The sequence below is a fragment of the Aerococcaceae bacterium DSM 111021 genome (assembly GCA_020112395.1).
GTDB lineage: Bacteria > Bacillota > Bacilli > Lactobacillales > Aerococcaceae > Ruoffia.
Genome location: JACCEK010000001.1, coordinates 749,729 through 807,399 on the forward strand (window position 1 = coordinate 749,729; position 57,671 = coordinate 807,399).

48 protein-coding genes (1 of these 48 cut by a window edge) are annotated in these 57,671 nt (G+C 35.2%); 13 read left to right on the top strand and 35 right to left on the bottom strand.

What is annotated here, in order from left to right:
* Window positions 1-123: 123 nt before the first annotated feature.
* From HYQ40_03460 to HYQ40_03470, 3 genes are all read left to right on the top strand, one after another.
* The gene (locus tag HYQ40_03460; GenBank protein MBZ6526820.1) at window positions 124-1,764 is read left to right on the top strand and encodes a phosphoenolpyruvate carboxykinase (ATP); all 1,641 of its coding nucleotides are present in this window, start codon (window positions 124-126) and stop codon (window positions 1,762-1,764) included.
* A 409-nt stretch (window positions 1,765-2,173) separates the two neighbouring features.
* Entirely contained in the window at window positions 2,174-3,964 is a 1,791-nt protein-coding gene (locus HYQ40_03465; protein ID MBZ6526821.1) for a LysM peptidoglycan-binding domain-containing protein, read from the top strand.
* Between the two features lie 274 nt (window positions 3,965-4,238).
* On the top strand, window positions 4,239-4,838 hold the full coding sequence (locus HYQ40_03470) for a nitroreductase family protein (protein MBZ6526822.1): 600 nt from the start codon (window positions 4,239-4,241) through the stop codon (window positions 4,836-4,838).
* A 49-nt stretch (window positions 4,839-4,887) separates the two neighbouring features.
* Here HYQ40_03470 and HYQ40_03475 read toward each other — a convergent pair whose 3' ends face one another.
* The 11 genes from HYQ40_03475 to recX all read right to left on the bottom strand — a co-directional run bounded on the left by HYQ40_03475 (window position 4,888) and on the right by recX (window position 19,096).
* A complete protein-coding gene (locus HYQ40_03475; protein MBZ6526823.1) occupies window positions 4,888-5,775 on the bottom strand; it encodes a VOC family protein in 888 nt (295 codons plus the stop codon).
* 174 nt (window positions 5,776-5,949) lie between these two features.
* A complete protein-coding gene (locus HYQ40_03480; protein ID MBZ6526824.1) occupies window positions 5,950-6,543 on the bottom strand; it encodes an acetate uptake transporter in 594 nt (197 codons plus the stop codon).
* A gap of 99 nt (window positions 6,544-6,642) precedes the next feature.
* Window positions 6,643-8,451 (bottom strand): glutamine--fructose-6-phosphate transaminase (isomerizing), encoded by a 1,809-nt coding sequence (gene glmS, locus HYQ40_03485; GenBank protein ID MBZ6526825.1) that lies wholly within the window; start codon window positions 8,449-8,451, stop codon window positions 6,643-6,645.
* Between the two features lie 390 nt (window positions 8,452-8,841).
* Window positions 8,842-9,303, bottom strand: a complete 462-nt coding sequence (locus tag HYQ40_03490) for a flavin reductase family protein (protein ID MBZ6526826.1) — start codon at window positions 9,301-9,303, stop codon at window positions 8,842-8,844.
* A 150-nt stretch (window positions 9,304-9,453) separates the two neighbouring features.
* Window positions 9,454-10,083: a phosphoribosyl transferase gene (locus HYQ40_03495; GenBank protein MBZ6526827.1), complete on the bottom strand. Its 630-nt coding sequence runs from the start codon at window positions 10,081-10,083 to the stop codon at window positions 9,454-9,456.
* 385 nt (window positions 10,084-10,468) lie between these two features.
* Window positions 10,469-12,418, bottom strand: coding sequence for a type I pullulanase (gene pulA, locus HYQ40_03500; protein MBZ6526828.1), 1,950 nt, complete (start codon window positions 12,416-12,418; stop codon window positions 10,469-10,471).
* Window positions 12,419-12,724: 306 nt separating this feature from the next.
* A complete protein-coding gene (locus HYQ40_03505; GenBank protein ID MBZ6526829.1) occupies window positions 12,725-13,276 on the bottom strand; it encodes a DUF402 domain-containing protein in 552 nt (183 codons plus the stop codon).
* Window positions 13,277-13,564: 288 nt separating this feature from the next.
* Window positions 13,565-15,319, bottom strand: a complete 1,755-nt coding sequence (locus HYQ40_03510) for an ABC transporter ATP-binding protein (GenBank protein MBZ6526830.1) — start codon at window positions 15,317-15,319, stop codon at window positions 13,565-13,567.
* The gene (locus HYQ40_03515) at window positions 15,303-17,048 is read right to left on the bottom strand and encodes an ABC transporter ATP-binding protein (protein MBZ6526831.1); all 1,746 of its coding nucleotides are present in this window, start codon (window positions 17,046-17,048) and stop codon (window positions 15,303-15,305) included. Before HYQ40_03515 ends, HYQ40_03510 begins: the two co-directional genes overlap by 17 nt.
* A 20-nt stretch (window positions 17,049-17,068) precedes the next feature.
* Window positions 17,069-18,253, bottom strand: a complete 1,185-nt coding sequence (gene mutY / locus HYQ40_03520) for an A/G-specific adenine glycosylase (protein ID MBZ6526832.1) — start codon at window positions 18,251-18,253, stop codon at window positions 17,069-17,071.
* Between the two features lie 12 nt (window positions 18,254-18,265).
* Window positions 18,266-19,096 (bottom strand): recombination regulator RecX, encoded by an 831-nt coding sequence (recX, locus tag HYQ40_03525; GenBank protein MBZ6526833.1) that lies wholly within the window; start codon window positions 19,094-19,096, stop codon window positions 18,266-18,268.
* A gap of 404 nt (window positions 19,097-19,500) precedes the next feature.
* On the opposite strand from recX, the gene HYQ40_03530 reads away from it, so the two are divergent.
* Window positions 19,501-20,283, top strand: a complete 783-nt coding sequence (locus HYQ40_03530) for a threonine/serine exporter family protein (GenBank protein ID MBZ6526834.1) — start codon at window positions 19,501-19,503, stop codon at window positions 20,281-20,283.
* On the top strand, window positions 20,271-20,723 hold the full coding sequence (locus HYQ40_03535; GenBank protein ID MBZ6526835.1) for a threonine/serine exporter family protein: 453 nt from the start codon (window positions 20,271-20,273) through the stop codon (window positions 20,721-20,723). The genes HYQ40_03530 and HYQ40_03535 overlap by 13 nt, the downstream gene beginning before the upstream one ends.
* 62 nt (window positions 20,724-20,785) lie before the next feature.
* Here the strand turns inward: HYQ40_03535 and HYQ40_03540 are convergent, their stop codons facing one another.
* Both HYQ40_03540 and HYQ40_03545 read right to left on the bottom strand, forming a co-directional pair.
* On the bottom strand, window positions 20,786-22,894 hold the full coding sequence (locus tag HYQ40_03540; GenBank protein ID MBZ6526836.1) for a pullulanase: 2,109 nt from the start codon (window positions 22,892-22,894) through the stop codon (window positions 20,786-20,788).
* A 111-nt stretch (window positions 22,895-23,005) separates the two neighbouring features.
* Entirely contained in the window at window positions 23,006-23,965 is a 960-nt protein-coding gene (locus HYQ40_03545) for a hydroxyacid dehydrogenase (GenBank protein ID MBZ6526837.1), read from the bottom strand.
* A 174-nt stretch (window positions 23,966-24,139) separates the two neighbouring features.
* Here HYQ40_03545 and HYQ40_03550 point away from each other — a divergent pair, with 174 nt between their 5' ends.
* Window positions 24,140-24,772, top strand: a complete 633-nt coding sequence (locus tag HYQ40_03550) for a GyrI-like domain-containing protein (protein ID MBZ6526838.1) — start codon at window positions 24,140-24,142, stop codon at window positions 24,770-24,772.
* A 257-nt stretch (window positions 24,773-25,029) separates the two neighbouring features.
* Here the strand turns inward: HYQ40_03550 and HYQ40_03555 are convergent, their stop codons facing one another.
* From HYQ40_03555 to galE, 8 genes are all read right to left on the bottom strand, one after another.
* Window positions 25,030-25,794, bottom strand: a complete 765-nt coding sequence (locus HYQ40_03555) for a glycosyltransferase family 2 protein (protein MBZ6526839.1) — start codon at window positions 25,792-25,794, stop codon at window positions 25,030-25,032.
* Window positions 25,795-25,812: 18 nt separating this feature from the next.
* On the bottom strand, window positions 25,813-26,874 hold the full coding sequence (locus HYQ40_03560; protein ID MBZ6526840.1) for a hypothetical protein: 1,062 nt from the start codon (window positions 26,872-26,874) through the stop codon (window positions 25,813-25,815).
* Window positions 26,871-28,166 (bottom strand): O-antigen ligase family protein, encoded by a 1,296-nt coding sequence (locus HYQ40_03565; GenBank protein MBZ6526841.1) that lies wholly within the window; start codon window positions 28,164-28,166, stop codon window positions 26,871-26,873. The genes HYQ40_03560 and HYQ40_03565 overlap by 4 nt, the downstream gene beginning before the upstream one ends.
* Window positions 28,167-28,185: 19 nt before the next feature.
* Window positions 28,186-29,604, bottom strand: a complete 1,419-nt coding sequence (locus HYQ40_03570) for a lipopolysaccharide biosynthesis protein (protein ID MBZ6526842.1) — start codon at window positions 29,602-29,604, stop codon at window positions 28,186-28,188.
* A gap of 14 nt (window positions 29,605-29,618) precedes the next feature.
* Window positions 29,619-30,770 carry a glycosyltransferase gene (locus HYQ40_03575; GenBank protein ID MBZ6526843.1) on the bottom strand — a complete coding sequence of 384 codons (1,152 nt, stop codon included), beginning with the start codon at window positions 30,768-30,770 and terminating at the stop codon, window positions 29,619-29,621.
* 169 nt (window positions 30,771-30,939) lie between these two features.
* Window positions 30,940-32,346, bottom strand: a complete 1,407-nt coding sequence (locus HYQ40_03580; protein ID MBZ6526844.1) for an LCP family protein — start codon at window positions 32,344-32,346, stop codon at window positions 30,940-30,942.
* A 7-nt stretch (window positions 32,347-32,353) separates the two neighbouring features.
* Window positions 32,354-33,325 (bottom strand): hypothetical protein, encoded by a 972-nt coding sequence (locus tag HYQ40_03585; GenBank protein ID MBZ6526845.1) that lies wholly within the window; start codon window positions 33,323-33,325, stop codon window positions 32,354-32,356.
* Between the two features lie 15 nt (window positions 33,326-33,340).
* Window positions 33,341-34,357, bottom strand: a complete 1,017-nt coding sequence (galE, locus tag HYQ40_03590) for a UDP-glucose 4-epimerase GalE (GenBank protein ID MBZ6526846.1) — start codon at window positions 34,355-34,357, stop codon at window positions 33,341-33,343.
* 302 nt (window positions 34,358-34,659) lie between these two features.
* On the opposite strand from galE, the gene HYQ40_03595 reads away from it, so the two are divergent.
* From HYQ40_03595 to galU, 5 genes are read left to right on the top strand one after another with little or no spacing between them, the layout of a single operon-like run.
* Window positions 34,660-35,109 carry a flavodoxin gene (locus HYQ40_03595; protein MBZ6526847.1) on the top strand — a complete coding sequence of 150 codons (450 nt, stop codon included), beginning with the start codon at window positions 34,660-34,662 and terminating at the stop codon, window positions 35,107-35,109.
* Window positions 35,110-35,127: 18 nt separating this feature from the next.
* Window positions 35,128-36,369 (top strand): aminopeptidase, encoded by a 1,242-nt coding sequence (locus HYQ40_03600; protein MBZ6526848.1) that lies wholly within the window; start codon window positions 35,128-35,130, stop codon window positions 36,367-36,369.
* Window positions 36,370-36,395: 26 nt separating this feature from the next.
* A complete protein-coding gene (locus HYQ40_03605; GenBank protein ID MBZ6526849.1) occupies window positions 36,396-36,668 on the top strand; it encodes a hypothetical protein in 273 nt (90 codons plus the stop codon).
* Window positions 36,669-36,686: 18 nt separating this feature from the next.
* Window positions 36,687-37,814 (top strand): glycosyltransferase family 4 protein, encoded by a 1,128-nt coding sequence (locus tag HYQ40_03610; protein ID MBZ6526850.1) that lies wholly within the window; start codon window positions 36,687-36,689, stop codon window positions 37,812-37,814.
* Window positions 37,807-38,685, top strand: coding sequence for a UTP--glucose-1-phosphate uridylyltransferase GalU (gene galU, locus HYQ40_03615; protein MBZ6526851.1), 879 nt, complete (start codon window positions 37,807-37,809; stop codon window positions 38,683-38,685). The genes HYQ40_03610 and galU overlap by 8 nt, the downstream gene beginning before the upstream one ends.
* Before the next feature lie 36 nt (window positions 38,686-38,721).
* Here the strand turns inward: galU and map are convergent, their stop codons facing one another.
* From map to HYQ40_03630, 3 genes are all read right to left on the bottom strand, one after another.
* Entirely contained in the window at window positions 38,722-39,477 is a 756-nt protein-coding gene (gene map / locus HYQ40_03620; protein ID MBZ6526852.1) for a type I methionyl aminopeptidase, read from the bottom strand.
* A 13-nt stretch (window positions 39,478-39,490) separates the two neighbouring features.
* Window positions 39,491-40,255, bottom strand: a complete 765-nt coding sequence (locus HYQ40_03625; GenBank protein ID MBZ6526853.1) for a hypothetical protein — start codon at window positions 40,253-40,255, stop codon at window positions 39,491-39,493.
* Window positions 40,256-40,385: 130 nt separating this feature from the next.
* The gene (locus HYQ40_03630; protein MBZ6526854.1) at window positions 40,386-40,631 is read right to left on the bottom strand and encodes a GlsB/YeaQ/YmgE family stress response membrane protein; all 246 of its coding nucleotides are present in this window, start codon (window positions 40,629-40,631) and stop codon (window positions 40,386-40,388) included.
* 310 nt (window positions 40,632-40,941) lie between these two features.
* Between HYQ40_03630 and HYQ40_03635 the strand changes: the two genes are divergently transcribed.
* The gene (locus HYQ40_03635; GenBank protein MBZ6526855.1) at window positions 40,942-41,913 is read left to right on the top strand and encodes an LD-carboxypeptidase; all 972 of its coding nucleotides are present in this window, start codon (window positions 40,942-40,944) and stop codon (window positions 41,911-41,913) included.
* A gap of 334 nt (window positions 41,914-42,247) precedes the next feature.
* Here the strand turns inward: HYQ40_03635 and gorA are convergent, their stop codons facing one another.
* From gorA to HYQ40_03665, 6 genes are all read right to left on the bottom strand, one after another.
* Complete coding sequence (gene gorA, locus HYQ40_03640) at window positions 42,248-43,594, bottom strand: glutathione-disulfide reductase (GenBank protein MBZ6526856.1); 1,347 nt, start codon at window positions 43,592-43,594, stop codon at window positions 42,248-42,250.
* Between the two features lie 8 nt (window positions 43,595-43,602).
* Window positions 43,603-44,154, bottom strand: a complete 552-nt coding sequence (locus HYQ40_03645; protein MBZ6526857.1) for a dihydrolipoamide dehydrogenase — start codon at window positions 44,152-44,154, stop codon at window positions 43,603-43,605.
* 510 nt (window positions 44,155-44,664) lie between these two features.
* Window positions 44,665-45,810: a glycosyltransferase family 1 protein gene (locus HYQ40_03650; protein ID MBZ6526858.1), complete on the bottom strand. Its 1,146-nt coding sequence runs from the start codon at window positions 45,808-45,810 to the stop codon at window positions 44,665-44,667.
* 107 nt (window positions 45,811-45,917) lie between these two features.
* The gene (locus tag HYQ40_03655) at window positions 45,918-47,102 is read right to left on the bottom strand and encodes a DEAD/DEAH box helicase (protein ID MBZ6526859.1); all 1,185 of its coding nucleotides are present in this window, start codon (window positions 47,100-47,102) and stop codon (window positions 45,918-45,920) included.
* A 15-nt stretch (window positions 47,103-47,117) separates the two neighbouring features.
* On the bottom strand, window positions 47,118-48,155 hold the full coding sequence (locus HYQ40_03660) for a Gfo/Idh/MocA family oxidoreductase (GenBank protein MBZ6526860.1): 1,038 nt from the start codon (window positions 48,153-48,155) through the stop codon (window positions 47,118-47,120).
* Between the two features lie 13 nt (window positions 48,156-48,168).
* The gene (locus tag HYQ40_03665) at window positions 48,169-49,869 is read right to left on the bottom strand and encodes a M3 family oligoendopeptidase (protein MBZ6526861.1); all 1,701 of its coding nucleotides are present in this window, start codon (window positions 49,867-49,869) and stop codon (window positions 48,169-48,171) included.
* 337 nt (window positions 49,870-50,206) lie between these two features.
* Here HYQ40_03665 and uvrC point away from each other — a divergent pair, with 337 nt between their 5' ends.
* Window positions 50,207-52,000 carry an excinuclease ABC subunit UvrC gene (uvrC, locus tag HYQ40_03670; GenBank protein ID MBZ6526862.1) on the top strand — a complete coding sequence of 598 codons (1,794 nt, stop codon included), beginning with the start codon at window positions 50,207-50,209 and terminating at the stop codon, window positions 51,998-52,000.
* A gap of 43 nt (window positions 52,001-52,043) precedes the next feature.
* On the opposite strand, the gene HYQ40_03675 is transcribed toward uvrC, so the two are convergent.
* The 5 genes from HYQ40_03675 to HYQ40_03695 form a co-directional block, all read right to left on the bottom strand.
* Window positions 52,044-53,426: a peptidoglycan binding domain-containing protein gene (locus tag HYQ40_03675; GenBank protein MBZ6526863.1), complete on the bottom strand. Its 1,383-nt coding sequence runs from the start codon at window positions 53,424-53,426 to the stop codon at window positions 52,044-52,046.
* Window positions 53,427-53,741: 315 nt separating this feature from the next.
* Complete coding sequence (gene gatB / locus HYQ40_03680; GenBank protein MBZ6526864.1) at window positions 53,742-55,172, bottom strand: Asp-tRNA(Asn)/Glu-tRNA(Gln) amidotransferase subunit GatB; 1,431 nt, start codon at window positions 55,170-55,172, stop codon at window positions 53,742-53,744.
* A 12-nt stretch (window positions 55,173-55,184) separates the two neighbouring features.
* Complete coding sequence (gene gatA / locus HYQ40_03685; GenBank protein MBZ6526865.1) at window positions 55,185-56,642, bottom strand: Asp-tRNA(Asn)/Glu-tRNA(Gln) amidotransferase subunit GatA; 1,458 nt, start codon at window positions 56,640-56,642, stop codon at window positions 55,185-55,187.
* A gap of 1 nt (window position 56,643) precedes the next feature.
* Window positions 56,644-56,940, bottom strand: coding sequence for an Asp-tRNA(Asn)/Glu-tRNA(Gln) amidotransferase subunit GatC (gene gatC / locus HYQ40_03690; protein MBZ6526866.1), 297 nt, complete (start codon window positions 56,938-56,940; stop codon window positions 56,644-56,646).
* 24 nt (window positions 56,941-56,964) lie between these two features.
* Window positions 56,965-57,671: the 3' portion of a CamS family sex pheromone protein gene (locus HYQ40_03695; GenBank protein MBZ6526867.1), read on the bottom strand. 541 nt of this gene lie beyond the right edge of the window; only the last 707 of its 1,248 coding nucleotides appear in the window; its start codon lies beyond the right edge, outside the window; its stop codon occupies window positions 56,965-56,967.

Here is a 57,671-nt window from a genome sequence, read left to right on the forward strand (position 1 = left end):
AGTGAAAACGCTTAACAAAAGACTTGAACAGGGATATAATATATTTATATAGGAATGTTCTAATGTTTTACGTTTCTTTATGTCAGCAATATTATTTAAATAAAATTTGAAAGGTTGGTAATTATGGGAACTATTAGGAATCACTCGACTGAAACTATTCGCAAAAGTAACCCGCACTTCTCTTCTTTAAAGACAACTGTTGAAACTGCCTTTTATTCAAATAATACACGAGAAATTACTTCTGTCAAAGAAGCGTATGAATTGGCTAAAAATGCACCGCAAACAATTGTATTAGATGCTACCGTTAAACATGCTGAGGAATTAGAATTACCGCAAGACGCTCAAGTTCTACTTGTAAATGATGGAGCTACGGTAGGTAGAACAGCCCAAGCCCGTCGAGTCGTAGGCTTAGATGCAAAGGAAGATAAAGAACTCTTCCCCATTGTTCGCGAGGCGATCTATGACGCTAGTTTGAGACCCTTTATCAAAACAACGGGTATTGTTGGTTTAGATGAAGTCTTTATGGTTAGAGCGCATATTACGATGCCAGAAAAAGAATGTAACAATATGTATTCTTGGTTAATGAACTTCCAAATTTATAATGATACATATGCAAGTCGTTACCAAGATTCAAAAGAATATGATGAAAACGATATCTATATCTTCTATGATCCGGATTGGACTCACCCTGATTACCCACTTGGATTATCTTATATTGACGCAAATCAGAATGTTGCCTGTATCTTAGGTATGAACTACTTTGGTGAAATAAAAAAAGGAACTCTAACGCTTGCCTGGGCAACAGCGCATCGAAATAATTATGTTGCTTGTCATGGTGGTTTAAAGAAATTTAAGTCAAAAGAAATCGAAAATCACGTCGCTTCATTCTTCGGTCTTTCTGGTTCGGGTAAATCTACTTTAACTCATGCTAAACATGGCGACAAATACGAAATTGAAGTACTTCACGACGATGCATTTATTATTAATACTGAGGACGGTTCATCAGTAGCTTTAGAGCCATCATACTTTGATAAAACGAATGACTACCCTGCTGGACATGTGGAACAAGATTATTTTGTCACTGTTCAAAACGTAGGGGTTACATTAAATAAAAATAATGAACGCGTTCTTGTAACAGAAGATATACGAAATGGTAATGGACGTACAGTGAAGTCTAGATATTCGACACCTAACCGTGTTGATAAGATTGAAGATCCAATTAACGCTATTTATTGGATTATGAAAGATGACTCATTACCACCTTTAGTTAAAATAACGGATCCACTACTTGCATCAACATTTGGTTGTACTTTAGCTACAAAACGAACAAGTGCTGAGAATACAACAGATAGTTTAGACCAATTAGTTATTGAACCTTACGCAAATCCATTCCGGGCATATCCATTAGTAGAAGATTTTGACAAATTTAAGTCATTATTCGAAGACGGCGTAGATGCTTATATCATCAATACTGGTGAATTTCTTGGTGAAAAAGTAACACCCGAAGACTCGCTCGGAGTTATTGAAGCAATTGTTGAAGGTAAAGCAGAGTTTGAAAACTTTGGACCAATCAAAAGTTTCGAGTTCCTTCCATTAGATAAGTTCCCTGTTCCATTCGATGATTCTGAATATACAAAATTATTAAAAGACAGAATGCAAGTTCGATTAGACTACATTCAAAATTACAACAAAGAAAATCCCGAAGATAGCTTACCTGAAGAAATTACTCAAGCACTAAAAGAGTTAGTTGATTCATTAGGCTAGGATTTGAATCCCCCATTGTCATTAAATGGCAATGGGGATTTTTTTGTTAACGGGACTTGTCATCTAGTGACAAGGGAAATTGGATGGTTAACGGGACGGGTCATTTGGTGACAAGGGAAATTAAACGGTTAACGGGACAGGTCATGAGGCGACAAGGGAAATTAAACGGTTAACGGGACAGGTCATTTGGTGACAAGGGAAATTAGATTGCTCATCGCTCTTTTTCACTCATCAAGCACACCTTAGTTTTTATATTTTGTTAATATTTATGAATTATTTAAGAAGTATAAGAAAATTGTAAGAGTTTTCATCTTTATCCATTGACATTATCCTGTATTATAGTTAACATAAATGTAACGGTTATGTAATATTTACGTAACAATACAACTTGAGAAAAGGAGCAATAGAAATGGAATTACAAAGAAAAATTTTAACAACGTCAATGAGTGCATTGGCGGTAGTAGCAGTACTAGGCGTTGCCCCATTGAATGTTCAGGCTCAACAAACAACTCATACCGTTGAAGCTGGGGAGTATTTATATAATATTGCTCCTCAATACGATGTGACAGTAGATGAATTGATTGAATGGAATAATTTATCATCAAATGATTTACAAATTGGAGATCAATTAATTGTTCAATCTCCTAATGAGGAAGCGATTGAAGAAGAAACTTCTTCAGAAATCACTGACGAAACGACAAATAAAGAAACTGATAATATAGTAGATGAAACACAAACGGTGCAACCTACTTCGGAAAATGGTCATTATTATGTTGTTAAACCAGGAGATTACCTATATAAAATAGCCAATCGCTTTGGAATGACGACTGAAGATTTAATAGAAGCAAACAATCTTGTAAGTAATAATTTACAGATTGGAGATGTCCTATTCATCCCTTCTGATTCTGCTGAAGATGACGATGAGGATAATGGTAACGAAGAAACGCCGTCTGAAACTTACTACACTGTTCAAGCAGGAGACTATTTATACAAAATCGCACAACAATTTGGAACAACCGTTGAAGCCATTAAAGATGTCAATGGTTTAACTAATAACAATCTACAAATTGGCGATGTCTTACTTATCCCTGGCGGTTCTGAAGAAGACGATGACGACGAAGAAACTCCATCTGAAACGTACTACACTGTTCAAGCGGGAGACTACTTATACAAAATCGCACAACAATTCGGAACAACTGTTGAAGCTATTAAAGATGCAAATGATTTAACTAACAACAATCTACAAATTGGCGATGTCTTACTTATCCCTGACGGTTCTGAAGAAGACGATGATGGCGACGAAGAAACGCCGTCTGAAACTTACTATACTGTTCAAGCGGGAGACTACTTATACAAAATCGCACAACAATTCAGAACGACTGTAGAAGCTATTAAAGAAGCCAATGGTTTAACTAATAACAATCTACAAATTGGCGATGTCTTACTTATCCCTGTCGGTTCTGAAGAAGACGATAGTGACGACGAAGAAACGCCGTCTGAAACTTACTACACTGTTCAAGCAGGAGATTACTTATACAAAATCGCACAACAATTTGGAACAACCGTTGAAGCCATTAAAGAAGCAAACGATTTAACTAACAACAACTTACAAATTGGCGATGTCTTACTTATCCCTGACGGAACTGACGACGAAGAAACGCCGTCTGAAACTTACTATACTGTTCAAGCAGGAGACTACTTATACAAAATCGCACAGCAATTCGAAACAACTGTAGAAGCCATTAAAGATGCCAATGATTTAACTAACAACAACTTACAAATTGGCGATGTCTTACTTATCCCTGACGGATCTGAAGAGGACGATGACGACGAAGAAACACCCTCTGAAACTTACTATACTGTTCAAGCGGGCGATTACTTATATAAAATTGCACAACAATTTGGAACAACCGTTGAAGCCATTAAAGATGCCAATGATTTAACTAATAATAACTTACAAATTGGCGATGTCTTACTTATCCCTGACGGATCTGAGGAAGTCCCGGAAACACCTGAATTTGTTGCACCCGAACCTGGTGACTTAGCTTACATGTCTGGGATGACTTTAGTAGAAAAATATTTCCCAACAGTTAACAGTGCGGTAACTTATGCTGAAGAGAATTTTGATTATAATGAACACGTAAATTATTATGTGAACTACTTTAAAGGAAGTTTTGTTCTATACTTCCAACCTAAATAATTTATAGCAATGAAATACTCCCTCACGGGAGTATTTTTTATTTAATTATAATATTATACATTCATTATAATACTAAAAAATGAATTCAAAAAATTATACGTAAGTTCTGAAATTTAGATACGCATGAACTAAAGTTAACAAAACAGCTATAATAAGCCACTTTTGGGATTTATATCGAATTCGAGTTAAATATTTTGACTTGTCATCCAAATATTGATACGTTTGATTCAAGTGGTAAAAAAATAAATATTTTATATCATAGGAGTTTTAATATATGTCTCAATTTACAGATTTAGTTAAACAACGTCGTACAGTATACGGTCTTGGAAACAACATAGATTTAACAAAAGAGGAAATTGTTAGTCGCATTCGTGAAGTAGCAAGAGAAATTCCGTCTGCAAGTAACAGCCAAACAACTCGTCTAGTTGTATTATTTGGTGAAGATAACGTTAAATTCTGGGACCATATCTTAGATGTTCAAAAAGATGTTATGCAAGGTGCTATGTGGGATATGTTCTCAGGAGTTATGGAAGGTGCTAAAGGCGCAGTGGGTACAATCTTATTCTTCGAAGACCATGATGCAGTTAAAGAAGGATTAGGTGAAGGGGTTCGTGCTGAAACATATAAGCATCATAATGATGCGAATATGCAATTCTCAATGTGGTTAGCCTTAGCTGAATTAAACTTAGGAGCTAGCTTACAGCATATGAATATTGGCTTTGAACAAGGCTTTGATAAATCAGTTAAAGAACTGTTTGACTTACCTGCTTCATACGAAATGGTTGCTCAAATGCCATTTGGTTCGATTGAAGGTACACCAGGCGAAAAAGAATATATTGATGACGAAGTACGCGTGACTGTAATCGGTGAATAATTAACCAAATTAAAAGGCGATTTCCCATTTTGGGAGATCGCCTTTTTGCTTAACTCAATTCATACATTGCATTTTCTAGTGCTTCAATATCAAGTTTTTTCATATTTAACATTGCTTGTGTGACACGCTTCTGCTCTTCTTCAGAACCATTTTTCATCAGTTCATATAGCCTCACGGGCATTATTTGCCAATGGACACCAAATTTGTCTTTCAACCAGCCACACTGTTCGAAAGCTGAATCATGCGATAGTTTATCCCAGTAATAATCGACTTCCGCTTGTGAACCGCATAAAATCATTAATGAATAAGCTTCATTGAAATTAAAGTTGCCTCCCATTCCATGATCCATCAGAACTAGCTTTTGCTTATTAATATTCAATTCACTAAAATTCACTTTTGCGCGGTTATCCTCAGCTTCATCTTCATTATAATAAGATACCGCTTCGATTTCTGATTGGTTAAAAACTTCATGATAATAATTTAAAGCATCTTCTGCCTTACCACAGCTCTCACCACTAAATAATAAATTTAACTTGAGCTTATGATCAGTAGCATTTCTTTCATCTACTATAATTTGCCATGTCACTCCGAACTTATCTTGAACCCAGGCATAACGTTCACTAAATGGATAACTATCTAATGGCATTAGATCAACGCCATCGACGGATAACTTTGCATATAAATCATCTACTTCTTTAGCTGTTGCCATTGAAACCATGATTGATATTGATGAGTTAAAGTCAGCTCGCTTACCTCCATTAAATGCTTCAAATGATAAATTTTCCAATTCAAACGCAATAACCTCAGAATCACCGATAGGTGTATCTTTAAATGTTTCTTTTCGAGTGATTTTTGAATTTTCAAATATCGATGTATAAAAATTGACTGCCTCTTCTGCTTCCTTATCAAACCATAGAGCTGAAATTAATTGTCTCATAGCAATACGCTCCTTTAAAATTGACAAAGTAACTTTCTGTTTAAAGTGTATAATGAATGAATGGTGATGTCGAGTGATAGCCCTTATATCAAATTGTTCAAAATAATACAAAAAAAGGCTCCTTTGAATCAGAATATTACTGATTCAAAGGAGCCTTTTTATAAACTTAATAACTTATTGTACTTCGCCAATTGGTAATACGACTTTTCCATATGTTTCATTAATTACCTGTGCCATCGCTGCATAAATTGCAGTAAATCCACAAATAATTCCTTCATATCCTGCAATTGTTAATATTAAAGTCGATCCAGTAAAGTTACCAATTGCCAATAAGAAGAATAAAAGTGTCAATGTTCCAAAAACTACTTGTAAGGCTTTTGAAATGCGTAAAGTAGCGATGAACATAAACAATGTGAAGAAGCCCCACATAAATAAAAATGCCGCCATTGAAAGTGAATTAGCCGCTTCTCCATATCCCATTTCTGGAAGGATATTCAGCGCTGCTAATGCCATCCAAAAGAATCCGTATGAAGTGAATGCTGTCGTTCCGAACGTATTATTTTTCTTGAATTCCATAATACCCGCAACAACTTGTGCCATACCACCGTAAAAAATTCCCATAGCTAAGATCGTTGAATCTAGTGGAAAGAATCCTGCATTATGAATATTCAACAGTATTGTTGTCATACCAAAGCCCATTAACCCTAAAGGTGCTGGGTTTGCAGTAATCTCACTAAATAAAACATTTTTTTCTTTTTCCAATTCCATATCTCCAGTACAATATAATATTTTACACACTGCCTCTTATTGTACCTATTATACTGGGGTTTAGCAATGTTTATTAAGTTTTATTTAAATAAATGAGTCTTATTCAACGGTTACACTTTTAGCAAGGTTACGTGGTTTATCCACATCTAGACCGCGTCCTAAGGCTGTATAATAAGCAATCATTTGTGTTACAACCACCATAGCTAGTGGTGCCAACAACTCGTTCAAGTTAGAGACAATGAATTGATCATTTTCTCTAGATAAAGCATGTGTTGAAATAACCATCGTATTCGCTCCACGAGCTTTTACTTCTTCGATATTACCACGCGTATGAGCTGAAGTTAATTCGCCACTAATCAAAGCGATGACTGGTGTTCCTTCTTCGATTAAAGCAATCGTTCCATGTTTTAATTCTCCTGAGGCAAAAGCTTCCGTTTGGATATAAGAAATTTCCTTTAACTTTAATGCCGCTTCCATTGCTACATAATAATCTGCAGTACGACCAATATAGAAGGCATTACGTGTGTCCATTAAGTTTGAATCAACCCAAGCTTTGATATCATCGCGCTCTGATAGGATTGATTCCATAGCTGAAGCTGCTAGTCCAATTTCTTTTGCCATATCAAACGTTGCTTCTTCAGCTTTTAATGACCGCAGCGCATCCGCTAAAATTGCCATAACTGCAATTTGAGCTGTATAAGCTTTTGTTGAAGCGACCGCAATTTCAGGACCAGCATGAAGTAATAAAGTATGACTGGCTTCACGTGATAGTGTTGATCCTTTAACATTTGTAATCGTTAATGATGAATGACCTAATTCATTCACTTTAACCAAAGCTTGGCGACTATCTGCAGTCTCACCACTTTGAGTTAAGAAGATAAAGAACGGTTTTTCACTTAATAAGGGAATATCATAAGCAAATTCACTGGCTAAATGCACTTCTGTTGGTACTTTAGCTATTTTTTCCATAATGGCTTTACTTGCCCAACCTGCATTATAACTTGTCCCTGCAGCGATGACATACACACGGTCACTATTTAATAGGTCGTCTGTTAAATCTGTATCAATTTCGAACTGATGTTGATCATTTTGATATTCTTGAACCAAACGACGCAATACCGCAGGCTGTTCATCGATTTCTTTAATCATATAGAAAGGATAGGCTCCTTTTTCTAAATCATTGGCATCTAATTCTGCAATATATGACTCACGATCAACAACATTTCCATCAACGTCTTCGATAACTACTTTATCTTGAGTAATTGTGATCATTTCATTATCTTTGATTTCGATATACTCATTTGTATGTTCAATGGCTGCCATCGCATCAGAGACGATGACATTGAAGCCATCACCTTTACCAATCAATAAAGGACTTTTATTTTTAGCAGCATAAAGAACGTTTGGATCTAATTGATCTACTAAACCAAAAGCATACGATCCTTTGATCACTGATAGAGCTTTTTTAAAGGCTTCTTTCGTTGATAATTTTTCCGCTTCTACAAAATATTCAATTAAAGCAACTGCCACTTCAGTATCTGTATCAGAAGATAATTCAACACCTTGTAAATATTCTTCCTTAATCTCTTTATAATTCTCAATAACACCGTTATGAACAAGAACAAATCGTTGGTTGGCTGAGCGATGTGGATGAGCGTTATAAGTTGCTGCCGGTCCATGAGTAGCCCAACGTGTATGTCCAATTCCAACTACAGATTGTAAATCAAAGTTGACTTCGCTTTTTAATTTCGCAATGCGACCTTCTTCTTTAAATAGATACCCATTAGCTTCTTTATCAACAACAAAAATTCCTGCTGAATCATATCCACGGTATTCTAATTTTTCTAAACCACCAATTAAAACTTCTTGTACGTTACCTTCTCCAATAAATCCTACAATTCCACACATTGATTTATTTCCTCTTTTCACCTAGTTATTTTGCTTTTAGGTGTATAAGTTAATCTCTGTACCAATATTTACACAATGGTTTTAATTAACTTTAAAGATTACACTGCCTTGAACCATCCGCCGAAATCTCGATAAGTTCAATCCTCGTCACCTTATATTTAAGGCCTGGCGCTATCCTATATATTTATACTCCTTTTATTTATTTTCTAAAAGCTATATTACTTTATCTTATAGAAGACTATTTGTCAAAATGTTTTTTTATTTATTTAAACTCGTAACCTTAACAATATAGTATTACCAACGTTTTTAATCTATTTAATTTCAGTCAATTAAATCTGATGTCTTCCCAAAAAACACCTCGAGAGACTATTGAAGTAACAAGGTTTCTCTTTATATATTTCCATGAAATGTGAGTGGTAACGGTCCTACTCTTCTTTGGTGATATAACAACGGGTTTTGAATATTGGTTGTGATCTGCTTGACGCTTCCAATGATAATCGCATGGTCGCCTGCCACCATCGTTTCAAAGGTATCGCATTCAAAAGTCGCATAGGCTCCTTCAATTATTGGTAAGCCACTTTCTGAAAAATTCCACTCAATCTGAGCGAATCGATTGATATCCTTGCGCGAAAACACATTTACAAGCTCTGATTGATTTCCAGCTAATAAGTGTACGGCAAATTGTTTACTGTGTTTAAATATGTCATAGGATGACGATTTATTACCGATTGACCATAACACTAATAACGGATCTATCGAGAGGGATGTGAATGAGTTAGCAGCAATACCAACAGGAAGTCCTTCATCATTCGCCGTTGTAATAATCACAACGCCTGAGGGGTAATTTGCCATTGCATCTTTAAATAACTGAACTGTCTTATCTTCCAATTTTTATACCGCCCTTTTTATTTGTTAATTCTGATCCAATTTAATCTAACACGGATTAGAATGTTTGTAAACAAAAGCATCCCTCTCTATATTTAGAGAGGGATGCTTTATCAACTATACGGACTGTTTACCTAATAATTGTTGCACTCTATAATCATCTAATTGCGGGAAGTTTTCATAATAGGCGCTTACTGAGCCTAAAAATACTTCCGGAATTTGTACGTAATAAACATTATCAACGACTTTTTCTAAGGCTTCAAATGTGTCATTTGGAATAATTGGAACCGCCACACTAATACTTAATGGTTTCTTAGAGCGAACAGACTCAATTGCCGCAAACATTGTATGCCCTGTCGCAATTCCATCATCGACTAAAATGACGTGTTTATCTGTCAATGTTTGTTTCTCAATCACTTCGCTATAAATCGCTCTACGACGATCAATCTCGCCAGTAATTTGTTTGATCCTCTTCTCAAACCAAGTTGAATTCACTTGAATATCGTCATTCATTAATGGTTCGCCACCTTCTGCCATCGCTCCAATCGCAAATTCTGAATTCATTGGATGACCTATCTTTTTGGCTAAGATGACATCAAAATGAACATTAAATTCATTGGCTATTGTCAGCCCTAATGGCACTCCACCACGTGGCATTGCCAATACAATTGTATTTTTTGGCTCGTCCACCTTTACTTTTTCTGTTAATTGCTTCGCCGCATCTTCTCTATCATTGAATCGCATCATCTTACCCCTTTCTTTAATAGCTTACAAACACTTTTCTCCATAACATCGATTAAAATTCTAATATAGAATTATAACGACTGGTTATTATCTTTATCCACTGTTACATAAAATATATTTATTTATACTTAAAATATACCATAATATCAGAGTATTTCGTAATGATTTTTTCAAAAAACACTTTTATTTACGCTTTTAATTTAATCTCTTTTAAAAACACGAACATTCTATATTAAATTAATAAAGTCGAAGAAAACTATGAGCGTTTATCCATAGTTTAGCTTATTCCTAGATCGAAAAATCGAAAATTGAACAATTGCATAAAAAATCACTACAATCGTTTAGATATTGCTTAACAATTGTAGTAGTTTATATTATTTTAGTGCGATTAATCAAATTTCTTTAAAACTAAAGTTGTATACGAATCAATTAAGATATTGTCGATTTCCTCTGTCTGATTATTATCATCCAAGTAAACTCGTCGGTTGTATACTTTCTTAATATACTCTCCCTTTTTAAGTGGGACATTTAACATATTCGCTTGAGCGTTAAATGTAACGAATAATTTATATCCGTCACCTTTATAAGTTAATTGGACTATTTGATAATCTGCTCGAGTCACTTCGATACGTTCCTTAATCTCCTCATATGTAGATAAGTGGAACAAAGGTTCCTTTTGGCGTAACTTAATCAAGTTTTTAACAAGTTCCACGCTTTCTCGGTAGTTATCTTGTCTCGCCCAATCAATTTTATTGATACTATCAGGTTTATTATAACTATCTCTTACACCATTTTTGGTGCGTAAAAATTCTTGGCCAGCATGAATAAATGGTATTCCTTGAGATAAAAGTATGACAGTCGTAGCTAGTTCATGACGTTTAATGATTGTATTTTCTTCCATATGCGGATCAGCAGCCCTCAATTTATCATAAAGAGTGAAATTGTCATGGGCTTCTACATATTGAATTACTTGTTGCGGATCATTATACGAACCAAAGTCTACCCCTGCCAATACATTTTGAGCAACTTGTTGTTCCATATGCCAAGCACCATTAATGAAACCTCGTGCAGTTGCTTCAAAATCATTTCCTTTTAACGCTTCTCGTAAACCATCATTAAACTGCCCGACTCTTGGCATGAATACAGCGTTGTTATGGTTTGCTACTTTATTTTTACTTAAAGGCGTATACAAATCCCAACCTTCTCCAAACAGCAAAATACTAGGATCAATCTCATCTAACGCTTTTCGAACCGTGTTCATCGTTGTTGTATCGTGAATCCCCATTAAATCAAATCTAAATCCATCAATATGATATTCTTTAGCCCAGTATGACACGCTATCCACAATATATTTTCGCATCATATACCGCTCTGAAGCTGTATCATTTCCTACTCCAGTTCCATTGGTAAACTGACCACTATCATTGTATCGGAAGAAATAGCCAGGTACTGTTAGATGGAAGCTGTGATCATCAACTTCATATACATGGTTGTATACGACATCCATAATCACGCGAAGTCCCGCATCATGAAATGCTTGAATCATTTGCTTCATCTCTTTAATTCGTGTAAATGGATCATATGGATTGGTTGAATACGAACCTTCCGGAGCTCCATAGTTTTGCGGATCATAGCCCCAATTATATTCTCTCGGCTTTTCAACCGTTTCATCTACAGTTTGGTAATCAAACAATGGTAAAAACTCGACGTGGGTGACCCCTAAGTCTTTCAAATAATCTATGCCTGTTGGTGAGCCATTCGAGTTTGTTGCATTCTCTTCAATTGCACCAAGAAACTTGCCTTTATGTGTTACACCGCTATTTGAATCAACTGTAAAATCACGTAAGTGAAGCTCATAGATAACTGTTTTATTAATATCATCCATCTCAGGCATGCGCTCTCCCCAATTGGACGGGTTCGTTCTCTCTAAATCAACAACTACCGACCTTTGCCCATTTACTGTGACAGCCTTAGCATAAGGGTCATTAGTGGTGTTGATTCTGCCGTCAAAAAACGTCAATCGATAACGATACGTTAGACCATGAAGATCACCTTGAATGGTATGCGAAAATATCTTATCTCCACTCGTTCGCTTCATCACGATATTTTCTTTTAAGACACCATAATGACCATCATAAATTAATATCTCAACTTGAGAAGCTGTAGGTGCCCATAACTTAAACTCAGTTGCTTCTATACTATATAAAGCACCTAATTTCCCTGGATAATAATTCCTTTCAACAAAAACCGAATCGTGACTTATCTGATTAATTATTTTACTTAAATATTTATAATCATAATTCAACATTCCGTCAGACGTCTTATTATATTGTTCCATCAAACTACCCCTATAATTTCATTCTACTTTGAATAATTGCAGCTAATCTAATCTAATCTAATCTAATCTAATCTAATCTATCATCATTATATGTTACTTTTTTGTATTTTGTTAGTGTATCTGGTTTTTAATATATTATCCTTCTAGTTAGTCTATAATACACAAAATATAATGTCTGTCAAAACAAAAAGCCCCTTAAAAGATACTTAAGATCTTTTAAGGGGCTTTTATACAGTGGGATATCATCGCATCTCGCTCATTAAATGGCGATTCAATAATCTCCCTTTTAAGCGAATTCACTACTATTTAGTTATTATCTATATTGTTTCGATGCGTTAGCTGGCAATAACGTTCATACCAAATATCAATAAATTCTTGAGAAAAAGGTCCGCGACCTTCATCAATCCATCTCACTAATTCTTGTATCTGATATTTAATAATACGATCTATCTCATCTGAATAATGATACCGACGTCCATGAATTTCATATTCATCTAAATCTAATAAACGTTTTTCCCCATCTGGAAAAACTTTTATATCTAAGTCATAATCAATGTATTTCAAGGCTTCATTATCCATCACATATGGAGACGCTAAGTTACAATAGTATGTAACGCCTCTTTTACGTAACATTGCGATTATATTAAACCAAAAATGCTTATGATAATAGACGAGCGCAACTTCGCGTGTAACCCATCTACGTCCATCTGATTCTACAACCAATGTATGATCATTACAACCGATAATCGATTGTTCACTTGTTTTTAAGACCATATTATCACGCCATGTCCGATGCAACGATCCATCGTGTTTATAACTTTTAATAGTGATGAATTCACCTTCTTTCGGTTGTTTCATCACTTAACCCACTTTCTATATAATAAAATCCGTTCCAGTCAATCGACTGTTTGGTTATTCTCGATAATTATAACACAATACTTACACTTGTGTTACAAAATGATTTGACAATTGTAGATTTACTATTTTTATCTAGTAACTGAAGATAATAAGTCTTTAAAAGTCACTATAATCGAGCTTTAAATTTTATTACAACCGATTGTATTAGTTTTTCTCAAATTTCATTTATAAAATAAAAATCCTTACTGTATATGATTGCGCATATACAGTAAGGATTACTATATTATTTTATTGTTCTACATTTCTAGATGATTGCATTGTGTAATACAAACCACGTGCTTGCATTAAACTATCATGGTTTCCTTGTTCTACAATTGAACCATCTTTCATAACTAAAATCATATCCGCATTCATTATCGTTGATAAACGGTGGGCGATAATAAAACTAGTACGACCTCTCATTAAGCGGTCAAATGCTTCTTGAATAAGAATTTCGGTTCTTGTATCAATTGAAGATGTGGCTTCATCTAGTATAAGCATTGTTGGTATCGATACAAAGATACGAGCGATAGCAATCAGCTGTTGTTGACCTGTTGAAAGACCAGAACCACCATTGCTTAAGACTGTGTCATACCCCTCAGGTAATAATTCAATAAAACGATGAGCATGAGCGGCTTTAGCTGCTTTAATAATCTCCTCGCGTGAAGCATCAGGATGACCATAGGCGATATTTTCGTGAATCGTTCCACCCTTTAGCCAGGTCTCTTGAAGTACCATTCCGAATTGTTTTCTAACAGATTCACGGGTAAAGTCGGTGATTGGCTGATTATCAATCAAGATTTGTCCTTGATCTAAATCATAAAAACGCATCAATAAGTTAATTAATGTTGATTTACCGGCTCCGGTTGGTCCTACAATTGCGACCGTATCCCCTGCTTTTACTGATAAAGTTAAATCAGTAATTAACTCTTTATCTTGAGTATAACTAAATGATGCTAGGTTAAAGTTAACTTTTCCGTCTACATTCGCTGCATCTATCATTTGATGCCCTGTTTCAACTTCTTCTGGTTGATCAATAATCGTATATAATCGATCAGCACAGGCTAGAGCACTTTGAATTTCTGCCAACACATTCGAGATATCGTTGAATGGTTTAGTATATTGGTTCGCATAGTTTAAGAATGTTGTTAATTCACCAACAGAAAATGTACCGTTCACAATTCGAACCGCACCCAGGAACGTTAAGGCTGCGTATATAAGTGCATTAATAAAGCGTGTCCCTGGATTAATCGTTGATGAGTAGAAGATGGCCCATTTTGATTTTTCACTATAATCAGAATTAATTTGATTAAACGTTTTAATCGCCTCTTCTTGTGAATTAAACAATCTTACAATATCTGCTTGTTGAATATTCTCTTCAACAAAATCCGCTTGTTGTCCACGTGCTGCAGTTTGTTCACGGAATAATGAGTAACTACGTTTAGCAATAAATCGCGAGATATAAAGTGAAATCGGCGTTAGGACAACTACAAGTATCATCATTGTTAAATCAAGTTGTGCCATGGTGATAATTGTAATGAAAATTGTTAGAATCCCAATAAAGAATTGATTGAATATCATAATCAATCCATCCCCTAATTGTTCAGTATCTGTCGTAATTCGACTCACTAAGTCACCAGTACTACGCTGATCAATAAAGTTTAAAGATAAAGAATGGACTTTCTCAAGTACTCTATTTCGAAGTGATTCTATGACTTCATAAGTAATCTTATTGAATAAAATTGGGTTAGTCCACTGGACTATAGCGTTCAAACCAATTACAATTGCCATATTCATTAGTGTAGGTGCTAAAACATCAAAGTTTACTTGTCCTTCACCTATAGTCTGGTTAATCGCCTGACCAATAAGGATTGGAAGATAAACAGTAAGTCCAACTTGGACTACGGTCGAAATTAAGGAAAGTAATACTAATAGTTTATGGCCCGATAAATCAGAGAATAAGCGCATTAAAATACTTGAGCTACTTCTATTTTTTTGCTTCATCATTCGCTACCTCCTCAACGTTTTGTGATGCATAAATCTCTTGATAAACGGGATTTGTAGCTAATAATGTATCATGATTTGCATACCCAATTTGTCTTCCTTCTTCTAACACCACAATATTGTCCGCTTGTTGTAAACTATGTGTTCGTTGTGAAATCATCAGTATTGTTCGGTCGTTATACTTTTCTTTCAATGTTTTCTGAAAGTTTGCTTCCGTAACATAGTCTAAAGCACTCGTTGAATCATCAAAGATTAACAATGACGACGGCTTAATTAGTGCACGAGCAATTGTTAATCGTTGTCTTTGACCCCCTGAGAAATTACGGCCGAATGTCGCTACTTCCTTATCTAGTCCTTCTGGATAGGTACTAACAAAATCTAATGCTTGGGCATCTTCTAAAGCTTGCCACATCATCTCTTCTGTTGCTTCTGGATTACCCATTAATAGGTTAGAGCGAATTGTTCCCTTGAACATGGCAACATTACTTGGTACAACACTAATATCCTCTCTCAAATCACGTCTTGATTTTGTATCAAAATAATCTGTTTGAAAGAATAAGTTACCTTCTTCAGCATCATATGTTTTAGTTATTAATTGAAGTAACGTAGATTTTCCTGATCCAGTACTTCCGATAATACCTACAAAGTCTCCTTGCTTAACCGAAAAATCAATATTTGATAAAGACGGTTTTGTTGCGTCCGGATAAGTAAAAGTCACATCTTGGAAACTTAAAACTGTATTTTCTGGTTCAGTTTGCTCGTTGCTATTAGCAAAAACTTCCGATTCTAACGGTTGTTCGAAAACTGTAACTACCCTCTTAGCGCTCGAATAAGCACGGTTTAATTGGGTAATAATGAATGCTATCTTAACTAATTCGACTAATATAGCTAATAAATAATTCACTAAAGCTACTAATTGTCCTTGAGTTAAAGAGCCAGAATTAATATAGTTCCCACCTTGCCAAAGTACAATGATTAAGGCTACATTCACAACGACATAAGTTAACGGATTAGTGAATGCATTAATAAATCCAACTCGAATTTGATCTTTTGTTACATTACTATTTTGGTTCTTGAATTCATTAACTTCTCTAGCCTTCTGTTGAAAGGCACGTATAACACGCATTCCACGCATCTGCTCTTGTGTAAGAGTTACAAGTAAATCAAATTGTTCACGGATTTGTGTATACAATGGATTGGCTAAATAGATAATTGCTCCAACAACTACAAATAATACTGCAATCATCAAAACAAATATCATCGTCATTCGCCCATCAATCTGACTCGCCATGATTAACGATCCAAACACAATAAATGGTGAACGTAAGAATAGTCGGAAGAATGTATTTAATCCACTTTGGATTTGGAACGTATCACTCGTTAATCGTGTGACAATACTTCCAGGTGAGAGTCTTCCATAAACTTCTTTTGGTAATTGTAGGACAAACTTGAATAAATCTGCCGTTAAATTCTCAGCAAAACCAACAGCTGCTTTAGCTGATAGATACTGTGCTGTGATTGAAAATACAAGACCTGCTGCGGCAATACCAAACATCATTAAGATATATTTGATAATGTTCGAAACATCTCCTGTAGGTATTGCCACATCAATAATTAAAGCTACTATCATAGGTACTAATAATTCCAAAACCGCTTCGGCTAATTTCATCAAAGGTCCGAATATGCTGCTAAGTCGATAACCTTCAAAATATTTAAGTAATCTGCTCATATTTACCTCTACTTTTTTATTTATTCTCTATCTGAAACGATACTATTAAATAATTTTTGTTGTAATGTTGATACGGGAAGGGTTTCGAGTCCCTCAATGCTTACCCATCTGAAATCTTCATCAGAAAGGTCGATAGTCTGATTTAACAAGAATGGCATGACTTGTACATGCCAGATGCGGTGCGAAAACACATGCTTTACTTGGGAAAAAGTTGGAAGAAGCTCATATCCTTCTTTTACATTCATGACTAAAGATTGATCCAACTTCAGGTCATTTGTATCAATATTTCCATCTATGTGATTGACAAGGGGTTCCAACAATTCCTCACTCGTCGCTCCTTCCATAACGACATTCACTTCAACCATCGGGAAATGCCATAAGCCTGTGAGCAGTTCTTTTTCATTATGCTTTCGCATTAACCACTCGCCCTGATTATTTCTGATTGCATAGGCAATACGATGATGCTCTGTTGCTTTTGTTTTCTTTTTCTTAACCGGATATAGATGACTTGTCCCATTCTGATAAGATTGATCAAATTCTTTGATTGGACTGTCTACGGGTTGATAATTCGTGGGTGTCATAATTGTTGCTCCAATATCCATTAACGCTTGATTAAAGTCACCGGGTCTTTCTGGATCAATTAATTGATATAGTATGCCAGTAAATTCTTGCTTTGTTTTGTTTTGCATAATATCTCGATCAATTTCAAATAACCGAGCAACAATCCTCATTAGGTTACCATCTAAGGCTGGCTCTGGTAGATTGAACGCAATACTACCTATCGCTCCCCCTGTATATGGACCAATGCCTTTTAGTGAGAGTAAACCTTCCAAAGTATTAGGCATCTCTCCATTAAAGTCTGCCATCACCTGTTGAGCAGCAAATTGCATATTGCGAACCCGAGAGTAATAACCTAACCCCTGCCATAGCCCCATCAAGTCTGATTCTTCAACTTCGGCTAAATCTTTAATCGTCGGAAGCTCCTTAATAAAACGTTCATAATACGGTATAACAGTATTTACTTGTGTTTGTTGCAGCATAATTTCACTTACCCAAATATAATACGGGTTATTCGTTTGTCGCCAAGGTAAGTCTCTTTTATTGGCATCATACCAATCTAATAATTGCTTTCTGAATGCTTGTATTTTTTCATTATCCCAATCAATAGGATATGTTTCAATTAACGTTTGTCTTTTATTTGTCATTTAATCCACTTTCTACTTCTCTAGTTCTTGTTCGTTATCCTCAAGCCAGATCTTTATAAATTCATAGTCATACCCTTTACCAAGAAGGCCTTGTGTTATTTTTTGTTTCAAATCATAACCACTAAAACGGCGTTGATGTTTTCTTAGATACTTTTCAGCTTCTTTTTCAAGCATCTCAACTTGATTATCTACAGCTTCCTCAAATGTTAACTCACTCATATGTTGATTCACTATATCTTTATCGAATCCTTTACTGATTAGATGTGTATATAATTTATTTCGCATCATCTTTGGTGGGAGTGACTTTTTAGTGCGAATAAACTTTTCGGCTAATTTCTGTATATTCTCACTTTGCTCATCAACAGGATATTCATCTAATGCTTCTAGAATATCCATTTCGTTAATCCCTTTTTTTACTTTCAATTCATTCTGAATGACCGTTGGCCCCTTTGATTTTAATGTATAGTTCGTTCTTACATAACTCTTAGCATATTCCAGATCATTCAAATAACCTTGTCGAATTAATCGTTCAAGAGTTTCTTCAATTACTTCTTCTGATGGATCATAATTTTCTTTTTTATCCTTTTGCTTGTTTAAATAGTCACGCATCTCTTTAATTGAGCGCATTCCATAAGACAAATAGTTAATTGCAGCAGAGTATAATTTGTGATCATTTTCTGCTGATTTAACTTTATCTAATAAGTCTTGGTCAACAACTTGATCTTTATGAAGCGCATATTTTATTAGAATTTCTTGATCAACACCGATAAAGAATTCTTCATCAATAAAGAGTGAATAGCGGTTAGATTGTTTCTGTTGTTGTGAGATTTTGGTTATTTTCATTTATATCATCCTACTGTCTCTTGTTTGATATTGTATATTGATATTCATACATAAATGGATTTGTTTCAATGAATTTATAAATAAATTCAAGCTGGTTTCTTACAGAATATTTATGCTGTTCCATCTCCAATGAATACATGTGGAGTACCCTTTGAAAGTTAGCACATTCTGTATCATATTTAAAATATAACTGATATAATGACTTTTTGTTATCATCGATAGATATATAAATTGTTTGCTTATCTTTACGCTCAAAGGCAAAAACAAGATAAATATATACGAATGGCATGTGGTCACTCCTTCCTAAAATTTAATCTAAATTGAATAGTGATTATACTCTTTCTATGTTACCATATTTTCGATGTCTCTTAACGAATTATTTACCAAAGGTGGGTGATATCTTTATGAAGAAAAAATATAAAAAAATTGTTGAAGTTGCTACAACTGCAGGAAGAATTATGTTGGAGTCTCATGCAGAAAGTTATCGTGTTGAGGATACAGTTCGTCGAATTTTGCAAACGAGTGGTCTTTCTAACACCGAAGTAATCACGAATACTACAGGCTTGTATGTTACTTTAGATGACTCTGATCCTGAAATTGAAGGCATTACGCTAGTCCGCCGGATTACCGATCGTAGCAACCAATTGAATAAAATATACCGGGTTAATAATATTTCACGCCAACTTACAAGTGGTGAGATTACGATTGATGAAGCTGCTGAACGTCTAGAAGTTGTTGACGATTCAGATTACACCGTATTTAGTAAAGATATCGCGACCGTTATATTAGTAGTAGCTTTTGTTGTTTTACTCGGTGGTGGCTTCTGGGATAGTGTATTTTCTATTTTTACTGGGTTACTCGTAGCTTATTCGCGTATTCTTAAAGAATTATTTCAATTGAATGGATTTATTTACGGCGTTGCTTCAACTTTACTTACAGCATTTTTGACCAATGTGCTTGTTGCAACCGTTCCATTAGACATCTCAACTGACGTAATTATTATTGCTGGATTAATGCCTCTTTACCCTGGTACGGCAGTTACTAACGGATTAAGAGACATGTTAAAAGGAGATTATATCTCTGGTGTCGCTCGAGTTGCTGATGCCATCGTTATTGCTCTTAGTTTAGCTATCGGTGTTGCAATCGGTCTATACTTCTACGGGGAGGTCACTTCATGGTTGGTATAATCATTCAAGTTATTGGTGCTTATGTAGCTACAATAACAGCTGCTATTACACTTGAAGCACCTCGTTCGCTTATTTTTAAAACTGGGTATGCTGGAGGTGCCGGGTATCTTGTTTATCTTTTACTAGCAAATCCAATGGGTGCCGCTTTGGCAACATTTTTTGCTTGTAGCGTTGTATCTTTAATTGGACAGTTTTTTGCTCGTCGCTTTAAGGCTCCGGTTACTATATTCTATATTCCTGCATTCTTCCCTTTCGTACCAGGTTCTGCAATTTATCAAACAGCACTCTACTTTATCCAAGGTGATTACAACTTAAGTAATTACTATTTGATTCAGACCCTTTCGATTGCTGGTGCTATTGCATTAGGTGTATTCTTTACAGATTCAGTCCTAGAAATATATATGCACATACGTTTTAAAATGCTTAATCTGAAAAAATAAATTTACTTAGCGAAAAAGCACCCTATTTCTTTTAGCGAAATCGGGTGCTTTTCTTTAATAAATTATTTTTTGAATATCACTGAACTTAAGCCAGCTAGTTTTATTTGATTTGAACTAAGGAATTCGATACCTTCTGGATTGTTAAGTGGTTCTGTATTTACACGCGTTTTATCCGCGATAACGTGCCCAACGTCTACTGATTCTGGAAGTGTGAATGTACGTCCTCTCTTATTACCATTCAAGACAACAATATACTCGTCACCTTTTGTTCCAGAGACTTTGTAGGCAATCGCTACATCTTTCTCACGAATCTCCGGTACGTTTAATAATTCAACATTTTGATCAATCAATTCTTTATCAGCTAATCTAAAAGCATCTGTTGACTGACGTAATCTAATAAGTCCTTTCATATGCTCCATCGTTGCATTCTCAATTGAGTACCCATTAATTCCTCTTACTTTTTCCCATTCAAACTTATTTATTACATCTGTCGCATCATAAGAATCATGGATAAAATATGGATAGTCAATTGGTTCTCCATTCTTATCCGTAAAATACGTTGAGTTATCAGGTATATCATTCCACTCTTCAACCATGGTTTTGAACTTAGGGTGTTTAAATTGTTTAGTTCTTCCATACTCTTGCCCAGCATGAATAAAAGCTATACCTTGTGATGTAAAAACGATCAAGTTACCCAAACGAATCCGTTTATGAATTTCATCAGTATGGTCTTTTGGATCTTTCTTAATCGATTGTGCAATAACATCATGTAAAGTTAAATTATCATGTGCTTCAATATACTGAACGACATCACCTGGTTGATCAGCTACAAAATTATGTGGTTGTCCTTTTATATTGTCAAAAATCTTCTCAACCTTACGTCTTCCACCTGTAATAAAACGAGGCATCCCTTCACTTTGGAATCCTGACTTCAGTTCATTTCTTATCTCATCTGAGAACGAACCAACTGATTCAGTATCTTTCATCCAATGTTGATCGGCCGCTTGGACGTCGTTGGCCTTCTCGTCACCAACATAAGTAATCCAACCTTCACCAATCATCAAGATATCAGGATTAATTTTCGCTGTCTCATCGTATGCCATTTGCACAGTTTCAGCATCTAAATCCCCCATCATATCGAATCTAAAGCCGTCAATCTTGAACTCTTCAACTAGGTATTTCATTGAATCGATAATTAATCGTCGTGTCATATAATGTGTGCTTCCTAAACGTCCTCCCCCGAAGTTTGTTCTTGAAGAACCATCTTTGTTCATGAAATGATAATACTCAGGTTCCAAATCTTCAAGGATATGAAGTTCTGCTGTATGGTTATAAACCACATCAAGTGTCACTCCCATACCTCTTTTATGAATTTCATTCACTAATTCTTTAAACTCACCAATACGCGATGACGGATTCTCTGGGTTAATTGAATACATACCTGTTAATGCAAAGTAATGCATGGGATCATAACCCCAGTTATAGTTGGTCCATGAAGATTTATATTCTAAGAATCGCTCTCCGGTTGCATATTCATTCGCATGATAATAGCTTAATACTGGTAATAATTGCACATGCGTTACACCAAGTGATTGAATATAGTCCAGCTTCTCAGTCATTGCTTCAAACGTACCGAACCGGTGATGTAATTCATCTTTGATTGATAAATCTGACGTAAAATCTCGAACATGCACTTCATAAATAACAGCATCTTCTCTATTTTTATAGCCTTCTATTTGAGCAAAATCTAATTCCACCCCATATCTGTCTGGAGCTACTATCGCTGCTTTGGCAATATAAGAAGCTGGATCATGACTATTCCAAGTAGCTAATGATTTAGCATATGGATCTAAAGCTAGTACAGATTCCTCACCGCGGTTAATTTGATAATGATAACAATAATTTTCAAAGTGAGTTACTTCATTGATATTATCTTCTGACAGAGTAATATCCCATAGTCCTTTATCTTGACGCTCCATCTCAACTTCAGCTATTAGTTTATCTTGATCATCTTTATCATATAAGAGCACTTGAACTGAGTCAGCACTCGGCGACCATAGTCTTAATATTGCTGTTCCATCTTTATGTAAAACTGGTCCAAGTGGTCCACTATATGCAAATTGTTCATCTTTTTCTTGCCATATTAATTTATTTTGTACTTTAATACCCATAAATTATCCCCCAAAAGTATATTTCAGTTATTAATTAAAAAGCCAGATGATATTGATACGATCAAATAAACGATCTTCCTCAATATTATCTGACTTTGCGTCATTTCTATATTAGTTAGATACGATGTTTTTATCTTCACCATTAATATATGCCAATACATTATCAAATGCAATTTGAGCACGAAGCACCATTGCTTCATCAGTTAAAAAGCCTACATGTGGCGTTAAAACTGCATTTTTTGCGTGAAGTAATGGATATGCATTTGGAATAGGTGGCTCCATGTCAAAGACATCAATCCCAGCTCCGGCAATCGTTCCAGCATTTAATGCTTCTGCTAAAGCATCATTATCAATAATCGGACCTCTTGCAACGTTAATAATAATCGCAGAATCTTTCATTTTTTCTATTTCATTTTTTCCAATTGTATGCTTAGTATCGTCTGTCATTGGAAGATGAACTGAGATAATATCACTTTCTTCAAGAAGTTTATCAAGTGAGACATACTCTATACCGGCATCAATAGCCTCTTGTTTCTCAGAACGGTTATATCCGATTACTTTCGCACCAAACGCTTTAAATAACTTTGCAGTGTGAATACCGATTGTTCCTGTTCCTACAATTCCCACTGTTTTACCATGAATTTCTTGTCCTTGAATAAGTCCTGGGAAATCTTCTCCTTGGCGAATATCTTTATCTCCTTGATTAATTGCACGGTAAACACTTAATACTAAACCAATCGATAACTCAGCAACTGCTTGAGTAGCATATCCAGATGCATTCGCGATCTTGATTCCTTTTTCTTTTGCACTCGTATTATCTACATGGTCTACTCCAGTGAAAGCCACGTCGATAAATTTAGTTGTCGTTAATTTATCAATGACTTCTTTAGGATATGGATTGTTTGCAATAATGATAACTTCTGAATCTTTACTTCGTTCATACAACTCATTTGGATCTGTTGTTTTATTCTCGTAGTAGACAAACTCATGACCTAACTCTTTTAACGGCTTAGCTAATTCTTCAATATATTCTTTTGGTACACGTAATGGTTCTAATAAGCTTATTTTCATAATATCCTCCAATTATTCAATATGACTAGTTTATACGATTCAAGGTAACGCTTGCAAGCTAAAAAACAAAAAAAACAAATTAAATTCTTTTCTTTTAGAATACCTTTATTGTTCAATCTCCACTAATCGATTATAGTAGTAATATATCATTAATAGTAAAGGAAGAAGTAAAATATGCCTTTTGATTTTAAAAAAGAAGAAAAGCAGTTTTATAGACCAAAAGCGAAGCCTGATGTTATCAACATTCCATCAATGAACTTTCTGACGATAGAAGGACATGGTGATCCAAATGAGGTTGATGGGTTATACCAAAAATCAATCAAAAAACTATATAGTCTGGCTTATACGATTCGAATGAGTTATCGAAATGGTTATATCATTGATCATTTCTTCCTTTTTGTTGTACCACCTCTTGAAGGATACTGGTGGCAAGAAGGAGTTCATGGTGTGGATGCCTCTAGAAAAGAAGATTTCCAGTGGATTATGACACTAAGAATGCCTGATTTTGTTACGCAAAGCGTTTTTGAGTGGGCTAAGACTGAGGCTTTCACAAAGAAAAAGATTGATTGTTCTTCTGTAAAGCTAGAAACGATGACTGAAGGACTGACTGTTCAAATGATGCATGTTGGGTCCTATGATGCTGAGCCACGTTCAGTTGCTATCATGCATGATTATGTAGAAAAAGAAGGTTATGTCTTAGATTTTAGTGAAACGAGACGTCATCACGAGATTTACTTATCTGACCCACGTAAAGCACAGCCTGAGAAGTTAAAAACCATTTTACGTCATCCTATTAAAGAACTTTAATACATAGTTATGATGCGTATATAGCTAACGAAAAATGATAATTACTTGCATATTAATGTGCCAGCGAGAAATTCATTGTTGCCACGGAATCCTATTTGTATCAAACAGCCATTCTAAATTATCAGTCTCAGAAGGTAAATATTCATCTAACGTGATTGCCTCTAGGATACTATCTTTCTCATGTTATTCCTCCATTTTTTACTTAATTATATGACAAAAAAAGGCCTGAACCACATAATTGTGCTTCAGACCTTTTACTATAATCTACGTGCAATCGCATTAAACACGTAGCATGTAAAGTAATATATTGCTTTTGGTAGAGGGAGTTTTTCTAAATTGTAATATGTATTCCAAGTGCGTTTTAAGGCGCCAATACGATCACTTGAGATTGACCCCTGAACTTGTCGATAATAATTATGTACTTCTTGAACGCCATAAGCACTTACTTGTCGCTCGCGCATCAACATTAGCCATGTAGCTGTATCTTGCCCTTTTCGAACAAGTGGCATCCGAAAATCTCCAACTAATTTTCGGTCAATTATTACTGTTGAGCAAGCAATGGCAGTGTTTTTAAGTAGTTGAGTATAGGTAAATGATGCTGGAACATTTACTTGATCCTTTAACACCTCTCCATTCTCATTAATTAAAGCAAGGTCAGTATATGTAAAGCCATATTGATTTGTTTGCATAAAAGTAAGTTGTTCAGCTAATTTCGTTTCTGACCAACAATCATCACTATCAATAAAAGCGATATACTTCCCTTTCGCATTCTCAATCCCAGTGTTACGAGCAACTGCTGCCCCACTGTTCTCAACTAAATTTACTAATTTTATTCTTTTATCGGTTTTAGCAAAGTTTTTAACAATTTCAACAGAAGTATCTTGACTGCAATCATTAACCAAAATCATTTCCCAGTTGGTGTAAGTTTGCTTGATTACACTTTCTATCGTTTCACTTATAAAGCGTTCTGCATTGTATAAAGGTGTTATTATCGATACTAAATCCTCTTCAAAAGTTGGCACTTCTCTAAGCCTCCTTCTTTAATACACATGAACTAACTTCAGTGGCACATTATATAAAGTGGCCATTGTCATCTGATCTTTTAACCAGCGTTTTTCTGTGTGATTCGCTTGAATGACGATAACAATTTGGTTGGGTGCTAATTCGTCACTCTTAACTTCTTGTAACTTCGAAATAAAACGCTCCGATGTCTCATCAACATCGTTAATCTCTTCTGATAAGGCACTTTGTGAAATTATCCAACGAGAATTAACAGCTGGAATTCGAATCGCATCTTGAACATTGTAGACAGAATCTGTATGACTACTATGAACCAAAATGTGCTGATCATCAAGATCCCATGCATATTCAAACGCATAATTAATTTTATTTTTACGTAGTCGTTGTAAAAAGATAATACCCGTTGTTAGGATTAATCCTACGATTAAACCAAGGACACCGTAAATAATTAATGATCGTGCATTATTCGAACGATATATACTTAAAGTATCAACAGTTGGTAAACTTAAATATTCTTCTGTATCAACAACTTCACCAATCATTGGTTCTAGCGTGATATCAGCAAACTGATTCTCCATAAAAGGAATCTCACCTGATGCTAATAAGTCGCGATATGCGTTAGCAATAGCTAAGTTTTCTTCAGGTGTTTGTCCTGCTAAAACTCGGAATATAAACACCCCAGAAGCATTATCACGTACAGCAGAAATCGATCCACGGAATGTTGGTGTCTTAAATAATTCTAACAGTCGCTCACTATCTAAAGTTTCTTGAATTTCAATTCCAGTCTCTTCTTCCACAGCTGCTACCACTTGTGGTGAAGTGAAGTAATCATCATAAAGATGTGGATTAGAGAAAATTTGCCCGTCTTCAATTGTTACAACTGCTTTAAACGAACTTGGTTCTTGAGTATAAACTTTCTCAAGATAATCTGCAGCTTCTTGGCGGTCAGATAATAAGATGTCAGTAATAAAGTAACGTGCACCGACTGTGATGATAGATATAACTAAAGCACCAATTAATATCCTTACAATATTATCTTTAACAAAGCGCCATAACTCACTAATTATTGTTGCTAAACTCATTTTAATACCTCATTCTTTTTAGGTTTCGTAATGTCTTTCATTTCCAACAGCTTCACAAAGCTAATCATGATTCCAAAGTATACCCAATGCCATTCAATCAGCATATTATTCGCACTCGTTATACTTGCGAATATATACACAACTAGGAAAGCTATAAAACTTATGGCAATTTGACGAATAACTTTTGATTCATGATGACGGAGTCGGTTCAATGACCGAATTAATAGTCCATAGCTCATCACGTATAATACAAAAACTAAAACGCCATACCCTACTAAAATCTCAAGCCACCAATTGTGAATATTCGTAAATTCATCAATAGGTAAAAATGGAACTCGTCCCATCCATGTTTCAATATTTCCAGCTCCTACCCCAAAGCCAAACGTTTCTGCTAGAAATACTAAACCGTTTCGCCATAAATTCATCCTACGCGAATCTCCCGTATTATAGAAGTCTCCCCCTAAGTAAAATAAGTGAGACACTGTATCGTTAATTGTTGGAATGAAAATGATGACAGCAATAACTAAAATAAGCATCAAGACAATTCCAGTCACCACGTATTTTCTTTTAATATTCCATCTGAATTGCAATAACAATACCAATAAAAAGAATAATGCAAAACTCATTAAAATCATTCGTGAATCACTACGATAAACTAAATATGCTGTTAATAGAATTGGTATGACATACAGATAGCGACGTAAGGAGTGACGCGATAAATTGAGCATTATTAAATTAACTGGCAAATACGCTAATAATAAAGTAGCGTAATCATTCTGATTCGCAAAGGTTGTGATAGGTATTCGCGTTGATGGTTGCGTTGTAAATGTGTTGTTCTTATCTAATGCTTCTAAATTTGCGAAAATATAATGATTTGTAAAAATCTCATAAAGTCCCCAAAGCGCAAGTAAGGTCATCATTATCCAAATTGTCTTGATTAGAACTTTCCAAGTATCAAGATTATTTGTCCACAAGTACAAACCGACCACGCTACTAATACCTAAAGTAAGTAGAAACATCGCTTGGAACCAATTCATTACATCTAACGTCCAAACAACAGATACCGCTCCCCATACCCACCAAAAAAGATAGACCGCTGTAATAACTGTGGCAGTATTATTAGGCATGATTTTGATGTTAGGATCTTGTTTATTAATTTGATAACCCAAAATAGCTATCATGCCAATAACAAGTAATCGATACAGTGTAATTTGTGCTACTGGAGTAGGTATCGCTAGGATTTCTGTTCCTAGAAAAACGGTTGCTACTATCAGTATTAAATATTTTCGCATGTTGTTCACCTTCTAACTGTTAAGTAAAATCCCAATTTGCTGGATTATTCTTAATTTCTATTGCAGTTTTAATTGTGGGTAATTGGACAATTAACGCCAATAGACCTAATCCAATCGTATAATAGATACTATAATTCAATGGATATAAATTAATTAAACCTGCTGTTATCATAATCAGCATAGTAATAACTTGTTTCTTTTGTCCAAAATAAAAACCTGTCCGACTTGAAAAATACGTTCTTGCAAGATAGAAAACCATATAAGCAGCAGTAGATGCCAATGCAGCACCACGGAAACCTATAAATGGTGTCAGTGATAAGTTGATAACCACACTAACAGCCAATGACATTATACTCACAAAGATATTATAATGTGTCTTTCTTGAAAATACGATTCCCAATGTCGTTGTTTCAGACAAAGTATACATAATATGTGGGAATGCTAATAATCCCATGATGTACTGAACGTCTAAGTATTCTCCATTCGGACTTAAAATTAAGGCTATTGGATTTCTTAGAACTAAGATTACAAAGAACAAGCCTGACAATAAGAACAAGATAATATCACTGATAAACTTGTAGTGTTTCATAGATTTATTCTCTTCATACCAACGATATGCCGTCGGAATCCAAAAGCTCGCAAATGCTGTCTTCAAGATTCCAATAATACTCCCAATTTGGCTTCCTGCTTTATAAATCCCTCTATCCTCTAGTGTTGAAAATTCAGTCAATACAATTATATCTATTGAATTCAATGCCGCTGCAAGTGAAGTTGCAATCATAATCGGAGTACCGAATATAAACATCTTCTTAATAAGTTTAGGGTCAATTTTGAATCCACTAAAGTCTAATAATGAGCGATATTTTATAAATAACACTAAATCTGCTAATATTTGACCAAAAATTAAACCATATACAACAGCACGGAAATCTCTTACTCCTAGGAAAATCATTCCCATTGAAATAATAAAGTTTCCTATTTTTAGAAGTAAACTGTAAAACGAGTATTCAATTGCCTTTTCTTGCATCCGTATACTTAGAAGTATAAAACGCTCTAAAATCGTTGCTAACACCCATACTCCTGCGTACCATACTATGTAATAATATTCTCCAGACTGGAATAGCCATTCAGAGAATGAAACTGAAAAGATGGCTGATACACCTATTAATAAAATACCAAGTAATAAAGGTAGTATCATTGCTTGTTGCATTAAATTCCGTTTATCTTTCATATGATTATATTCACGCGTGAAAGCTTGGTCCATTCCAATGTATATAAAATTTGGAATTTGTACTATTAAAGTTTGAAAAGTCGCTGCTCTTCCATATTCAACAGTAGATAGGGCATTAGTAAATATCGGGAATAGAATCAACGAAATAGCTGCTCCTAATATGGGTCCCATACTAAATCCCATAAGTCGTTTCATAAATTGTTTCATTTTTTATATCACCTTTAATAATTCGTGTATTCTGCGATTGATGATGCATAAAGCTTTGCTGCTTGAATATTTGTATAATTATTTCTTTCAAGAGCCATTAATCGATCACTAGATTCTACACTTCTATTTTTAGACGCTTTAAGAATTTCTTTCAACCATTCATTTGGTGTAGCGTTTAGGTCTACACGATATAACAAGTCTATACCTAGTTCTACTTCCATCGGAATTGTGTTAGATAAAACAACTGGTACTCCTGCAGCTTGACTCTCAATAGCAGACGTTCCTAAGCCCTCGTTTATCGATGGGAACAGTAGTACATTCATTACTGGAAATAGGTCTGCGATTGGAGAAACACGTCCAATTAATTGAACATAATCTTCTAATTGATTCACTTTAATTCGATTCTGTAATTCTTCTTCAAGTTCACCACTACCAGCAATCAAAAATTTAATGTTTAATTTCTTCATCTTAACTAATTCAGCTACTTGAATCATCAACGCATGATTCTTGATTGGTGCTAATCTACCAACTTGTCCAACTACTAACGTATCATCAGCAATCGCGTATTTAGCTCGTCCCTGTTCACGCAAGCTAATTTCTTCATCAGGCTCCATTAAAAAATCAGCGGGGTTAATACTATTGGGTATGATAACCATATCTTTTCGTTCGATTTTATAGCTGAATAATGCTTGAACAGCATTTCGACTACAGCCTACGAATTTTGCTGAAGTTGTTTGATTAATCATTTGATTAAGATAATGCAAAAAACGCTTGGGAACTGTTAATTGATTATCATCCACATAATAATGTGCATGAATAATAAATTCTGCATCGCTTTTGAAAGTACTAATAGACTTATAAGCTAAAGCACGATAGCCAGAAATATGACAATGTATAACATCATAGTTATACAACTTAATAACCCTAGAAAAAGATTTATAAAATTGCTTCCACCCTTCTTTTTTAGGGTTTTTTATTTGATAAACATCGCCACCTGTTCGCTGAATGGCCTCTACAAATTCTTGTGGACATTGCTCATAAGTCACCACGTCAAACACAATTCCAAAACGATGAATCTCTGTTGCTAAATTACGGATAAATGTTGATATTCCACCACCATGACTACTCATAATATGAAGAATACGTTTATTCACTTTTTGGCTCATCTTAACGATCCCCATCCTTACGTCATTCTATAAATTCTTACTCTCTTATACTAATCACTTTTATTTACATAACAATTTGACTCCATAACGCGATGAAACACCCACAATGATTTAATTGAATCCATCGTGAGTGTTGTTGTCAGCGTTTTTTGAATTCAAGTACAGTCATTTAGCTAATACTTGAATCATTTTGTCTTGAACTTGGTGCTTCACTTGATTGAGTAGATGGCGGTGCATCTTCAATTACTCCGCTCTCTTGATTGTATTCCCCATCTTCGTAGCTAGGAATACTCGTTTCTGGTAATTCTGATTCTTGTGGCGCCTCCGGTTGTTGAGAAGATTCTTCTGTAGGCGGGTAAGTTGGTCGTGTTGGTTGGCTATATTCCGGTTGCTCATAATAATAATCATTATTAGGCGTTGGATTGTAATCCTCAACGGGTGCTGTTTGAACTGGTTGCTCAATGGACTCTCTTGCTGTCTCTAGTGACGTTTGTCGTTCGTTTAATTCAAGTAACTCCGTATCCGTTAATCCCGTTGGATATTGATTAATAATGACTGCTAAAGACTTAGCTCGTTGTTCACCTTCATCTATCCCCAATGGATCTTCTAATTCACTTGCTGTAATTGATGGCATGTTACTTACATATCGAAACTCATTAGCTACTTTGACACGAGCGTTCAATGGAATATGATAATATGCAATCTCATCAATTTGAATCTCTTCTAAAGTTTCAAACTGGACTGCAGCTATATTCTTTAAAGCTGGTAAATACTGTTGGTATATCGATAATACTTCATTAAAATCGATATTCGTCGTAACATAATTACTTGCAACATTGATCAACCTTGGGTATTGCACTACAGCATCTAAACTTAACGCTTTATCAATAATCGCTTTAATAACAATCTTTTGGCGGTTTTGACGTCCCACTTCTCCTTGAGGATCATCGTAGCGCATACGAGCAAAGTTCATTGCTTTTACACCGTCAACTTCTCTTCGTCCACCTTCATGAAACTCTGTCCCACGATACTCAAAGGATAGTGGACTTACAATTTCAATTCCTCCAAGTGCATCAATCATTTCAGCTAATCCGTCCATATTAATAACAAGATAATAATCAATAGGTACTTTCAAAAAATCTTGCACTGTTTCGATTGTTAAATCGATTCCACCATAAGCATAGGCATGATTAATCTTATCTGGTTCATCTTGACCATCGATGTTCGCTATGGTGTCACGAGGAATGCTGACCATCTTAGTTGTTCCAGATTCTGGGTTTAAATTGATAAGCATTAGAGTATCAGATCGACTAACATAACCTTGGTCTTCGTTACGTTCCGCTCCCCCATCTGTCCCTACTACTAATACATTAATTGGATCTCCTTCGGCAATCTGCACATCTTTATCACGAATAGTTTGCACATCTACTTCTTGATTCGTATTATTAATCGCTGTTAAAACATTCCCATAGATATAACCACCTACAGCAGCAAAAATTAATACGAGTATAATGATTAGATTACGAATAGTTTTCCAAAAACTTAATTTTCCATCTGTTGTAAAAAAACGTTTCAAATTACTCTCAGTCCTTAGTAGCTAACTCGTCGATCGCAGAAGCCATTATTGAAACCACTACTTTTAGTTCTTCCAAGTCAGCAAAGTATATATATCGATTATCTATTTGAGTTCGATTTAGTGTAATCAACTCATTGAGGTCGACATTCGTTAAATTATAATCATCATTGCGATAAATTTCAACTAATTTTCTAAAAGGTAACTCAGTTTCAAATACATATTCCCCATTTTCAAAGAATTCAGGTAATTGAAGAAGGTTTTCAAGCTTAAATGATTGCGTCGCAATACTGTTTAATAATGACTGATGAAGCTTAATTTGGTCTAAAACCGGCAATTCATTGCCTTCATCAATTAAATTCATTGTTTCTCTACCACTCAATTGAATTGACTGGTTCCTATAAATCGATAGATTTTCTATATCGATTGGAACATTCACATTAATGGGAGCTAGTGGATCAATGATATCACGAATATTTTGTAGTCTAATAACTGATAAGTAGTTCAATTGAACTTCAAACAACCTTTCAACAGTATCTTTAATACTAGATAATCCACTATTAGCATAAGTTAATAAACTAATATCTTCTTCACCATTATCCACCACTAAGTTCAGCGGGATATTAACAGCTTGAACTGTGGATTGCTCAGGATTAATGTAGTATAAAGTTGACCACAGGGCTTCTTCTACTTGTGCACCATCTACATAGATATTGTCTAATGTGACTAACAGTACTGTATAAGGTGTATTGTCCTCAACTGAATTTTGTTCACCAAGATGAGGTACAACTTCCTCCTCATATACCATAGTTTGATATGCATCTTGAATCGAAGAATATTGATAGTAGATATAGAATCCTACTGCTGTGGCAATAATCATTATCACAAATAATATGATAAACCATTTTGGTCTTGCTGTTTCTTTAACTCGTCCTTCATAAGTAGGATAACTATCTCGGGTATACCTTTTTTTACTTACCACTTTATCGCCTCGTTATTAATCAGCGTAGCCATTAGGATTGTTTTGTTGCCAACGCCAACTATCTTGACACATTTCTTCTAATGTTTTTTCCGCTTTCCAGCCTATTTCTCTTTGTGCTAGATTTGGATTTGCATATACTTCGGCAACGTCACCAGGACGTCTAGCTATGATTTTATATTTAATTTCTTTGTTTGTTGCTGTTTCGAATGCATTAACCAGGTCTAAGACACTATAGCCTTCTCCAGTTCCTAAATTATAAATATTCGTCCCAGTATGCTCTAACAACTCTTCTAATGCTTTGACATGTCCCTTTGCAAGGTCAACTACGTGGATATAATCTCTTACGCCCGTACCGTCTGGCGTTTCGTAATCGTCACCAAAAACGCTTAATTCGTCTAACTTACCTACAGCAACTTGTGTAATATACGGCATTAAGTTATTTGGAATACCTTTGGGATCTTCACCGATTAAGCCACTTTCATGCGCTCCAATTGGATTAAAATATCTTAATAGCGTTACTCCCCATTCGTTGTCAGCATAGGCAACGTCTTTTAGTAAGTTCTCATTAACAATCTTTGTATATCCATATGGATTTGTTGCAGTAAAAGTCGGCATTGTCTCATCTAATGGCGATGGGTTCTCAGTGCCATATACTGTTGCTGAAGAACTGTACACAATCTTCTTAACATCATGCTTTGTCATCACCTCAAGCAACGAAACTGTTCCTTGAATATTATTGTGATAGTACATTAATGGTTTCTCAACTGACTCTCCCACTGCTTTATAAGCAGCAAAATGAAGTACAGCTTCAATCTGATGTTTTTTAAAGATGGGTTCTAAAGCTTCTTTATCTAAAATATCTACATTATAAACAGTCATTTCTTTGCCTGTAATTTGTTTAATACGTTCTATGGCGTTAGGACTACTATTACTATAATTGTCTGCGATAATCACTTCATATCCATTATTCAATAATTCTACAACGGTATGGCTTCCAATATATCCTGCTCCACCTGGTACTAAAATAGCCAATATACACACCTCACATAATTATTTGTTCATTGGCATATTATAGCATAACTTACACATCTTTTAATTGACTTAATACATTTATAACTAAGTTCATAATATATTATTCTAGAATACAATGAATAAGTCCCACTACCACGGAAATATGCTAATCAATCTCACATTTTCAAAACACTTTTTATAATTTTTCTTAGTAACAATATAATCTCTCAAACTACAGTTTTACTCGTCTTAAGAATAACAACTGTTAGAATAAGCATATATTTGATATAATAATTTAGAATTACATATAAAGGAGGCAATGCATGGCCGAAGCGTTGATAATTTATACAAGTTTAACTGGCAATACAGAAGCATGTGTTGATATTGTTGCTGCTCAGCTCGAGGAACATGGGGTCGAGGTTACAATTGAAGATGTTATGCTAGCAGAGCCAGATGATTTCTTAAACTATGATATTGTTCTAGTCGGAAGTTATACTTATGGTGTTGACGGTGTTCTACCCGATGAGATGGAAGAATTCCACGAAGAATTAGGTGATTTAGACCTCTCAGGAAAAGTCTTTGGTGTTTTTGGATCAGGTGACGACTTCTATCCTGTCTTTTGTAGTGCAGTTGATGACTTTGAAGAACAATTCGAAAAAGCTGGAGCGGTTAAAGGCGGTATAGGTGTAAAAGTTAATCTTTATCCTGAAGAAGAAGATGAAGTCCTTTTACGCAAACTTGCCGATGACATTGTCGCCAAATCTGAAAATTAATTATAGAAAGAGGTATTTATAGTGTTAGAAAATTTTGATAAATTACTAAACAAGTATGCTGATTTGATTGTTAATAAAGGGATTGCAGTGAGCCAGGATGATTATGTACTCATCAATGCTGACATTGAACAAGCGCCACTTGTACGTCTTGTTGTAAAGAGTGCTTACCAATCAGGTGCGAAAAAAGTTATCGTTAACTGGTCGGATGATATCATCTCACGCGTTAATTATGAAGGACAAGATGTTGAAACTTTAACAGATATTCCTCAATACAAAGTTGATGAAGCACACGATTTATTAGATAAACGTGCAAAAAGAATTGCACTGCGTTCATCTAATCCAAACGCATTAAAAGGTGTAGATCCTAAAAAAATTAGCGAGAGCCAATTAGCTTCTTCTCAAGCATTAGAAAAAGTACGTAACGCAACTCAAGCAAATGTAGTGAGCTGGTTGGTATGTGCTGGTGCTGGTGAAGAATGGGCGAAGTTAGTATTCCCCGAATTAGAAACAACTGAAGAACAAGTTGATGCTTTGTGGGATCAAATCTTCAAAACAACTCGTGTATATGAAGAAAATCCAGTTGAAGCATGGGACGCTCACGAAGCAACATTAAATGAAAAAGCAGCATTCCTTAATGCTGAACAATTTGATCAATTACATTATACTGCTGCAGGAACTGACTTAACGCTTGGTTTACCTAAAAATCACGTGTGGGAAAGTGCTGGAAGCACAAACGAAAAAGGCGACGTGTTTATTGCAAACATGCCTACAGAAGAAGTATTTACAGCACCAGATTTCAGACGTGCTGAAGGTAAAGTTTCATCATCAAAACCATTAAGCTACGGTGGAACAGTTATCGACGGTATGACATTCCACTTTAAAAATGGTGAAGTAGTTGATGTTACTGCTGAACAAGGTGAAGAAACACTTAAAACGCTTATTAATGATAACAAAGGTTCTAAATCTTTAGGTGAAGTTGCTTTAGTACCGCACAAATCACCTATTTCTCAATCAGGAATCATCTTCTACAATACTTTATTCGATGAAAACGCATCTAATCACTTAGCTCTTGGACAAGCTTATGCTACTTCAGTTCAAGGTGGAGCGAAAATGGACCGCGATCAATTAGAAGAAGCTGGATTGAACCGTTCTAACGTTCATGTTGACTTTATGATCGGTAATGCTGAAATGAATATCGATGGAATCAAAGAAGATGGAACTATTATTCCAATCTTTAGAAATGGTGAATGGGCTATTTAGTCCTAATAAATTAGGAGGTATATTGTATGTCAAATGACAATAAAACCGGAAACGCATTAGAACAAGAGTTAGTAAAACGCTTAGAACAGTTTGACCGACGATTTGATCGTAATGGTTGGTTCTTTTTAGTCATTGTAATCGTCATTTTCTTTATTACATTGTATTTATTTATGCAAATATTTAGAGTTCCTGAAGTTGATACATATACCTCTTCAAATGAAATACTCGGACAAATCGAAAGTCTTGAAGAACGAATTGAATCATATGAGATTCGTCTTGATGACTTAGAAGCTGAATAATTTTAGAAGGATTTACTCATGAAACTATTACATATTAATTCATACTACTCAACTTCCGGATTATTCAATCAATTGTATAATCGTCAAGTTGATTCCGGTATTGATATAGATGTGTATGTACCCATTGCATATCAATATCCTGAAGACAGATTATCAACTAGTGGAGAATATACAACGGTCAGTCGTAATCATCATCAACTGACTCGATGGGTATTCCCTATTAAACACCACAAAATACTCAATGATTTATTAACTCATTATGACTTTAAATCGTATGACTTAGTTCATGCACACTCACTGTTCTCCAATGGATGGCTGGCCTTGCAGCTTTATAAGAAATACAGCATTCCATATGTTGTAGCTGTTCGTAATGCGGACATGCGGACGTTTTTTCAAAGAATGCCATGGATGAGAAAAACGGGTATTGAAATACTAAAACACGCTTCAAAAATTATTTTTATTTCAAAAAATACTTATAACGAAATTTTTGAAACATACGTACCTGAATCACTTCAAGATTCTTTTAAAGATAAAGCGCAAATTATACCCAACGGTGTGAATGATTATTGGCATGAAAATCGTTTCACTGAAAAGAAGAACGAATTACATAATCCGTTAAAAATTGTTACAACTGGTAAAGTTATGGCTTTAAAACGTTTCGTTCAGCTTGCTGAAATGGTGCAAAGCTATTCAGATACTTTTTACCCTGCCCAACTACATATCATCGGTCCAAATTGGGATGACTCGATTCTAAAACAACTTAAACATATCCCCGTTGTTACCTATCATGGCGAGCAAAATATGGATAGTATTAAAGATTTGTATCGTTCAATGGATATTTTCGCGATGCTTTCCTATCCCGAAACGTTTGGTCTTGTGTATGTTGAAGCAATGAGTCAGGGGTTGCCAGTCATATACACTAAAGGTGAAGGCTTCGATAATTTCTTCCCCAATAAACAAATTGGGGTGAGTGTCGACCATAAAAACCAAATTGACTTTAATCATGCACTTGATTATATCGTCCAAAACTATACACAACTGTCGACACAAGCGGTTGAGTTGATGCAACGTTTTAAATGGGATAGAATCAATCAAGAATATTTAGACTTATATCAATTAATAACAAAGGAGCATATCAATGAGTAAAGTAAAAAAAGCAGTCATACCAGCTGCTGGCCTTGGTACTCGATTCTTGCCTGCAACTAAAGCGATGGCAAAAGAAATGTTACCTATCGTAGATAAACCTACCATTCAATTTATTGTTGAAGAAGCAGTTGCTTCAGGTATTGAAGATATTCTAATTGTTACTGGTAAAAGTAAACGACCTATTGAAGATCATTTCGATTCAAATATTGAATTAGAAGACCATCTTCGTGAACAAGGCTTGGAAAATTTGTTAGACATTGTAAATGATACAACGAATGTAAACTTATTCTTTGTGCGTCAATCCTATCCAAAAGGTCTTGGTCACGCGGTGCTTCAAGCAAAAGCCTTTATTGGTGATGAGCCTTTCGTAGTAATGCTTGGAGATGATGTGATGCAAAGTGAGGTTCCACTTACTAAACAATTAATTAATGTCTATGACGAGACACATGCATCGAACATTGCAGTGATGGAAGTTCCTTATGAAGATACTAATAAATACGGCGTGATTGCTCCAGAACGTGAATATTCTGAAGGTTTATACAATGTTGAACGCTTTGTTGAAAAACCAAACCCAGAAGATGCTCCAAGTAATCTTGCGATCATCGGACGTTACTTACTAACTCCAGAAATATTCGATATTTTAGAGAAGCAAGCACCGGGTGCTGGTAACGAAATTCAATTGACTGATGCGATTGATACTTTGAATAAATCACAACGCGTATTCGCTAAACGCTTCGATGGTAAACGATATGATGTCGGAAGTAAGTTCGGATTTTTAGAGATGAGTGTAGAAATTGGCTTAGAACATCCAGAAATTAAAGACGAATTACGTCAACATATCATTGATTTAGGTAAAGCACTTAAAGCATAAAAAATAGAGGTTGTCCGATTGGACAACCTCTATTTTTTATTCACCTTGTTGTTTAGTCATAAGCACTGGACCATCTTTAGTAATGGCAATTGAATGTTCATACTGCGCACAGTAACCACCGTCACGTGTACGAGCTGTCCACCCATTATTGTCCATTTTCATTTTCCAAGTTCCAGTTGTAATCATTGGTTCAATAGTAATTGTCATACCTTCTTTTAAACGTAACCCTTTACCAGCTAAACCATAGTGTGGAATGGCAGGCTCTTCATGGATTGTTGGTCCGATACCATGTCCGATAAAGTCTCGTACTACACCAAAACCTTCACCTTCTGCATAAGTTTGAATCGCATGTCCAATATCTCCGACACGGTTACCTACTACTGCTTGTTCCACACCTAGCATTAATGCTTTGTAAGTAACATCCACTAATCGTTGGTGCTCTGGAGTTAATTCTCCAACTGCATACGTCCAACAGCTATCTGAGATAGCACCGTTTAAGTCCACACAAAAATCAACATTCGCTATATCTCCAGATTTAAGAACGTAACCACTCGGGAAGCCATGACAAATTTCGTCATTAACACTAATACAAGTAGCATATTTATAGCCTTCGTAACCAATTTGAGCTGCAACTGCACCAGCTCCTTCAATACGTTGTTGTACAAATTTGTCAATTTGATTCGTTGTAATACCAGGTTTAATGAATTCACGTAATTCCTCATGAATTCCTGCTAGAATCTCTCCAGATTCTTTCATTTGTTCTATTTCTCGTTGCGATTTTAATGTAATCATTCTTTGTCCCCTTCTAGTTCTTTTCCCATTGAATATTAATAATGCTAGCTATTTTGTTGTTTGTTTTGTTAATTATAACTTGTTGAGTTTGACTATTATCCTTAATATCAATTTTATTGCAGATAAATACTGTATCTTGTGGAAGAATTTCTTTCTCATATTTAACTTCTATTCGGCTCATCTTATAATCCTGGCGAATATTATCAGGTAATGTACGATATGCCCATTTCAGATACACTAAGTTGTTAACGTGTAAATTTTCATCAATATCACTTTCATCAATCCCAATATTGATATCTTCTTCCCCTGCTTCATTTGTAAAAGCTTTAATTTTTGAAAAATTAATTGAATGAGATGAATCTATTATTTGTTCTGATTCTAGAGGTGATGGGTTAATCCTTACAATTCGACGTTTTTCAACGTCAATTGCCGCAAATTTAGCAAAAACTTCATACAATAACTCACCATCGCAGACAACACTATAACGTCTTGTGCAGAAGAACCGATTGACTTCTACCAGTCGAGTATCAATAACAAGTGTATCATTAAGAGCAGCTTCTTTAATGATACGAATCTCATACTGTGTTATAACCCACGCATGATTGTTTTCAATGAATTGAACATTCAATTGACTTTGTAAGTAAGCATCGTGTAAGCCACTTACTTCCATCGCATTATCTAAAACTTTAGTTAAATCGATTTGCGTCGTTCCAGTGATCATCAAATCATCTGTTACAACTAACTCGTTGCTTACTACTTTTAACTTTGAATCTTCCATCGATTCTGTAACCCCCTAACAGTACTATAAGAATGATTATACCAAAAAATCGACCAACTAACAGAGAAGATGCATAATAAAAAAGCTAGCGATTAAATAATCGACTAGCTTTTCATTTTAAGAATAATTTCTAACGCATTTGGCGTAGGATAAATGAAACAATTGCTATAAGAACTACTGCACCTAGCAGTGAAGGAATAATAAAGAATCCACCAACTTCAGGTCCAAAACCTTGTAGAAATTGATTCCCGATCCATGAACCGATGAAACCAGCAATAATATTACCGATAACACCACCTGGGATATCGCGTCCCATAATCATACCTGCAATCCATCCGATGATACCACCGACGATTAGTGACCATAACCAACCCATTTTATTCAACTCCTTTTTAAAATTATACAAAAATAATATTTTGTAACTTTATTATAACAACTTGAAGCAAATTATGCGAGTATAAAGGCTTGGTAATAAGGTTTTAGCATAAAAAATATATTAATTGCTTCTTAAAACCTTGGTATATCAGCATCTTTTGTTAATATTCAGTTCATAATATATTATCTTATTTATGGAGCTATGCTACCCATAAATGAGATAATTAAATAAGTCATGTTGCTCTTAAATTTCATGAAAACTTTTTAGATGATATAATAATAATATTATAATTCAACTAAGGGGTGTATATATGAATATTATTTTTCCAGAGCGAATACAAAATGGTGATGAAATTCGTGTTCTCAGTCCAAGTTCATCGATTAATCGTGTAAATTCAAAAGAAGACAATAAGAATCTTGAGAAGTTATTCGACAAATTAGGATATAAAATAACATACAGTAAAAATATCGATGAAACGGATATGATGAACTCTACGTCTATTGAAAGTCGTGTCAATGATTTACATGATGCTTTCAAAGACTCAAACGTCAAAGTCATTCTTACTTCAATTGGAGGCTTTAATTCTAACGAATTGCTTCCTTACTTAGACTATTCTTTGATTCAACAAAATCCTAAAATTTTGTGCGGTTACTCTGACATTACTGCTTTACAAAATGCGATACTAGCAAAAACAGGATTAGTTACTTATAGTGGGCCAGCCTATTCTTCTTTTAAAATGAATGAACTGCAAGATTACCAAAGCAATGCTTGGCTATTAGCTTTGACTAAACATTCTTATTCATTGCCAACAAGTGATTTTTATTCCAGTGATGAATGGTTTATTCCAGAAAAACCTCGTGACTTAAAAGAAAATAATTGGGATGTATATTCAAATGGAGAAGCTGTTGGAACTGCCATTGTAGGAAACTTAAGTACCTTTAATTTACTTCAAGGTACGTCATATATGCCTCAAGTAGAAGAGCCGATATTATTTATTGAAAGTGCTGAAGAAAATAATGCTTATGATTTTGCTAGAAACCTTGCCTCACTTCTACAAGTATATCCAAAGCCGGTAGCTGTATTAATTGGCCGTTTCCCTAAAGAATCTGAAACAACTGAAGAGATGCTCCATTTTATATTGGACAAACATCCTATCTTAAAAAAAATTCCAGTTATGTACAACATAAACTTTGGTCATGCACAACCTATTTTCACTTTTCCAATCGGTGGGACTGTTTCTGTGAATACAAAAGATAAAACAATAACTGTATTAAAAGGTTAATTATTTTCTTGGATAAAAGCGAGAGTCTTTCGCTTATTCCAGTGACGATAGGTAGTTCATGTGCTCTGAAAAAGAATGTACTATCTCATTAGATGCTCTACGAATGAACAATGTGCTACAGATTCAATAGGGTGGCATACGATAGTATGTCTAAACAGAGCTGGAGACAGTCCTTCTACTCTAAGCTTCGCATAGGAAAATCCTAAGCGGTAATCATTGAATGCTTCCGTATATGGAAATGATGAATGTCCTACTAACACTGATATATACGATTAAAATTTTCAAATACAAAACAAACCAGCTAACACAGAAAATGTGTTAACTGGTTTGTTTGTTATCTCATCGTTACAAATTCTTCTGAACCAGTTGGGTGAATAGCGACAACCGAATCAAATTGGGCTTTAGTAGCTTTCATTTTCATTGCTACACCAAAGCCTTGAATCATCTCGTCAACGCCCTCTCCGATTCCATGTAAGCCGATAACAACTTCATCTGGCCCGTAACACACAAGCTTGAATTTATTTTGCTCACGATGCCACGCAGCTGAAGCATACATCGAATAAAAAGTATTTGTATACACTTTAATATTCTCTTCGCCATATTTTTTTATAGCATCTTTTTCAGAATAACCAATTGTTCCAATCGCTGGATGACTAAAGATAACTGTTGGAACATTTGTGTAATCAATCGCAGATGTTGGGCCATTATTGAATAAAAATTCCGACAATGTACGACCTGCTCTAATTGCTACAGGAGTTAAATCAATTCGATCGATTACATCACCGATCGCATACACTCCAGCTTCTTCCGTCTCATGCCCATCATTTACATTTACTTGACCTTTTTCATCAACAGTAATAGCTGTGTTTTCTAAACCAAGGTTCTCAGTATTTGCAACACGACCTATTGCAGCCACTACTCGGTCTACTACTAACTTCACTTCACCGTCAACTAGACACTCAATTTTGTTGCCATTTTTTCGATACTCAGTAAAGTTCGTATTCGCCATATAAGTAGGTCCATCTTCTTTGATCGTACCTAATAATAAATCACTCAACATATCATCAAAAGCACGTAACGGTTTTTCGTGCCTAGTGACTAATGTTGTATCAATGCCAAAATTGCTCATTACTTGCGATAATTCAACGGCAATATACCCAGCACCAACTACGGCTACTGATTCCGGTAAAGTCGTCCAATTAAAGAAGTCATCAGAGTTTTCAACTAAGTCTCCTCCTGGAACATCCACCTTTGCTGGACGACCTCCAGTAGCAATAAGTATATTTTTCGCTTTAAGTTGCTCGCCATTTACTTCGATTGTTTGACCATCAATAAATTTAGCATGGCCTTCATACAAAGTAATACCATTCTTCTCAAAACTATTTGTATAGCCTGCTTTTGAGCGACTAACATAACCATCACGAGCTTTAAGAAATTCGTCAAAATTAAAACTAGTTTCTTTAGCATGAAATCCATACCCAGGACCATATTTATGAATACTATCTGAAACTCTAGATGCATACCAGCTTACTTTTTTCGGTACACAACCTCGGTTCACACAAGTCCCGCCCAAATCTTCAGCTTCTATCACGGCTACTTTAGCTCCATGCTCTGCTGCACGGTTTGCAGAGGAAATACCTCCACTTCCTCCACCAATAACAATATAATCAAATTCTGCCATATTTATATTCAATCCTTTCTTTCAAGCCATACTGCTGCCATCGTTTGGCTAGCAGGAATAACTGCGTTTATTTTTCCATGATTATCATAAGCTTTATAAAATAATTGTCCTGCGTCGTTATAACCAAACGCATAAACTACTAGCCAATGATTGCCGTACTTGCTACCAAAAGCTTTTGTTGTACCTACTATAATTGGATAAGGAGATTCTTGATTTAATCGGCTAGTAACAATGGGATTACTAATTAAATGCCACCGAGGGTAATAGCCCTCTGAATTCATTAAATCCTTTAACCCTCCAATTAAATCCCACGGATATGTTCCCTTATAAAAAAAGCGTCCGTCAATTCGAGGTTTTAATGCGTTGATTAAATTATCCATTGATAAAGATATTTGACGATCTTGTTGAATGACATAATGTACCAATGCTGCTACCGAAAAAGTACCACAGAAACCAGGCAATTCACGATTTATATGCTTTCTATACGATTTCATTAACTTTTGGTCAATACCTGTCCATTCTGACGGCCAATCTTTTCGAGTATACTTTCCTTTTTTCACTTTTCTTACCCTACTTCCTTATAATAGCAGTCTACTATACCTACTATAAATGAACTAACAAATTGCTTACTAGCTTCATTAACAAACGCAAATGATTGTCTAAAAATAAATGTTGCTTATATTTTTTCCATTGCCACACGAATATGCTTTATTCGATTATTAACACCGGATGATTTGTAATTTAGACGGTTATTCTCATCGATAAATTCACCATGTTTTATAACCTCAACTAGAACTTATGGAAGTAAGAACGGTGAGGTTCAGTAGTGTTAGAATGATATATGATTTTAGTAATACAGCGAGATGTAGGCTCAATCGTGTGGCAACAGTCGATATGATGTTCCGCTACGGTGACCGAACCGTTCTCACTGGAATAGGCAAGTTCATTTCGCTTTCACACAACCCAAAATTCTTAGTTGTATTTTCATTAATAACATTAAAAAGCGGGTATCAACTGTTAGATGACAGTTGATACCCGCAATGAGAAAAACTTCATTAGTTAAACATAAATTACGCTTGTTTACGTATCCCGTCAAATTTATATTGATGCGTTTCTATCGTCTGTGTATAAAAATCTAATAAATTTATTGTGGCATTATCCCAAGTATATTTCATTGCTTCTGAACGGCCTTTAAGTGACAGTTTTTGCATAAGCAATGGATTATCGATATAGTTAATGGCCTCCATCAAACTTTCTGTATTCCCTGACTCATAGATTAATCCCGTTTCCATATCAGTGATTTGTTCAACAGTCGGATCACTTTTAGCAGCAATGACTGGAATACCGGAAGCCATCGCTTCAGAAATAACTAAACCAAACGTTTCTGAGGTAGAGGGAAAGACGAAAGCGTCTCCAGTTGCAAATGCTTTAGATAAATCTTCACCATGCTTAAAACCTAAAAAGGAGGTTTTTGTGCCAGCAAATACTTCTTCTAAGCGTTCCCTGTCTGGCCCATCTCCAACAATCGCTAAACAAAGGTCATTACGATGATCAAACATTGCACGTAAATGTTCAATATCCTTCTCAGGTGCCAAACGTCCAACATATACAAGTAATTTATGACTCGGTTCATTGAAAGTGAGTTCGTCATACAATTCTTGATCAAAAAAATCTGGATGACGTCCGTCGATATCAATACCGCGAGGTAATACTCCTTGTGTAGGAATCATTTCATCATTTAATTCATTCATTAAGCTTTGTGAGACAGTAATGTTAAAGTCTGACTTTGTATGCCAGTAACGTATGTATTCCCACAATACCGGCTTCAATAGACTCATATTGTAATGATCTAAATAGTTCGGCAAATGTGTATGGTATGACGTTATTAATGGAATATTCAATTTATTGGCATAATGGACCGCTGATGACCCTAATGAGATAGGGTTTACTGCATGTACAACATCTGGCTTAAATTGTTTGAATATTGTTTTTACTTTACGAGAAGGCAGACCCCAAGGTCGAGAACCATACAATGGAAAAGTCACGGTCTCAAGTCCATAAACTGGTACACCCTTATAATTGTTAATACCAAGTTCCGGTGAAATAACTATGACTTCATGACCACTGTCTTTTAACTGAACAACAAAGTTTGCCAAGCGAGTACATATTCCATCAGTCGCTGGGACAAAAGTTTCTGTTATGATTGCTATACGCATATTATCCTCCCATTTACCAAGCTACTTCATCTTGCAATACACTGATTATACCTTTCAATTGTAAATTTATGGATAAATGAATGTAAAGTTTATGTAAATTTGTATGTTTATTTGCGTTTTCTCTTATTTTTAATTTGTTTTGGTTTATGATTTCCCTGTGATGTTGACTCGTTAGCTTCAGATGGATCAATTAATACTCTGTTTTTTAAAACCTTCTCAGTTACAGTGATATTTTCTTCTTTTAAGATATTTGCTAAATCATTGAATTCTTGTTGATTCAATAATGAGATAACTGTACCTTCACTATTCATTCGTCCAGTTCTTCCAGATCGATGTGTATAAGTTCTACTATCTTGTACACGGTTATAATGAATAACATATGGAACTTCAGAGATATCCATCCCACGACTTGCAACATCGGTTGTTAATAAGTAAGTTACATCATGGTTTTTGAATGCCCGAATAGCGTATTCACGCTCTTGCTTGCTCGCATCACTATGTAATACTACGACCGGAACATTCCCATAAATTAACTTAGCAGCCACTTCTTCTATTTGATGAATTTGTTCAAAGAAAACCATCGCACGCATGTCATCCATTTGAGCTAATCGTTTTAATTCATCTGCTTTGTTACGATTGTTCACTGTAATGAAATGATGTTGAATTTGGCTCACCGATTCTTGTGAATCAACGCGGATTACTTCTATTTCTTGGTTCTCAACTTGAAGTTCTTTAACAAAAGCATCTGTTATAGTCGCACTAGCATAAACTTTTTGAACATCACGCATAAGTGATTGTTGGATTGTAGCTAAGGTACCTTTATGTTCATCTTTAAATAGATAATCAGCTTCATCAAACACAATCGTTTCAACAAGATGAACTTTGATTTTTTTAGTCTTACTAGTTAATTCAATAAAACGACCAGGAGTAGCTATAATTAATTCTGGTTTTTCTTTTAATTTATCAATTTGGCGTTTAATATTCGCGCCACCAATAAGTGTTTGAGTTTTGATTCCTACGGTTTTACCCCACTCACGTGCTACTTCACCAATTTGGATAACTAATTCTTGAGAAGGCGCTAAAACGATGGCTTGTAACGTCTTGTTCGCTTCAATTTTATTGAGTATTGGCAGTAAGTAGGCTAATGTCTTACCAGTACCTGTTGGGGATACCGCAATCACATTGCCTCCTTTGGATGCTTCTGTAAATAATTGTTCTTGAACCGGTGTAGGCTCTTGAAATTCTTTTTCTTTCCAATAATCTTGGAGTTCTGTTCTAAATGTATTAAGCATTATATGCCCCTTCTCTTATCTTCTATAATCTTCTTCAGTTTCAAATGAAATATTTGCGGATCTACGCAGTAAATCCATTGTTTGTGCAACTTGTAAACTTAATTGTTTCCAATCTTCATAGCGAACCTTTTGATGAATGCTATCTGAGTCATTAATTACTTCAGCAAAATTTAATAATTCATCGTACATATAATTTTCTGGTTTATAATCAATAACATCTGCTTTTTGACCTTCATTATTTATTAACTCGACTTTACTAATACGACTTATATCATGGACTACAATTGTCTCGTCATCAATATATATTTCACTTGGTAATTTTGAATGAACTGCCTTTGAAATGAAAATTGTTACTTGATGTTTATCGTATGTGAATAGAATTGTACCAAATAAATCGATACCATTCTCACCTTTTTGAGCATTGTATCTAACCGATTGGGGTAAACCGAACAGGTCAAGTACAACATATACTGGATACACGCCTAAGTCCATTAAAGCACCACCTGAATAATCAGGATTGAATACATTAGGTGCAATTTGACTGTTTGCCATTGCATCACGATATTGTACATATTTCGAAGAATATTGTCCGAAATTAAAATTTGCTCCTAAAAAAGGTTGTTCTGATTCTTTAATCTTATTTTGAATTAATTGTTTCATGCGACGATAGTTACGTGTATGAATGTGTAATGCACCTTCAAAAATGAATACATTCATACGTTTCGCTTCATCATGAGCTTGACGCCACTCATCCACATTCGAGAACATCGGTTTCTCTATTAGAACATGCTTCCCAGCTTTGATGGCTTGCATTGCTTGTTCAAAGTGCAGTTTATTGGGACTCGCTATATAGATTAAATCGATCTCTGGATCGAATAAAATATTATTTAACTGATCTGTATAATAATCTGCCTTATAAATCGTCGCAATGTCTTTTGCCCGATAGGCGCTTCGAGAATAGATGCCTTTTATCTTATAGAGGTTGGTCAATTGACTCCCTTTTATAAATTGTTCTGTTATCCATGAAGTACCAATGGTTCCTACGTTAATCATTGAACTCCTCCTCTTATATTAATTGCTCTTCGTCAATATTTTCTAAGTATGTCTTGATTGAGCGAGTCACTTCTTCAAGGCTGCCTTCTTCAAATGGTGATGTTAAGTTAGCTAATTTAACAATTTCTAAGTATGACTTTGTCCCACCTACTCGACAAATCTTTAAGTAATCAGACCAGAAACTATCATCTTCTTTAATTTGACTACGATCCCAGAATTGGAATGCACCTACTTGTGCAAGCGTATAATCGATGTAGTAAAATGGCGAACTGAAAATATGTGCTTGTCTAAACCATAAGCCACCTTGATCATAAAACTCATTATCATCGTATTCTTTCCAAGGATTATATTGTTTTTCTAATTCACGCCATTTTAATCGGCGCTCTTTAGGAGTCATTGTTGGATTCTCATACACTTCATGTTGGAAGTGATCTACTAGGACGCCGTATGGTAAGAAAGTAACACCATCTGCTAGATGAGCATACTTATACTTATCAACTTTATCACCAAAGAACTGATCCATCCATGGCCAAGCAAAAAACTCCATACTCATTGAGTGAATTTCACAACTTTCATGGGTTGGCCATATTAATTCTGGCACTGTAATCCACCGTGATCTATATACTTGGAAAGCATGACCGGCTTCATGGGTTAACACATCTACATCACCTGATGTCCCGTTAAAGTTAGCAAATATAAATGGTGCATTTAAATTTGGTATATACGTACAATAACCACCACTTTGCTTGCCCGTTTTAGTTAATAAGTCCATCAAGTCATGCTTCATCATGAAGTCAAAAAACTCATCCGTTTCTGGAGACATTTCTGAATACATCTTTTCAGCTTTTTGAATTACTTCAAAAGTCGTTCCGATTGGCTTCGCATTACCAGTTGGGAAATTTAACCCTAAGTCATAATACTTCAATTCATCTAAGTCTAATCGGTTTGCTTGGCGGTCAAAAATATACTTAGATAAAGGAACAATGTGCTCTAATACTTCTTTACGATACACTTCTACATCTAAACGCGTATAGTCCAAACGATTCATTCTAGCGTAACCCATCTCAACAAAATCTTTAAAGCCTAATCTCGTTGCCATTTCATGGCGGACTTTCACTAGTTCGTCGTAGATGCGATCTAAATCACTCAAGTTTTCTTTAAAGAAATTAGAGTACAATTCTGATGTAGTTTTACGTTCCTCACGGTCCGTAGATTGCATAAAAGGTGTTAAACCCGATAAATTATATGTTGTCCCCTTATACTCAAGTTCCGCTGATGCGATAAGTAAATCATACTCTGACACTAATTTGTTCTCTTGTTGTAGTAACGGAATAATTGATGAATCGAAAACGTTTAAAGAGTTTTCAATAATATCAAAAAATGGTTCAGGTATTTCTTTTTTTAACTCGTCTAAATACTGAGAGTCTAAAATTGTTCGATAGTAATCTGTTTCCCACTCCGAGATGATTGGTTGATGTTCATCCCAAAAATCACTTTCATTCTGATAAAAATTATCTTTAGTATCAATTGAGTAACGGATTCCTGCCAATTCCGACTGAGTACTTAGTTCATTTTGTAAAGATTGTACCTTACGAATACCTTCCATAGCTTCTTTGACAGATTGAGCATCTTTAATTTGCTTAATATATTCTTTATATTCTTGTTTGAAAACGTCTAAATCTGGTCTTCTATAATTAAATTCTTTAAATTTCATGCACACACGTCCTTCATTTACTGTATTGTTATTATACCACAGGTTATTGTATTAACTTGCTATTTCAGACTTATCATTTGATTATATTGACCCTAACAACTAATAAAAATCAAGTCATACAAAACCACTTCTCAACAGTATTTATAAGCATTTTACTAGATTAATCTTGGCATTGTCGTGTATAATTGTATGTTGACAATGACAGAATCAATAAAATGGATATAAATGATATCCACACATACGCAAAGATTATTAAATAGGAGGTGTCTTTATGCGTCAAGATTTAAGTAACGAAGGAACCCCTAAAGAAAATAAGGTCAAAATAGATCGCAGTGAAATTCTATATAAGATTGAGCAAAAGTTAAAATTATTACCTGATCTACCTGGGTGTTATTTAATGCGAAATGCGAATGATACAATTATTTATGTTGGTAAAGCCAAAAATTTAAAAAATCGCGTTCGCTCATATTTTAGAGGAGCTCACGATGCAAAAACAACAAAACTAGTTTCTGAAATAGATCATTTCGAAACAATTATTACTAATAGTGATAAAGAAGCTTTAATTCTTGAAATTAATCTAATTCAAGAATATAAACCCATCTATAATATTCGATTAAAAGATTCAACAATGTATCCTTATCTAAAGATAACTAAAGAAGAGGACCCACAATTAATTATTACGAATGAAGTCAAAAAAGATGGCGGGACTTACTTTGGTCCGTTCCCTAATGTCTATGCAGCAACGAGCACACAACAACTGTTACACCGAGCGTATCCTTTACGCAGATGCTCAAAGAATGAAAAGAGAGCATGTTTCTATTACCATCTTGGACAGTGTATTGGACCATGTAATCACAAGGTTGACAAAGAGGTCTATGATAGACAAATAGAAAACATAAAAAAATTCTTTGGTGGTAATGTGAATGGTATAAAAGATGATTTACGTTCAAAAATGAATACTGCATCAGAGAAGTTAGATTTTGAACAAGCTGCTGATTACCGTGATCAAATTAGTTATATTGAAAAAACAATCGAACGCCAAGTCATTATGAGCCAAGATTATGACAATATGGATGTATTTGGTTACACGCTCGATCGTGGTTGGCTATCTGTTCAAACCTTTATGTTGCGTCAAGGTTCAATTCTGAAGCGTAAAGCAGCTATCTTTCCTAGCTATAACAACCCTGAAGAAGAAGTGACCACTTATATAGCACGTTTTTATAAAGAAGAATCTCATTTAATGCCTAAAGCTGTACTCGTCCCAAGTGACGTAGATAATAAGTTACTAAACGATTATCTTGAAGTACCAGTCTCTACTCCGCTACGCGGAAAGAAACGCAGTCTTTTAGAGCTTTGTGAAAAAAATAGCCGCATTTCATTAGATGAGAAGTTTAGATTAATTGAAATGAGTGAGCGAAAAACTCTAGGTGCAATCGATGAATTATCAGATGCATTAAATATCCCTCAAGCAAATTATATTGAATCTTTTGACCATTCTAATATCCAAGGAACTAATGCGGTATCTGGAATGGTAGTTTACCGAGATGGCAAGCCTGAACGTAAGAACTACCGTAAATTCAAAATTAAAACAGTTGAAGGAGCCAATGAGTTTGCTTCAACACAAGAAGTTATCCGTAGACGTTACACAAGGCTATTACGGGAAGAGAAGGAATTACCAGACCTTATCCTAATGGATGGTGGAAAAGTCCAAATAAGAGCAGCTAGAGACGTTTTGGAGAATGAATTGGGTATTACCATTCCTGTAGCAGGTATGGTAAAAGACGATAAGCATAAAACCGCTGCTTTAATGGATGGATATAGCGAAGAGATTATTCCTTTAGAACCAACGAGTCAAGTCTTTCACTTCTTACAAAGAGTTCAAGATGAAGTTCACCGGTATGCAATAAGTTATCATCGAAATGTTCGTTCCAAATCTCAATTTGGTTCAATACTAGATAGCATTGAAGGTGTTGGTCCTAAAACTAGAACGAAATTACTTAAACACTTTAAAAATTTACAAAAAATGAAAGTGGCTGAAATGGATGAATTTCGTCATCTAGGTATCCCTCAGCCTACAGCACAACGTATCATTGATACACTTAATAAAGAAGAGCAATTTGAAACCAAATAAAAAAAGAGCTGAAAAAATAATTTTCAGCTCTTTTTACTTTACATTAGTAGAATACGATAACTGGTGTACCGTAATCAACATTATTATAAATAATTTCAACAGCACCTAAGGGTGTGTTAATACATCCAAGTGACCCAGATGATTGGTAAACATTTCCACCAAATGATCCTTGCCATGATGCATCGTGGATACCTTGTGCTTTATCATCAAATCGAATCCAGTAATTAACCGGCGTCGAATAGCTTATTTCTGAGAATGGATTAATACCAACTAAGTTTGTATCATATAACATCTCATTAACAGCATTCGCTCCTGGGACTGTTTCAGCACCAATTTTCCCTGATACCATTGGTGTTTCAACGATAATATCACCATCAACATATAAATACATATACTGGTTACTTAAATCAATTTCAATATAAGTTGACCCAATATCATCCGAAGCACCAGCTATACCACCTGAACTGTAATAAATTGGTTCTCTAGAGACATTCTCACCTGCGTGAATATCACTAATCAAGGCTTCAGTTTCGGCATCTGTGTCTATCGACCAACCTAATATCCCTGGCGGTACACTCACTTCACCTTGTAATGTACTTTCAAATTGTCTTGTTTTATAGAATGTAGAATACTCTTCGTTTAATGCACTTAAGTATTCTTTTACTGAATCTTCATTAATAATAAGTTCGTTTGATGCATTAAAATAAATCCAATTTTCAATCTCAGTTTGAGGAATAGTAACTTCTTCCCCAGCTATTTCATAAGTAATATCAACAGTCGAAACTGATTCAATCTCATCCATAACTGTCGTAATCTCTTCACTTTCTTCAGTCACTTCTGGTTGAGCATAAGCTTCTTCTAGATTAATTGTATAATTTTTATTTTGAATACCATCAACAATAGCAGATTCAAGACGTTCTGGATCAATTTGCTTACCTTCTTCGCCTTCAACAACATAATAACCGTCAGACTCATCATAATTCACAGCCGCATCGACAGCAGCTTCACGTTCTTCATTAGAAAGCCCTTGTGCTGACAAGGTATTAATTATTTCTTCTTCATTGAAGCTAATCTGTTCCTCTAAACCTTCGTTATACTCTTTATCTTCAAACAAACTATTCAACCAAGTCGTTGGATTTTGTGATAAGTATGACGCTTCTAATTTAGATTCAGTATTATACTCAGGCTCTAATTCACCTAACTTTAAACGAGCAACCTCTTGCCCATCCTCTTCAAGAACAAATTCTTTGTCATTCAAATCTTCAATAACTTTCGCCTGCGCTTCATCAAGTGTCAAATTACTAACATCAACTGTCCCAAAAGTGGAATTAGCTGAAAATTTCTCCGAGTAAAATCCAACACCTGCAAAATATACAACTCCCATAATTAACACAGTTGAAATGATAATTAATAATGTCTTCTTCATCACTTACCTACCTCTCTAAAGTTTCGCATTTATAGAGTAACATATTTAAAATGATTTGTGTGCAGAATTCACAATTTATTCAAAAATTCATTTGAATACTTATCCTTAATAAAAACTTAATCATTTTTAAGTATTAAAAAAGTTAACCTTTATGTAATTCAATCAAATTCTAAGTGGAAAATACTTATTTTAGTAAGGACCATTCGGTTAACGTAGTGAAACAAATTAAACATATCTACATTTATTCGCTATTAAAATATACACAAATAAAAAAAGCCTCTAAATGCAATAAGCATCTAGAAGCTTTTAAAGGTATTACATATTTTTTAATGTTTCTAAGATTAATTTGTTAACAACTTGTGGGTTAGCTTGTCCACGAGTTTGTTTCATAACTTGTCCAACAAAGAATCCTAAAGCTCGATCTTTACCATTCTTGTAGTCTTCTACAGACTCTGGACTTGAAGCAATAGCTTCATCAATAATCGGTTGTAATTTAGCAGGATCACTAAGTTGAACCATACCTTGCTCTTCAACAACTTTATTCGCATCTCCACCTTTTTCAACTAGGTGCTTGAATAATTTCTTGGCAATCTTGCTTGAAATTGTTCCATCAGCGATTAAATTAATCATTTGAGCTAAGTTAGTTGGTGTTAATTTAGTGTCTTCTAATACCATTTGTTCTTTGTTTAAGTGAGCAGATACCTCACCCATTAACCAGTTTGAAGCTTGCTTAGGATCAGCACCTTCTGCAATTGTATTATCAAAGAAGTCTGACATTACTTTTGTTTGAGTAAGAACCATTGCATCATACTCAGGCAATTCATACTCAGATACATAACGAAGACGTCTTTGATCAGGCATCTCAGGTAAGGTTTCTTTAACTTCAGCAATCCACTCTTCAGTAATATAAATTGGTGGAACATCTGGTTCTGGGAAGTAACGATAATCAGCCGCTCCTTCTTTCGTACGCATTAAGATCGTATCTCCAGTTGATTCGTCATAACGACGTGTTTCTTGATCGATTACGCCACCACTTCTTAATACGTTTGCTTGGCGTACTTCTTCATGCTCAAGTCCTTTACGTACAAAGTTAAAACTGTTTAAGTTTTTTAACTCTGTCTTCGTACCAAACTCTTCTTGTCCAAACGGACGAAGTGAGATATTTGCATCACAACGTAAAGACCCTTCTTCCATACGTACATCAGAAACTTCTGTAAATAAGATTTTCTCACGTACAGCTTCTAAGTATGCATAAGCTTCTGCAGGTGAGTGCATATCAGCTTCAGATACAATCTCAATTAAAGGAGTACCTTGACGGTTTAAATCAACATAAGAGAATCCGTCAGTACCATGCGTATTTTTACCAGCATCTTCTTCTAAATGAACACGGTTGATACGAATACGACGGCGTTCGCCTTCCACTTCAATATCAATATAACCATTCGTTCCAATCGGTTGAGTATCTTGAGTAATTTGGTAAGCAGATGGATTGTCAGGATAGAAATAGTTTTTGCGATCAAAACTCATTTCTCTAGCGATCTCACAGTTTAATGCAAGGGCTGCTTTCATTCCGTAATCCACTGCACCTTTGTTTAATACGGGTAATACTCCAGGGTATCCCCAGTCTTTTTCGTTTGTGTTACTATTCGGTTCTGCACCAAAATGAGCTGGTGAAGTACTAAATATTTTCGAGTCAGTTTTCAATTCAACGTGGATTTCTAATCCAATGACAGTTTCAAAATTCATTATATCACCCTCCTAAAATTCCGGTACTTGATTAACGTAGTCATGATTTTGTTCAAAATCATATGCAACTTGGTAAAGTGTTGATTCATCAAGGTGTTTACCAATTAATTGTAAGCCGATTGGCATTCCATTGCTATCGAATCCTGCTGGGACTGACATCGCTGGTAAACCTGCTAAGTTGACAGGTACAGTTAACAAGTCAGATACATACATCTCTACTGGATCTTCAATACGTCCACCGATCTTAAATGCAGTACTTGTTGTAACAGGTCCCATAATCAAGTCATATTGATTAAACACTTTAATAAAGTCTTCAATAATTAAAGTTCTTACTTGTGCAGCTTTTTTATAATACTTATCAAAGGCACCAGAGCTTAAACTGTAAGTCCCAAGCATAATACGACGTTTTACTTCTGTTCCAAAACCTTCACTACGAGATTGAACGTAGATATCTTCTAAAGTTTTAGCCGATTCTGAACGGTATCCGTAACGAATTCCATCAAATCGTTGTAAGTTCGATGACGCTTCAGCTGAAGATAAGATATAGTACACGTTAATTCCATAAGGTGTATGTGGTAATGATACTTCATCAACGATTGCACCTTGAGAAATAAAATATTCTTTCGCTTTCGCAATTGCTTCACGAATTTCTATGTTTACAGCTTCTGATTGATACTCTTTAGGAAATGCAATACGCATTCCTTCAATAGGTTGTCCAATTTTAGATCTGTAATCAAGTTCTACATCCGGACGGCTTGTTCCATCATTTTTATCATATCCTGCAATAGCTTCTAATACTAAGGCATTATCTTCTACTGAGATTGTCATTGGTCCAATTTGATCTAGACTTGAACCGAATGCAATCGCTCCGAAACGAGATACTGAACCGTATGATGGTTTCATTCCAACAATACCTGTAAAGGCTGCTGGGTTACGTACACTCCCACCTGTATCTGTCCCAAGACTTGCTGGTACTTGACGAGCAGCAACTGCAGATGATGATCCACCTGATGACCCACCAGGAACACGTTCTAGGTCCCATGGGTTTTTAGATGTTTTGAAGTATGAAGTCTCTGTTGAACCACCCATAGCAAATTCATCTAAGTTCAGTTTACCAATGATAATTGCTCCAGCTTCTTTTAATTTTTTAATAACCGTAGCATCATATGTTGGATTAAAGTTCTCTAACATTTTTGATGAAGCAGTTGTTATTAAGTCTTCAGTCACGATATTATCTTTAATTCCAATTGGCACACCATTCAGTAATGGTGCATCTTCTCCGTAACCAACTTCATCAGCTTTTTTAGCTGCTTCTAAAGCAGCTTCTTTATTTAATGCTAAGAATGAATTAACTTTATCATCTGTCTCTTCGATATATGCAAAGACTGATTCTGTTAGTTCAACAGCAGTAAATTCGCCGTTTTTTAACCCCGTTTGGATATCAATAATTGTTGTTGGATATTTACTCATATTAAACTTCCCCACTTTCTAAGATGGCTGGTACTTGAATAAAACCACCTTCAGCTAATGGTGCGTTTTTAAGTAATTCTTCAGTTTTATTGCGTTTAATTGCTTTATCTTCACGTAATACGTTGATTAATTGATTACCATGATACGTCGGTTTAACCCCTTCAGTATCTACTGCTTGTAATTGTTCAACCATATCGATAATACGACTAAATTCATCAGTGAAATTAGCTAATTCTTCATCAGAAAAACTTAGTTTCGATAATTTAGCTACGTGCTTGATTTGATCTTTACTTAACATTCAATTTATCCTTCCTTGTTCACTTTATTTTTTGAATATATGACTTTGATATTGTGTTGCACCAGCTGGACGACCTAAGTAAGCTTCAATTCCAGCATCAGATATGACTTTAATTTCTATGGCTACCCCTTCAGGTAATGTTCTTTGCGAAACATCAGTAATATGTTGAGTTAGTGCAGTAATTTCAGTTTGTTCATAAAATTGTGAAACAATTTCCACATTTAATGAAGCCAAACCTCCATCTATATACAATGCCTCCCCAGAAATACCATTTAAATTAGGGAAGAAATTAATAATTTCATTACTAAAATTATCAAAGTATGTGTACTGATCACTCTGATCATTGGCTTCAATGATTGGTAGTGCAATACGGTATTCATTGTTTTCTGTCCAATCGGTCACTGAATTCCCTTCACGTGAGATTCCATCTAAAACGTAAGTACCACCTACAATATCATCACTTGGAGCTGCACGGTAAATTCCAACTACAATTGGAACAGAACGTAATTCTTCTGTATTTCTAAGACGCCCAACAATAATATTAGCGAATTGTCTTCCACGCTCTCGCATTTCTCCAACTGAAATTTCTTGTTGATGAATAACGCCTTCACTATCAGTATATTCATAGGTACTGTTCATTGCAAGACCAATAACAATACCACCTAAGCCAAATCCTTCCTCGGTCTCTACCATCAAATTCTTCTCAGTAACTTGAGATAAATAAATTGGAG

Coding starts and splice junctions, on each gene's coding strand:
- HYQ40_03460 (MBZ6526820.1), top strand. CDS start 124: ATGGGAACTATTAGGAATCACTCGACTGAAACTATTCGCAAAAGTAAC.
- HYQ40_03465 (MBZ6526821.1), top strand. CDS start 2,174: ATGGAATTACAAAGAAAAATTTTAACAACGTCAATGAGTGCATTGGCG.
- HYQ40_03470 (MBZ6526822.1), top strand. CDS start 4,239: ATGTCTCAATTTACAGATTTAGTTAAACAACGTCGTACAGTATACGGT.
- HYQ40_03475 (MBZ6526823.1), bottom strand. CDS start 5,775: ATGAGACAATTAATTTCAGCTCTATGGTTTGATAAGGAAGCAGAAGAG.
- HYQ40_03480 (MBZ6526824.1), bottom strand. CDS start 6,543: ATGGAATTGGAAAAAGAAAAAAATGTTTTATTTAGTGAGATTACTGCA.
- glmS (MBZ6526825.1), bottom strand. CDS start 8,451: ATGTGTGGAATTGTAGGATTTATTGGAGAAGGTAACGTACAAGAAGTT.
- HYQ40_03490 (MBZ6526826.1), bottom strand. CDS start 9,303: ATGGCAAATTACCCCTCAGGCGTTGTGATTATTACAACGGCGAATGAT.
- HYQ40_03495 (MBZ6526827.1), bottom strand. CDS start 10,083: ATGATGCGATTCAATGATAGAGAAGATGCGGCGAAGCAATTAACAGAA.
- pulA (MBZ6526828.1), bottom strand. CDS start 12,418: ATGGAACAATATAATAAGACGTCTGACGGAATGTTGAATTATGATTAT.
- HYQ40_03505 (MBZ6526829.1), bottom strand. CDS start 13,276: ATGAAACAACCGAAAGAAGGTGAATTCATCACTATTAAAAGTTATAAA.
- HYQ40_03510 (MBZ6526830.1), bottom strand. CDS start 15,319: ATGAAGCAAAAAAATAGAAGTAGCTCAAGTATTTTAATGCGCTTATTC.
- HYQ40_03515 (MBZ6526831.1), bottom strand. CDS start 17,048: ATGAGCAGATTACTTAAATATTTTGAAGGTTATCGACTTAGCAGCATA.
- mutY (MBZ6526832.1), bottom strand. CDS start 18,253: ATGACAAATAAAAGACAAACGTTAATTGAAACATATCCTATTGATTGG.
- recX (MBZ6526833.1), bottom strand. CDS start 19,096: ATGAAAATAACCAAAATCTCACAACAACAGAAACAATCTAACCGCTAT.
- HYQ40_03530 (MBZ6526834.1), top strand. CDS start 19,501: ATGAAGAAAAAATATAAAAAAATTGTTGAAGTTGCTACAACTGCAGGA.
- HYQ40_03535 (MBZ6526835.1), top strand. CDS start 20,271: ATGGTTGGTATAATCATTCAAGTTATTGGTGCTTATGTAGCTACAATA.
- HYQ40_03540 (MBZ6526836.1), bottom strand. CDS start 22,894: ATGGGTATTAAAGTACAAAATAAATTAATATGGCAAGAAAAAGATGAA.
- HYQ40_03545 (MBZ6526837.1), bottom strand. CDS start 23,965: ATGAAAATAAGCTTATTAGAACCATTACGTGTACCAAAAGAATATATT.
- HYQ40_03550 (MBZ6526838.1), top strand. CDS start 24,140: ATGCCTTTTGATTTTAAAAAAGAAGAAAAGCAGTTTTATAGACCAAAA.
- HYQ40_03560 (MBZ6526840.1), bottom strand. CDS start 26,874: ATGAGTTTAGCAACAATAATTAGTGAGTTATGGCGCTTTGTTAAAGAT.
- HYQ40_03565 (MBZ6526841.1), bottom strand. CDS start 28,166: ATGCGAAAATATTTAATACTGATAGTAGCAACCGTTTTTCTAGGAACA.
- HYQ40_03570 (MBZ6526842.1), bottom strand. CDS start 29,604: ATGAAACAATTTATGAAACGACTTATGGGATTTAGTATGGGACCCATA.
- HYQ40_03575 (MBZ6526843.1), bottom strand. CDS start 30,770: ATGAGCCAAAAAGTGAATAAACGTATTCTTCATATTATGAGTAGTCAT.
- HYQ40_03595 (MBZ6526847.1), top strand. CDS start 34,660: ATGGCCGAAGCGTTGATAATTTATACAAGTTTAACTGGCAATACAGAA.
- HYQ40_03605 (MBZ6526849.1), top strand. CDS start 36,396: ATGTCAAATGACAATAAAACCGGAAACGCATTAGAACAAGAGTTAGTA.
- HYQ40_03610 (MBZ6526850.1), top strand. CDS start 36,687: ATGAAACTATTACATATTAATTCATACTACTCAACTTCCGGATTATTC.
- galU (MBZ6526851.1), top strand. CDS start 37,807: ATGAGTAAAGTAAAAAAAGCAGTCATACCAGCTGCTGGCCTTGGTACT.
- map (MBZ6526852.1), bottom strand. CDS start 39,477: ATGATTACATTAAAATCGCAACGAGAAATAGAACAAATGAAAGAATCT.
- HYQ40_03625 (MBZ6526853.1), bottom strand. CDS start 40,255: ATGGAAGATTCAAAGTTAAAAGTAGTAAGCAACGAGTTAGTTGTAACA.
- HYQ40_03630 (MBZ6526854.1), bottom strand. CDS start 40,631: ATGGGTTGGTTATGGTCACTAATCGTCGGTGGTATCATCGGATGGATT.
- HYQ40_03635 (MBZ6526855.1), top strand. CDS start 40,942: ATGAATATTATTTTTCCAGAGCGAATACAAAATGGTGATGAAATTCGT.
- gorA (MBZ6526856.1), bottom strand. CDS start 43,594: ATGGCAGAATTTGATTATATTGTTATTGGTGGAGGAAGTGGAGGTATT.
- HYQ40_03650 (MBZ6526858.1), bottom strand. CDS start 45,810: ATGCGTATAGCAATCATAACAGAAACTTTTGTCCCAGCGACTGATGGA.
- HYQ40_03655 (MBZ6526859.1), bottom strand. CDS start 47,102: ATGCTTAATACATTTAGAACAGAACTCCAAGATTATTGGAAAGAAAAA.
- HYQ40_03660 (MBZ6526860.1), bottom strand. CDS start 48,155: ATGATTAACGTAGGAACCATTGGTACTTCATGGATAACAGAACAATTT.
- HYQ40_03665 (MBZ6526861.1), bottom strand. CDS start 49,869: ATGAAATTTAAAGAATTTAATTATAGAAGACCAGATTTAGACGTTTTC.
- HYQ40_03675 (MBZ6526863.1), bottom strand. CDS start 53,426: ATGAAGAAGACATTATTAATTATCATTTCAACTGTGTTAATTATGGGA.
- gatB (MBZ6526864.1), bottom strand. CDS start 55,172: ATGAATTTTGAAACTGTCATTGGATTAGAAATCCACGTTGAATTGAAA.
- gatA (MBZ6526865.1), bottom strand. CDS start 56,642: ATGAGTAAATATCCAACAACAATTATTGATATCCAAACGGGGTTAAAA.
- gatC (MBZ6526866.1), bottom strand. CDS start 56,940: ATGTTAAGTAAAGATCAAATCAAGCACGTAGCTAAATTATCGAAACTA.